A 48,040-nucleotide genomic window follows, 5' to 3' on the forward strand; every position below is an offset into this window, starting at 1 on the left:
AGGGCAATGTCGTCACGCAGGACATGATAGACCAGTTACGCCCGGGAATGACCCGCAAGCAAGTACGGTTTATCATGGGCAACCCTCTGCTGACCGACACGTTCCATGCCGATCGCTGGGATTACCTGTACAGCCTGCAACCCGGGGGCGGTGAACGCCAACAGGAACGCATTAGCGTTATCTTCAACCCTAATGATCAGCTTGTCAGCCTTTCTGGCGATTTCATGCCAGGCGTGAGCCGCGATGAAGCGATTCTCGGCAAGGACAGTGGCACCACGGTCACCGCTCCGGCAGAAAACGTCGAGAAGCCGAAGCCGGAGAAACCGGTCAAGCCAGGTTCGTTGCTGGATCAGATTCAAAAGGATGTCGACGGCGTAGAAACCGTTCCGGTCCCAACGCCAGAACCACTGGACACCTCGCCGCAATAATTTGCGACGCAATAAAAAACCCGGCTGGTCCGGGTTTTTTATTGCCTGTTCATTTTGTCACTCATTGATTCTTGGCTTTGGCCTCTGCCGCCTTCGCAGCGCGCAGTCGCCGAACTTCCTTGGGATCGGCCAGCAGCGGCCGATAGATCTCGATTCGATCTCCCGACTGAACCACTCGCGTATCGGGATCGACAATCACCTTGCCGAATATGCCCACCGGGCACTCGGTCAGATCCAGTTCGGCAAACACCTGGCCGATCCCGGATTTCAACAGTGCGGCGCGAATGGTCGTTCCCTCCGGCACCGCGACAGGCATGAGAACCTGACGATCTACAGCGGCGTACACGACCTCAACGTCAATCATTACCTCAACCATGCATTTGCTTCGCCCGCTGGCAGAATGCATCCACCAGCGTATTGGCCGCCTGGTTGAACAAAGGCCCCAAGGTGGCACGAATAATTGGCCCCGCATAATCAAAGGACAGGTCCAGGCTGATCTTGCAGGCTTTATCGCCCAATGGCTTGAACACCCAGACACCGTGCAACTGGGTGAACGGCCCTTCTTCAAGGTTCATTTCGATCGACTGACCGGGGACCAGGGTATTACGCGTCACGAAATGCTGGCTGAGCCCGCCCTTGGCAACACCGACGCTGGCGCGCATGTGTTCGGCGGAACTCTCCAGAACTTCAGCCGATGAGCACCATGGGAGGAATTCCGGATACCGCGCCACGTCGTTGACCAGGTCATAAAGCGCTTGCGCCGGATATGGCAGCAGGGCTGAACGAGAAATGTGTGTCGTCATGTCAGCGTCACTTCCAGAGCTGGGCGGCAAACACTACGAGAATGCCGATGGGCGCCACATAGCGCATCAAGAACAAGGACAAAGCGAACAACGCCGGATTACGAATCGACAACTCTTCACGCACCGCGTCACGACCCATCACCCAGCCTGCAAACACCACGAAACACAACCCACCGAGTGGCAGCATGATCCGCGAGGTGAAGAAATCGATCACGCCGAAGAAGTCGAGGCCGCCTGTCGCCCCCCACTGGTAGAGGTGGAACAACCCGCCTTCGTTCACGAAAAACTTGGCTTCCTTCCAGATATTGAAGGAAAACACTGTGCCCAGACCAACAAACCAGCAAGTGAACGCCAGCCAGAAGGTGACCCAGGCGCGACTGATTTTCGAGCGCTCGACCAGGTAAGCCACCATCGGTTCGAGCAGCGAGATCGCCGAACTCCAGGCAGCAATCGCGACCAGAACGAAGAACACTACGCCCATCAACTGACCAAACGCTACGTTGCCAAAGGCAAATGGCAGGCTGACAAACATCAGGCCAGGGCCTTCGCTCGGATTCAGGCCCGCGGCGAACACGATCGGAAACAGCGCCAGACCAGCCACCAGGGAAACAAAGGTATCAAGCAGCGCCACCCCAACGATGGTTCCGGAAATCGACGAGCTCTTCGGCATATAAGCACCGTAGATCATGATCGAACCAACCCCGACGCTCAGGGAAAAGAATGCGTGCCCCATGGCCGGCAGCAAGCCGTCGAGGACTTTTTCCGGATGGAAGTCGAACATGAAATGCACGCCTTCCATGAAATGCCCGGTAGTCATGCTGTAACCCAGCAGAACAATCACCATCACGAACAGCAAGGGCATCATGATCCGCAAGCTGCGCTCAAGCCCGGCAACCACACCCTTGGCAATCACCACTGCCGACAACAGCATGAAAACTGTGTGCCAAAGTGTCAGCCGCCATGGATCGGCGATCACCGCGCCGAAGTAAGCGCCCACCTGATCGGGCGTCGCGCCCTGGAAGTCGCCACGCCCCATGTCGATGATGTAGTCCAGCGACCAGCCGCCCACCACGCTGTAAAAAGACAGGATCAGCAACGCCGTGATCATCCCGGCGAATGCCCCCCACGACCACTTGGCTGAATGCCCCGCCTCCAGCGCCAGCACCTTCAGGGCATTGGCCGGACTCTGCCGGGCGCGTCTGCCGATGAGGGTTTCTGCGAGCATGACCGGCACACCGATCAGCGCGATACAGGCCAGGAACATCAGTACGAAAGCGCCGCCGCCATAGACGCCAACCATATAGGGGAATTTCCAGATACTACCCAAGCCCACGGCCGAACCGGTCGCGGCGAGTATGAAGACCCAGCGGCTAGCCCAACTGCCGTGGACAGAAACCTTGTCTGTCGACATCGTTATCACGCCCAAGCGTTCGAAAAAGAGCGCGCATTGTCCGGGATTCACTCAACCTGCTCAAGCACGTAGCAACACCGTAGCCGACTCGCGTGCAACTCCCTATAATGCCGCCCCTATGGCTAAACAGAAGAAACACCCAACAGGGACCATCGCGCAAAATAAAAAGGCGCGACACGATTACTTCATCGAGCATAAGTTCGAGGCTGGTCTGGTCCTGGCCGGCTGGGAAGTAAAAAGTCTGCGGGCAAGCAAGCTGCAGCTGGTTGACAGTTATGTGCTGCTCAAGGATGGCGAAGCCTGGCTGCTCGGCAGTCACATTACGCCCCTGACGACGGCCAGCACCCACGTCATCGCTGATCCGGTCCGCACCCGTAAATTGCTGCTCAACCGACGCGAGCTGGAGAAGCTCGCCGCCGCTGTGCAGCAGAAGGGTTACGCCTGCGTGTGCCTGTCCTGGTATTGGAGCAAGCACATGGTCAAGTGCGAGATCGCACTGGGCAAGGGCAAGAAGGAATACGACAAGCGCGACACCGAGCGCGAGCGCGACGCCGGTCGCGAATTGCAGCGTGCGGTGCGCAACAAGGGCAAGGAAGACTGATTTTTCTGCCTGAGTTGATCGTTCCCCACGCTCCGCGTGGGAATGCAGCGATGGACGCTCTGCGTCCGCTTTGTGACGCGGAGTGTCACGGGATTCATTCCCACGCTGAGCGTGGGAATGATCATACCGACTACATCCCCTTGCGCCGCTCCGCCCGCGCAACGCGTTGCACTTCCTGGCGCACCTCCTCCAACACCTCCTGCACATACAGAATGTGACGACTGGAGACTTCCCTCGCCTGTTCGGCCCGCCCCTCGATGATCGCCTGATACAACTCTCGGTGTTGCGTGATCAACATGTCGCGAGTTTCGGTGCGCTGCTTGTACATGCCGCCGATATTGGTCACGACGTTGCGCTTGAGCAAATCGAACAGTCCGCGAATGGTATGCAGCAAAACAGCGTTATGACTGGCCTCGGCGATCGCCAGATGAAATTTCGCATCGGCCGCGCCCTCTTCCGCCCGACTCACTTCATCGTGACGCGAATAGCAGTCCTGCAACTCATTGAACGCGGCGGTCAGGCGCTCGCGGTCGACATCCGTGGCGCGCAACGCCGCGTAATACGCACAGGACGCTTCCAGAGTGTGGCGGAACTCCAGCAGATCGCGCTGAGCCTCGGGATTACTCTCTAGCAAATGCAGTAGAGGGTCACTGAACGTCGTGCCCAACGACTCCACCACGTAATTACCGCCGCCCTGACGGCTTACCAGCAAGCCCTTGGCCGTCAGCTTTTGTATCGCCTCGCGCAAAGAAGGGCGTGAGACACCGAACTGTTCGGCCAGCGCGCGCTCGGCCGGCAAGCGCTCACCCGCCTTCAACGTACCCTCAAGGATCATGCCCTCGAGCTGCTCGACAATATCGTCAGACAAACGGCGCTGACGAATCTGATCAAACCCCATAACTCACCTTCTCCAAGATCCGACGGCGCGCCGGCGCTCTATTCTGGCCCATTGCCGCCGTATCGGCACCTGCCATACAGCACCTGAATCCGCACAACGCAGCCCATTGCAGTCCCGGTATTCGACAAAAGTTTTAGGGCGGCAAATTGACACACCGCCTACAAGGCTTTTACCCTAGCCAACAGCGATTGTAAATTGGTATTACCAATTATCCAAGAACGCTGATCAGTGCCTGACCAACAACAATTAGGGGCCACCCCATATGCAAACCTGGCAACAGCTCTACAGCCCGCTCGGAAGCCTCGGTTTATCCGCGCTCGCGGCCGTTATACCTATCGTGTTTTTCTTCCTGGCTCTGGCCGTGTTCCGTCTCAAGGGGCACGTTGCCGGTAGCATCACGCTGGCCTTGTCGATCCTGGTGGCGATTTTTGCCTTCCAGATGCCGGTCGACATGGCTTTCGCAGCCGCAGGGTATGGTTTCGCCTATGGCCTTTGGCCGATTGCGTGGATCATCGTGGCCGCTGTTTTTCTTTACAAACTGACGGTCAAAAGTGGGCAGTTCGAAGTGATACGCAGCTCGGTGCTGTCGATCACTGACGACCAGCGTCTGCAAGTGCTGTTGATCGGCTTCTGCTTCGGCGCGTTTCTTGAAGGTGCGGCCGGTTTCGGTGCACCGGTGGCGATTACCGCCGCTCTGCTGGTCGGCCTGGGTTTCAACCCGTTGTACGCCGCGGGCCTGTGCCTGATCGCAAACACCGCGCCGGTAGCTTTCGGCGCCCTGGGGATTCCGATCATCGTCGCCGGGCAAGTGACCGGCATCGACGCGTTCAAGATCGGCGCCATGACCGGTCGCCAGCTGCCGCTGCTGTCGCTGTTCGTGCCGTTCTGGCTGGTGTTCATGATGGATGGCCTGCGCGGCGTTCGCGAAACCTGGCCCGCCGCTCTGGTTGCCGGCTTGAGCTTCGCCGTGACTCAATACTTCACGTCGAACTTCATCGGCCCGGAACTGCCGGACATCACTTCGGCCCTGGCCAGCCTGATCTCCCTGACCCTGTTCCTGAAAGTCTGGCAGCCAAAACGCGCCGCCGGCCAGCACATCGTCGGGGCCGTATCGGCTTCCGTGGTCAGCGCCAGCGCCGGTGGTTTCGGCCAGAAGCGCACCACCCTGGCATCGCCCTACAGCCTCGGGGAAATCATCAAGGCGTGGTCGCCGTTCCTGATTCTGACCGTGCTGGTGACCATCTGGACCTTGAAGCCGTTCAAGGCGATGTTTGCCGCCGGCGGTTCGATGTACAGCTTCGTGTTCAATTTCGCTATCCCGCACCTTGATCAGATGGTGATCAAGGTTGCACCGATTGTGGCTAACCCGACTGCCATTCCAGCCGTGTTCAAGCTTGATCCGATTTCCGCGACCGGCACGGCGATTTTCTTCTCCGCACTGATCTCGATGCTGGTTCTGAAGATCAACCTCAAAACTGGTCTGACCACTTTTAAAGAGACCTTCTACGAACTGCGGTGGCCGATTCTGTCCATCGGCATGGTGCTGGCGTTCGCCTTCGTCACCAACTACTCGGGCATGTCGTCGACCATGGCCCTGGTGTTGGCCGGCACGGGTGCAGCCTTCCCGTTCTTCTCACCGTTCCTCGGTTGGCTCGGTGTGTTCCTGACCGGTTCCGATACCTCGTCCAACGCACTGTTCAGTTCGTTGCAAGCGACCACCGCCCACCAGATCGGCGTCAACGACACCTTGCTGGTGGCAGCGAACACCAGTGGCGGCGTGACCGGCAAGATGATCTCACCGCAATCGATCGCCGTGGCCTGCGCCGCGACCGGGCTGGTGGGCAAGGAGTCGGACCTGTTCCGCTTCACCCTCAAGCACAGCCTGTTCTTTGCCACGATTGTCGGCTTGATCACGCTGGCTCAGGCCTATTGGTTCACCGGCATGCTGGTGCACTAAAAGCCACAACCGATACGGAAAAAACCGACGCCGGACCACGATTCCGGCGTCAGCTATTCACAACCCGGTCTGTAAGGCTGCTGAAAGAATCTCACTCTATATTCAGCGGCCTCAGCGGACGGATAACCGGGCCCACCCGGAGACACGCCTGATGAGCGAGCTTTTTTACAACGCTGTGCCGAATGCGACCCGTGTCGCCCCGCCACTGCCCGAGCCTCGGCAATACCCCAGCGAGAAACCGCAGCGGGTGTACCTGTTCGGGACCTGCGTAGTGGACTTGTTCTACCCGCAAGCCGGAATGGACGCGATCCATCTACTGGAGCGCGAAGGGATCCGTGTCGAGTACCCGCAAGGGCAAAGCTGTTGCGGTCAACCGGCGTACACCTCGGGTTATACCGAGCAGGCCCGGACAGTGGCGCGCTCGCAGCTGGCGCTATTTGCCGGGGATTATCCGGTGGTGGTGCCGTCGGGTTCCTGTGCCGGCATGTTGCGCGAACACTATGCCGACTTGTTCAAGGACGAGCCGGACACGTTGAAACAGGTCGAGGCCTTGGCGGCCAGGACCTATGAGCTCACCGAGTTCCTGCTGTTCGTCTGCAAGGTGCAGCTCAAGGATAGCGGTGAACCGGTAAAAGTAGCGTTGCACACGTCGTGTTCGGCACGCCGTGAAATGAACACCCACCTGCACGGCCGTGAGCTGTTGTCGCAGCTGAGCAATGTGGAGCGAGTCGACCACAGCCATGAAAGCGAATGCTGTGGCTTCGGTGGGACTTTCAGCGTCCGTATGCCAGACATTTCCGGCGCGATGGTGGCTGACAAGACCCGATCGCTGAAGGAGTCCGGCGCGCACAAGGTACTCAGCGCCGACTGCGGTTGCCTGATGAACATCAACGGCTCACTGGAAAAACAGCAGGAAGCGTTACGCGGTCAGCATCTGGCGAGTTTCCTCTGGCAACGTACCGGAGGTGCCCAATGAGCGCCGCCGAGATTATTCCTACGGTCGCTGTAGAAGAGGATTTCCGCACCCGGGCTCACGAGGCCTTGGATGATGCGCAATTGCGGGGCAACTTCCGCAAGGCGATGGATTCACTGATGACCAAACGGGCCGCGGCTTTCAGCGATGCCCATGAGCGGGAACATTTACGCGCGCTGGGCAATGCCGTCCGCGCCCGTGCTTTATCGAAGTTGCCCGAGCTGCTCGAGCAACTTGAACAGAACCTGACCCGCAACGGTGTGACAGTGCACTGGGCGGAAACGGTGGACGAAGCCAATGGCATCGTCCTTTCGATCATCCGCGCTCACGAGGGGCGGCAAGTGATCAAGGGTAAATCGATGGTCAGCGAAGAAATGGAGATGAACCACGTCCTCGCTGAACAGGGCATTGAATGCCTGGAATCGGACATGGGCGAGTACATCGTCCAGCTCGACCACGAGAAGCCTTCACACATAATCATGCCGGCGATCCACAAGAACGCCGGTCAGGTCGCGTCCTTGTTCCACGACAAGCTTGGAGTGGAATACACCAAGGACGTTGACCAACTCATTCAGATCGGTCGCAGAGTCCTGCGGCAGAAGTTCTTCGAAGCGGACATCGGCGTTTCCGGTGTCAACTTCGCCGTGGCTGAAACCGGCACCCTGCTGCTTGTGGAAAACGAAGGCAACGGCCGCATGACCACCACCGTGCCACCGGTGCACATCGCCGTGACCGGCATCGAAAAGGTTGTGGAAAACCTGCGCGATGTGGTGCCCCTGCTGTCATTGCTGACACGCTCGGCGTTGGGAATTCCGATCACCACCTACGTCAACATGATTTCCGGCCCGCGCAAGGCACATGAGCTCGACGGCCCGCAGGAAGTGCACCTGGTGCTGCTCGACAATGGTCGCAGCCAGGCCTTTGCCGACAGCGAACTGCGCCAGACCCTGAACTGCATTCGCTGTGGCGCCTGTATGAATCATTGCCCGGTCTATACCCGAATCGGCGGCCATGCCTATGGCGAGGTCTACCCCGGCCCTATCGGAAAAATCATCACCCCGCACATGGTTGGCCTGGCGAAAGTCCCGGATCATCCGAGCGCCTCTTCCCTGTGCGGAGCGTGCGGCGAGGTATGTCCGGTAAAAATTCCGATCCCGGCGTTACTCCGTCGTCTTCGGGAAGAGAACGTCAAAGCCCCGGACAGCCCACACCATGTGATGCGCGGCCAGGGCAGCAAATACTCGCGCAAGGAGCGGTTCATCTGGAACGCCTGGGCGAAGCTCAATAGCTCACCGACGCTGTATCGCCTGTTCGGTTTTGCCGCGACGCGCCTGCGCGCCCTTGTGCCGGACAATGTCGGCCCATGGACGCAAAACCACAGCGCACCGAAACCCGCTGCCCGCTCACTGCATGACATGGCGCGCGAACATTTGGCCAAACAGGGAGACCGTCGATGAGCGCCAAGCAAAACATCCTCGCCAAACTGCGCAAAAGCCTGACAGGCACCACACCGGTGGCTGACAACTTCGATGTCGATCTGGTGACGCAGCCTTACACCTACGCACCGGAACAGCGCATCCCGCAACTGCGCAAACTGATGGAAGCGGTGCACACGGAAATCCACCTGACGTCGGCTGAAGGCTGGCCTGAGTTGCTTGGGCAATTATTGAAGGATCGCCAATTACCGAGCCTGTTGATTGCACCGACCACACCCCACGGGCAGCGTGTCGTACAGCACTGGGAGAAAAATCCTGATCTGCCGGCACTCAAGGCCTATGATCGACCGGTCGAAGAGTGGAAAGCCGAGCTGTTCAACGACACTCCGGCGAGTCTGACTACGACCCTCGGCGCCATCGCCGCGACCGGCAGCCTGATCATCTGGCCGACACGGGAAGAACCGCGATTGATGAGCCTGGCGCCACCGGTGCATTTCGCCCTGCTCAAGGCCAGTGAAATCCGCGACAATTTTTATCAGGTCCAGCAGGAGTTCGAGTGGGCGCAGGGCATGCCGACCAATGCCCTGCTGGTGTCCGGCCCGTCGAAAACCGCTGACATTGAACAAGTGCTGGCCTACGGCGCCCACGGTCCGAAAGACCTGGTGGTGCTGATCCTGGAGGATCAATGACTTTACCGGCCGCTTTCCTGCGTGATGCACAGCAACTGATTCCCTGCGAACGGCGCTTCGACGACCCGTTGTCGACCCTGGCTTTCGGCACCGATGCCAGTTTCTATCGGCTGATCCCGCAACTGGTGATCCGCGTCGAATCCGAAGATGAAGTGGTAGCGCTGCTGAAACTGGCCCAGCGCGATCAGGTGCCGGTGACCTTCCGCGCCGCCGGCACCAGCCTGTCCGGGCAAGCCATCAGCGACTCAGTGCTGATCGTCCTTGGGGATAACTGGAACGGTCGTGAGATCCGCGGCCAAGGTACGCAGATTCGTCTGCAACCCGGCGTAATCGGAGCACAAGCCAATGCCTGGCTTGCGCCGTTCGGGCGCAAGATCGGACCGGACCCGGCATCGATCAATGCCTGCAAGATCGGCGGCATCGTCGCCAACAATGCCAGCGGCATGTGCTGTGGCACGGCGCAAAACACCTATCACACGCTGGCCGGCATTCGTCTGGTTCTAGCCGATGGCAGCCGTCTCGACACTGAAGATGCCACCAGTGTCGCGGCGTTTCGGCAAAGCCATGCAGAGCTGCTTGAACGCTTGGCGACGCTAGGCCGCGAGACCCGCGCCAATGCCGAACTGGCGGCAAAGATTCGCCACAAATACCGTCTGAAAAATACCACCGGTCTGTCACTCAACGCCCTGGTGGATTACGACGAACCTGTGGATATCTTGAGCCACTTGCTGGTCGGTTCCGAAGGCACACTCGGCTTCATCAGCGCAGTGACCTACGACACGGTGATCGATCACCCTAACAAGGCGTCGGCGCTGATTGTGTTCCCGGATGTGGAAACCTGCTGCAACGCGGTCACCGTGCTGAAAAGCCAACCGGTGTCGGCAGTAGAACTCCTGGACCGGCGCAGTCTGCGCTCGGTGCAAAGCAAACCCGGCATGCCCGCTTTCGTACAACATTTGTCGAACAATGCTTGCGCCCTGCTAATCGAATCCCGCGCAGCGTCGTCCACTTTGCTGCATGAACAACTGGCGCAGATCATGGCGTCGCTGGCGTCGTTCCCGGTGGAGAAGCAAGTCGACTTCACCGAAGATCCGCTGGAAAACGCCCGTCTCTGGGCGATCCGCAAGGACACCTTCCCCGCCGTCGGTGCGGTGCGCAAAACCGGAACCACGGTAATCATCGAAGACGTGACCTTCCCGGTGGAACAACTGGCCATCGGCGTCAATCGCCTGATCGAGTTGTTCGACAAACATCACTACGACGAAGCGATCCTTTTCGGACACGCACTGGAAGGCAATCTGCACTTCGTCTTCACTCAGGGCTTCAACAGCCCGGAAGAAGTCGCACGCTACCAGGCGTTCATGGACGACGTCGCGCAACTGGTCGCGGTGGAGTTCGGCGGCTCGTTGAAGGCTGAACACGGTACCGGGCGCAACATGGCGCCATTCGTTGAGTTGGAATGGGGCAGCGATGCCTATCAACTGATGTGGCAGCTCAAGCGTCTGCTCGATCCCAATGGCATTCTCAATCCGGACGTGGTGCTCAGCGAAGATCCGCAAATCCACCTCAAGCACTTGAAACCCTTGCCGGCCGCCGACGAGATTGTGGATAAGTGCATCGAGTGCGGGTTCTGCGAGCCGGTTTGTCCGTCGAAAGGCCTGACCTTGAGCCCACGCCAGCGCATCGTGATCTGGCGCGATATCCAGGCGAAGAAACGCGCCGGTGTCGATACCCGTGAACTTGAAGCGGCTTATGAATACCAGGGCATCGACACCTGTGCCGCGACCGGTCTGTGTGCGCAACGCTGCCCCGTGGGAATCAACACCGGCGAGCTGGTGAAAAAGCTTCGCGGCCAACACGCCACTCATACGAAAACCGCCAATTGGCTGGAAGGCAATTTCGCCACAGCCATGCAAGGCGCGCGCTTCACACTGCATGTAGCCAACGGCGCAAGAATGTTGCTGGGCGCGCCACGATTGGCAAAGTTGTCGGCAACGCTGACCCGCTTGTCCAAAGGCCAGGTCCCGCAATGGACCAGCGCCATGCCGCAGCCGGAAAAAGCCATTCGCTTCAGCCCATCGGTGACCGACGAACGCCCGCGCGTGGTGTATTTGGCAGCCTGCGTTTCACGCGCTATGGGGCCGGCGGCCGGCGACAAAGAACAAATGTCGCTGTACGACAAAACCCGTGGCCTGCTGGAAAAAGCCGGTTATCAGGTGGTCTTCCCGGACAATCTGGACAATCTCTGCTGCGGCCAGCCGTTCGCTTCCAAGGGTTATGCCGAACAGGCCGAACACAAACGCCAGGAACTGATCGGTGCCCTGCTCCACGCCAGCCGTGGCGGGCTCGATCCGATCTACTGCGACACCAGCCCCTGCACCTTGCGCTTGACTCAGGATCTGGGCGACGTGCGCCTTGACCTGTACGACCCGGTGCGTTTCATCCGCACGCATTTGATGGATCGACTGGACTTCATCCCACAAGAGGCGCCGATCGCGGTACATGTCACCTGCAGCACCCAGCACTTGGGCGAAAGCCAGGCATTGATCGATCTGGCGCGCAGGTGCAGCAACAACGTGGTCATCCCGGAAGGGATTCACTGCTGCGGCTTTGCCGGTGACAAGGGCTTCACGACGCCAGAACTCAATGCTCACTCGCTGCGCACGTTGAAAGACGCCGTGCAGTACTGCGAAGAAGGCATCTCTACCAGTCGCACCTGTGAAATCGGCCTGAGCCAGCATGGCGGGATCGATTATCACGGATTGGTTTACCTCGTGGACCGCGTGACGCAAGCGCGTCCGGTTTGAACAGGCGGCTTGCGTAAAAGGGGTGTTTTCGCCCCTTTTTGCTTTGCAACACCATCATCAACCCGAAAAAAAAACCGAATTCCTGCGCGCGGCTATAGTCATTTGACTAGGCTCTTTGAAAGGAGCTTATAACCACCTCGGCCAGCAGCCCGCGTTATCGGCAGCACCGAGCCCACATGCGCAAGGAGATACCCATGAAGCACTCTGCAATTGCTGGAATGTTCATCGCTGCTGCAATGTTGGCGTCGCCGGTGTTTGCGGCGGATAAAGACCTGTGTACCGATAACCTTCAAACCATTGATGACTTCGTCAACAGTGCGCCCTCCATTCCGGAAGGCACTCTGGACAGCGTCAAAGCAGCGCAGACAAAAGCCAAGGCAGCCCAGGCGGCAGGCAACGACAAGGATTGCGTAGAGATTTCCAGCGGTATCATTACCAAAATGCAGATTCGAAACCCAACGCGGAACTGATGCCAGGTGCGGCCAACCTTCGGGTTGGCCTTCCGGGCCACAATGTCGTAGACTGTTCGTGCTTGTTGCTCACCCGTTTCACGAGCAATGAGTTCGGGGCCGTTTAGGATTCGACGCCGGTTGCGAAACTTTAGGTGCATGCCGAGTTGGTAACAGAACTCGTAAATCCACTGTTGCAACTTCTTATAGTTGCCAATGACGAAAACTACGGCCAGGAATTCGCTCTCGCTGCGTAAGCAGCCTTAGCCCTGAGCTTCTGGTACCTTCGGGTCCAGCAATCACCAGGGGATGTCTGTAAACCCAAAGTGATTGTCATATAGAACAGAATCGCCGTGCAGTACGTTGTGGACGAAGCGGCTAAAACTTACACAACTCGCCCAAAGCACCCTGCCCGTCGGGTCGCTGAGGGTTAACTTAATAGACACGGCTACGCATGTAGTACCGACAGCGGAGTACTGGCGGACGGGGGTTCAAATCCCCCCGGCTCCACCACTTCATCATCTAAAGACGTCCTCGGACGTCTTTTTTTGTGCCTGAAATTCAGCCTCCTCCCCCAATGTCAATAATCCTCGAAAGGCTCTACGCCGCATCCTCGCGGCATGGGCCGGGCGACGCTTGGCGTTTTTCACAGGATGCCCGTGCCACCGTTCATCGTCGGGGCAGAAAATAATCTTTGACATTGTTGAGGCTTCGGCAGATTATTATCACATCGCATACGATCTAATCGAAAGCGACCAACAACATCAGCCCATTGCCGTTGGAGATTCAGCCATGAACACCGGAAGCCGCCAGACCCAGATCAATTCGACCTTCCACGCTTCCAATGGCCACAACGGCAACAACTGGATCACAGCAACAGGCAATCAATAGATCGTTTACCGCATCAAACAAATCGCATGCGATGTTATCGCATAGAATGCAACCCTTGGAGGAACCGTCCCATGAGCAAGATCGAGAAAGTACTGGCTACCGGTAAAACCCATACTACCCTGAGCAACGCTGGCACCACCTCGCGTGGCCATAACGGCAATCTCGACATCGAGCTGTCGTCCCCCGGCTCGACTCAGCCGGCTCATGTGTTTGCCGCCACCCAACCGCATCCGAAAGCCGAGCAATTGTTCGCCGGGGCATGGTCGGCCTGCTACACCGCAGCGGTTGGCCTGGTCGCGGCAGAGCGCAACATCGCACTGCCGGCAGACCTGGCCGTCGACATCGAAATCGACCTCGGCCAGACCGGACCGGCTTACTTCCTTCAAGCCCGGCTGACCCTGCGCGTACCGGGGCTGGCCCACGACGTCGCGACCGAACTGGCACATATCGCCGACTCCATCTGCCCGTACTCCAAAGCTACACGCGGCAATATCGACGTTGCCCTGAGCGTTATTACCGCCTAAAACATCGCATGCGATGTTAGCGCACACGAATTTAATAACTGAAAACCTGAGGACATCATCATGAGCAAGATCGAAAAAGTACTGGCCACCGGCAAAACCCACACCACCCTGAACAGCGCTGGCACTACCACGCGCGGGCATAACGGCAGCCTCGACATTGCATTGTCGTCCCCCGGCAGCGCCACGCCAGCGCATGTATTCACCGGTGTGCAGCCGCACCCGAAAGCCGAGCAACTGTTCGCCGGGGCATGGTCGGCCTGCTACATCGCCGCAGTAGGTCTGGCGGCGCAGCAGTTAAAGGTGACGCTACCGGCCGATACCGCCGTCGACATCGAAGTCGATCTGGGCCAGACCGGCGCAGCCTACTTCCTCCAGGCTCGACTGACCCTGCGCGTACCCGGCCTGTCACACGAAATCGCCACCGAACTGGCACACAACGCCGATGCCATCTGCCCGTACTCCAAGGCAACACGCGGCAACATTGATGTCGCCATCAACGTCCAGACCGCGTAACGCTGTCCACGGCCGGTCCGCCAGGGTGTTGTTCTCCCGCTGGACCGGCCACCGGCTTCAATCACCGGTCACAGTGGACGATACGCCAAGGTCTGAGCACTTCCGACACCATCGCATGCGATGTATAGTCAAGACTTGCAACCCATCCGTCCTTGCCCAGAGAGAATGCGCATGAAATCCACTGACAAGACATCCGCTCTCGACCTGAAGCTTTCCGAGTTTTTGTGCTTTGCGGTTTATTCTTCCAACCTTGCCTTCGGCAAGGCTTACAAACCCATGCTCGAACGAATGGGCTTGACCTACACGCAATTCATCACCCTCGTTGCGCTGTGGGAGCAGGATGACCAGACCGTTGGCAGCCTCGGCGAAAAGCTGTTCCTTGAATCCAACACCCTCACGCCGATTCTGAAAAAACTGGAAGCGATGGGTTATTTGCTGCGCCAACGCGACCCGGAAGACGAACGCCAGGTGCGTATCAGCCTGACGAAAGAGGGACGAAAACTGCGTGAAGAACTGAGCGAGGACGGCTTCCCGCAAACCGGTCTTGATCCTGACGATTTCGTGCAAATGCAGCAGGCCATTGTGAAGCTGCGCAACAACCTTATCCGCACGACAAAAGATCGTCACGAGGCTGAGTAGACGACAGCTTAAAGCCTGACAAAAAAAGGCACTGCCGGTAATCGACAGTGCCTTTTTTCGTACCGCCAGAATGCTTCAGCGCGACAACATGAAGGTGTCGTACTCGAGGTCTTCCAGCGCGGTGGACAATCGATGCAGCCCCAACAACACGCACACCAGCAGCGAGAGGGTGAAGCCGTAGCCAAAGAAGCTCGGGCCAAGGTGCATGCTCAGTAGCGTCAAACCGGCGTTCAACACGGCGAAGATCACGCACAGCTCCAGGACCACGGCGCGCTTGTCGAGGTAGAAGAACACGTTGAGCAACGCCATGAACACCACCTGGATGCTCACGCCGATCAGGTCAATGTAGAACAGCGGCAGGTAATAGCTGGAGATGCCCAGCCAATCCAGCAGACGCGGAGCAAACAGGAACAGCAGCACCACGGTCAGCCCCTGCACCTTGCAGATTTCCAGCAGGCCTTGGCGAATGGACAAGGTCATCTCGGTCTTCAGCGAACTGATGTGCTGCAGGGTCTCGCCTTCGCGGATAGCCCGGAACAGCCGGTCATACCACTCGGCAAAATCGGTTTCGATGCGCACCAGAAACACCGCCATCCCCGGAATGATCGCCAGGTAGGCGAGGAAGATCGGCAAGTCGTACAGGATTGACGCCCGCAGTGGACCTATCACGACGTTCGAGGTGCCGGGGTTGAACCAGAAGATGAATTTGTCGATCCAGATGCCAAAGTTATAGAAAAACCCGGTCACCAGCAGGCTGACAAACACGTGGCGCCGGTCAAGAAAATCGAAGGCCACCAGTTTCTCGGCTCGGTATTCGCGCAGGATGTCGTAGAGAAACAGGAACAGCAACGTACTGTGCCCGATCAACAACGCCAACAGCAGGCCCGCTATGCCCAGGAAGCTCAGCAGATACGCACTGATGACCATCAGTGTGTAGCCCACCAGCATCACCAGCAGGATGCGGTTATAAGCTTTCATCCCCGAGAGGAAGATGATCACCATCCACAGATTGCACAGCACCACGAAGTTCGACAGCACCAGCAGCCGGTACATCAGCGGCTGGTCGAACAGCACGCTCAGCACGACGATACCCAGGACACCGGCACCGATGGTGACCATCAACAGCACGCCCACCAGGTTGGGCAGGATCTGGTCGTGCTTGTTCTCAAACAGCCGGTCGGAAACGAACCGGGTGAAAAACAGCTGCAAGCCGCCCGTAATGATCAGCGAACTGGCCATCAGGTAGGTCACCGTCACCAGGAACTGTCCCACCAGCGTATTGGGCACGACACGGCTCAGGCTGATGATACCCACCAGCATCACGCTGATGATCGACAGCACCCAGGGACCGGAGCTGATCAGCCCGGCATAGACGTAGGCATGCAAGGTCGCGGTATAGGAATCGCGCGACAGGATCTTGCGAAGTTCGAAGCCAATCCCGGCCATTTAACTGTTCTCCATGGCGGCTTGATACAAGTCGCGATAACGCTGCAGCATCAAGGCTTCGGTGTAGTAACGGTTGACCCGCAACAAGCCGCTGGCCTGAGCCGCCTGCCAGCGTTGCGGACTGCGCAGCAGTTCGAGGATGGCCACGCTGGTGGCCTGCGGGTCGGCAATGGCCACGACTTTGCCGGCCAGGCCCAGGTCGCGGTCCTCTGGACTGCCACCTTCGATCATTTCCCGGCACGAGCCCACGTCACTGCTGACCACCGGCGTACCGGCAGCCCAGGCTTCGAGAATCACCAGCGGTTGCGCCTCGCTGATCGAGGTCAGGACCATCAGCCCGAGCTGGGGCAGGATCTCCTGGATGCGCTGGAAGCCAAGGAAATGCACCTTGCCTTCCAGCCCCAGGCTGGCCATCAGGCTGCGGCATTCGCTGACGTATTCCGGGTCTTCCTCTTCCGGGCCGACGATCCAGCCTTCGGCCTCGGGCATGGCGCTGATCACGCCGCGCATGGCCCGCAGGAACGTCTTCACGTCCTTGATCGGCACCACACGACCGATCAGCCCCACCACCGGGGCAATGCCGGGCGCACGGGATTGGAGGGCGGTGGTCCACTGCGGCAGGTCGATGCCGTTGGGAATGACCTGGGTACGGACCGGGTCGGCGCCGTCCTTGATTTGCCGCTGGCGGTTGCCGTCATACAGCGAAATGATGTTGTCGGCGCTGTTGTAAGTCAGTTGACCGATACGCTCGAAAAAACGCACCCACAAGGTCCGGATATAGCCCGAGCCGGCATCAAGGCTGCGGTTGAGCGCCTGGCCGGAGCTCTCGGCGATCCAGCTGGCCTGGGCCAGGTCGATCTTGCGTTCCTTGGTGTAGATCCCATGCTCGCTGAGCAGGTAAGTGCAGTTCCAGCGCTGCTTGAGGATGCACCCCAACAACCCGGCGTAACCGGTGGAAATCGAATGCAGCACCCGCGCCCGCGGCATCCGGCGCGATGACTCGGCGAGCATCAGCAACGGTGACTGCATCGAACGCAGGGTCCAGAAATAGTTGATGAACGACGGGTCGGCGCAATGCAGGCGATAGCCTTCGCTCAACGCCTCCCAACTGGCACGGCTGCGCAGCACGTCGTCGAGGGTCAAGTGGCCTTGCGCGATACACTCGAGCAGGTTTTCGCCCAGTGCCGGCTCGGGCGCGTCCGGGTGATGCAGGAAGCGATACAGGTCTTCCAGTGTTTGCAGGTCGGCCTCGCGCGGCGTGCCCCGGGTATTTGTCGTATGGGTCGCGTCCTCGAGGAACACTTCCTCGATGTGCAGCACGTTCGACGGTACTTGATAGCGGCGTTCGGGATAGGCTGAACGTTGCCCGCCGATGAACATTACCGAGAACGTCAGCTCCGGCAGGCCGAGGATCATCTGGTGAATCCAGCTCGACACGCCGCCACGCACATAAGGCCAGGTACCTTCGAGCAGCAGGCAGATGTCGGCGATCGGCGCCTCTTCCTTGTGACTCATGTCCAGCTCCTCACCAGATCAGCGAAGGGGGGTCGCTGGCGGGTTTTCTCGGGAAGGCTTGCAAGCAACCCCGGAATTTCATGGTAGCGACCGGCCTCGAAAGCCAGTTCGGCGTGGAACGGCAGAATCTGCGCCGCGCCCATGCCGTTTTCCTGGGCCTGGGTCAGCAACACTTCGGCGCGCTCGATGTCGCCGCGTTCCAGGGCAATACGCCCGGCCAACAGAAACAGCTCACCGCCCTCACCCGCCTGCAGACCTTGTTCGGCATGTTCGCTGGCCTGGTTGAGGACGTGTTCGAGCACGCTGCCCTGCGCCAGCCCCAGGTACGCCAGCTCCCAATACCAACGCGCCAGGGTGCCATGCAGCACACCGGCGGCCTTGGTCGAGGCGCCGTGCAGTTGGCCGAGGGCAATCTGGATACGCAGGTTGATGTCGCTTTCCTGCTTGTCGAGCATTGAGTAGGCCAGCAGCCGCACATCGTCGCTCGGGTCGCCCAGTGCCAGTTTGAGAATCGGCACCGCTTCCTTGCCAGGCATGCGTTTGGTGGCCAGCAATGCAGCCAGACGTTGATCCGGATCCGGTGCATGACGCAAGACATCCTGCAAACCGCCATCGGCGAAGATCGGCGAATGCAATTGCATCTGCGCCCGATACGGCAGGCTCGGAATGCCCACCGCTTGCCAGGCCTGCTTGTCGCGTTTGCGTGGCAGGTACAGCGCCGGGAAGATCGCCGCGACCACGCCCACGGTCCCGAGCACCGGCACGAAGAACGCCAGGCTGAAAATGAACAGCGGGCTCCACGGCAGGGGCGAACGGTAACGCGCCGGCAACAGCAACCAGACCGCGCCACACAACAGCACGCTGGCCAAACCGTGAGTGAGGGTGAACACCAGCAATTGATGCGCCTCGGGCGCGTCGACCCACAAACTGGCCCAACTGCCCGCCTCTAACAACAAGGCTCCGCTAAACAGCCACTTGCTGATCATTCAGACCACACTCGTTGAACAGGAAGTTACGCAGCCCGTTGTGATCATCAGGCTCCAGGTTGAACGGCATGACCCGCACGCCGAGGCTGTCCAAGTCACTTTCAATGCCGAAGTGTTCATGCACCAGCAGGTTGATACGCGACAGATAGCCCTCAGTGCCTTGCGGACTGGTCAACGGCAAGAGCACCAGCAGCAACTGGTGATCGCGGTTGTTGCGCAGCGGCAAGTGCAAATCCAGACCGCGCTGGCTGCGTTCCAGCAGGCGCGTCAGTTCTTCGTTGGAACGGGTCATTTCGAAGGCGAACAGTCCGGCAGACAACTGGTGCTGTTCGACGTCGACCAGTGAACGCTTGAGTTGCAGTGTGAAGTGCTGCGCGTCGGCATCGACCAATTGCAGCACTTGCACGTCACGCAACAGCAGGTCGGCGATGTGACCGGCCAACAGCGCCAGCAGGCTCAGCGTGCGATCCTGGAAGGCAAAGAACGGCATCTGTCGCACCGCCAGCACCGCCAGCAGACGCCCTTCGGCATCGATCAACGGAATGCAGGCCTGCAGCGACGAGAATTGCGCCGAGCCACCGGCATCGATCAATTCCTGACGTACGCTGACCAACTCACCTCGCTCCAGGCACAACTTGACCAGTCCGTCCTCGGTGTCCAGCGAGCCCATGACGCCGATGGTTGCCAGCGGCGCCGGCAACACTCGCTCACCGCGCTCGTCGACTCGATACAACCCGGCCACCCGCAGCGCGCCGTACTGTCCAAGCACGGCAACGATCGGGTCGGCCAATGCCGCCAGGGCATCGCCATGCTCGGGCATCACCCGCAGTTTTTCGCGCAGGCCCAGCAGCGAGCTGCGCAAGCTCTGGTCGCTACCCGCCACACGCTGTTCCAGGCGGTCATGGGAGACCCGCAAAATCTGATGCGCACGGGTGAACTCATCGAGACGGTACTGACGATAATCGTTGGCCATCTGCAGACGCTCCAGGCGTCGCTCCCACAGATCGCGCACCTCGCCCACCAGCATGCCGCATACCAGCACGCCGACTATCCACGACGGCTCAAGCTGCGCATAGCCGGCATGGCCGCTGTAGCGCAGGGCGAAAACGGCCAGAACCAACAAACCGGCGCTGAGCAGACCGCGCACAAAACCGTAACGCACACCCAACAGCAGCGGCGCCAGAATCGGCCAAGGGAACCCGCCGTGCATCTGCATCGGGTCGTCCGGGGTCAACCAGAGGCCGAGGCCGATGACCAGGCCGGTTACCAGGAACGTTTCCAGCCAAGACACCGGGCCGCTGGCGCGAGGCGCCAGGCTGTAATCCATGTGTGGAGAATTCATTGCGATCACTCGAACGTAAGGGCGCCAACAAGTTTGTCGAGCACCTTTTGCGCGGTACCCGCGAGGCTTTCACGAGACCAACCGGCACGCGCGCCGCTTTTGCTCCAGAGCACCCGGCCGCTATCGGCATCCAGCACGCGCAGGCTGATGCCTACCGCCGGCTCGCCGTCCAGGCCATTCTTGTACTGCCATTCTTCGACGCTACCGGCGACCACGTAATCGAGCTTCTGCTCACGCGCCCAATCCAGGGCACCGGCCAGACGCTCGTTATCGTCCATCAGCGCTTGCTCACCCTGAGTGCTGGCTGGGTAAACCCGTGGCTGCAGGCCATGGCTGCTGAGGACGCTGAGCAGAATTTGCTCGCTGCGTTCACCGGCCTGTGGTGTCTGCGAATAGTTGACCATCGGCACGATGCCCCACTGCGCAGTGCGCGGCAGGCTCGGGCTGCTTTCGTCGGTGAAACTGGCACAACCGGCGACGACCAGGACCGCCAGCGCCAGGCTCAGATTACGAATTGCTTGCATACGTTTTTCTCCCGTAGAAATTCCATGATCAGCGTCCGAAACGCACGCCGTAGCTCACGCCCAGTGTTCCGCCGGCCTTGCCGTCCCCGCCTTGTGGCGCGGATTGGTAGCCGAAGGTCAGGGCCAGTTCGTCGTCACCCAGCACTTCAACGCCGATCCCGGTATTGATGCCGTAGTTGAATGTTTGATCGGTCCATTGCCAGCCTGCCGTCAGGTCAACCAGCCAGGTGTACTGCGGCCTGGTCCGCACCAGCGCGCCAGGTATGCCGCGACGCCAGGAGCTGCCGACATACAGTTGGCCATAGCGACTTTGCAGCAGGTCGCTGGCGGTGACGGTCTCGATATCCAGTGGATTGATCGGGTCGGGCAAACCGGTATCAGGGTCGAACGTCTGCACAGGCGCCGCTCTGATGACCGGGCCACCAAAGTTAGTCGACAGGTAATCCAGCGACTTATCCTTGACCCGATTCTTCTGGTAGTCGACACCGCTGCGCACGGTCCAGTTGGGACCGGCGAATTCCAGCGTGTGGTTGTACTCCATTTTCAGCGCATGGCCATCGCCCAGATCGTCACCGGCCCGGGTGGAAAACGACCGCTGCGCGACTTCCCAACTGACCTGATCGCGGGCTGTCAAACTATGGCGGCCACCCAGATACACGCGGTCCTGTTGGCCGAAGGCGCGCATCAAGCCGCTGTCTTCGTTCTTGCGATGCCAGTCGACGCCGGTTTCCAGTTCATCGCTCACACCCAGCTGCCAGGTCCGGGACAGGCCCAGGCCGTTGCGGTCGTCATCGCTGCGCTGGCTGGTATCGGCGAACAGTTTATAGCTGCCGTCCTCCACCGCACGTTGCAGGGTCAGGGCGGCGTTACGCTCCTCGCCGATGCGCGATGATTCGATTTCGTCACCACTGTAGTCGCCCTGCTCCAGCTCAAGATCGGCGTACCACTTATCGCCCAGGTTGTGCGCAATCTCCAGGCGTGGCGCGTTGAACTCCAGGCCGCCGAAGTCCTGTTCATGCCACGACAACTGCGCACCTTGCGGCGTGCGTTCGTGGATCTCCACAGCCTGGCGGCGCAGCTGTTCGCGCACCGCTTCCGGCTGCTCATCACCGAGCGCCGTCAGGCTGGTGTCGAGGGCTTCATTCAGGCGACCCAGACGACTGAGGGCCTGAGCGCGTTGCGCCGGGTTGAGGTCGCTGCTGGCCAACAACGTTTCGACCTGCGCCTTGTTGCGGCTGCGCAGAGCTTCCTGAATCTGCTCATAACGCTCGACCTTCAGGCCCTGACTGCGCGCCCAAGCCAGCCATTGGTCTTTTTGCGATTCCTGATTGGTCGCATCAAGACGCGCCAGCAAACGCTCAAACCACAGTTGCAACATCGCCGGCGAGCCGTCCTTCCATTTCAGGACTTCCTGCTGGGCCTTTTTCGGTGAATAGCTGCTGGCCATCAAACGCAACCAGGTGCCGTAGCGTTGAGACGACGGCTGCAGATTTTCGCCTTCGGGGCTGCGCAGCAGCTTCAAGCGCAGACGCTGGGCCGCATCCTTATAGCCGGCACTGTCCAGCGCATCGGCGTAGGCCGCTTGCACCAGCCAGTCCTGAGGACTGCTCTTGAGGTACATGCGATACCAGGCCAACGCTTCGCTGTCGCGGCCGAGCATCTGACTGGCGCTGGCGAATGGCAGCCACAGCAGACGGTCTTCGCACGCCCGGGCTTTCCATTGGCTCAGCAAAGGCTTGAGTGCGGCGGTGTTGCCCTGATCGACGTACAGCCACATCAGGCGTTCGCGGAACAGGTTGTCGTCGGGGAACCGCGCGAGGCCTTCCTGATACAGGCGCAGCGCTTCGTCGGTCTGGCCCTTCTGCACTGCCAATGCACCGCGTACTGCCAACACTTGAGACTGGCCATAGGCATCAGGGTATTGCTCGGCGTCCTTGAGCAGCGACTCCACTTGCGGCCAGTCCTGCAATTCCTGGGCTTGCTGCAAGGCCTCGACCAAACGCTGCTGGTCGTGGCTGCGTTGCCAGCTGGCGACCATCAACTGCAGAGCGCGCTGTGGATTGCTGGTTCGATAAAGGGTGATCAACTGACTCTCGTCGCCGCTGTTGAGCGAGCCTTTGAGCGTCAACAGCTTCTCGAGCGACACCTGCAATTCATCGTCCCGTTCCAGGTCCCAGGCCAGCGAGGCCCGGGAGCGCCAGTAGTTCGGATCAGTGATGGTGCGGTTATCGACTTGCAACACTTGCCATGCCGACGTGTTATCGAACAACTTGAGATAGGTATCGACCCAATCGACGCGCTCGGTGGTGGTCAGCGCAAAACGTTTCGAGTAGTCCTTGTAAACGTTGGCCTTGGCTGCATATTGCCCGGTGTTTTCCAGGTTTTGCAGCAGGCGCGTCCAGGCCAGGCGATGCTTGGGGTACTTGCGCAAATACGTGCGCAGCCAGGCTTCAGCCTCTTTTGGCGTACCCCGCGATTCGTGACCGTAGATCAGCGCATCGAGTTCGATGTCGGTCAGCGCACGCTGCTCCATGATCTCGGCAAGCAACGGAATCGAGCGGTCGAAGTCGAACTGCTGGCTGGCCAGGCGCCAGGCGTGCTCACGGGTTTGCGCGCTTTCACGCAGCTTCAACAGACGAATCCAGTAACCGAGCGCCGCTTCGTTTTCACCCTGCCATTCGCCGAGGTGGGCCATCTGCTCAAGCAACTGCACATCTTCGGGATGTTCTTCGAGCAGTTGCTGGCCGCTTTCCCAGGCGCCCGGCAAATCGCCGAGGGCCAGACGCATGCTGAAATCCTTCTGCAGGATCTGCGGGTTGTCCGGTTGCAGGATGCGCCACTGTTGCAGGAAGCGCTGCGCCAGATCGAAGCGCTTGCTGGCGACGGCCACATCGACGCCCTGCTGGACCCAGGCCGAGTCGGTTTGCGGGTTGATCAGCGAGTCGATTTCATCTTCAAGCACCTGCGCAGCCTGGTCGCCCTGACCGGAAGCCAACAGGCTGTTGTAGGCCAACTGGGCATACTCACGACGTTCGCCCGCCTGATCAGTATCCTTTCTCAACTGCAGATAGATTTCTGCGGCGCGCCCCGGTTGCTCGCCCGCCAGGTACCATTGCGCAGCGGACTTGAGCGCCGCGCTGCGCTGCTGCGGGTCGCGAGCAGCAATTTCTTCATAGACACTGGCGGCAAACGCCGGTGCCTGCAAGGTCAGTGCGAGCTTGGCCAGGTTCTGCAATTGCGGCAATGGCAGCATCCGGTGATCGAAGCTTTTCAGACGCTCGACCAAGGCCTGCTGGGTGATCAGGTCACTGTCCTTGGCCGCTTCCAGCGCATCCAGCTCGAGCCGGTAATACGCCTGCAATTGCAGGTTCGGCTTGGGCCAATTCTCCAGATGCTGGCGGGCCTTGGTGTAATCACCGAGGCGAATCAACAGGTCGACCAGTTGCAGACGCAGGTGATCGTCTTCCGGGTGAGCGGTCAGCAGCAGTTCGGCATAGTTGGCGGAAACCGCATCCGGTTCGCGGCCGTCAGGCTGGAATACTTCTTCACGCTGGAAGGTCGCCCACAGCAGACCGCCCACGGCAACCGCCACCACCGCCAGCGCCCACGGGTTGAGCAGGCGGCTGTTTTTGCTCGCTGAAGAATTAGTTGCAGAAGAGCTGACCATTACTCACCTGCTTCATTGGTAATTGAAAAGTCCACAGACCGGCCGATGCCTTGCCTGCAAAACGCTGTCCATCCACTTCGACCCGGCAGGCACTCGCCGACCGTACCGAGAAGGTCAGATCAAACTGCCCGGCAAACGAAAAACTCACGCGTTGATCATCCAGGTACTGCCAACTCAGCAGAGGCAAATTGGCTTCCTCCAATGCCGGGCGGCTGTCCCGATCAGGTCGCAGCACCAGCAGTGCCCGGTCGCTGCTCAGTGCCACATAGCGCCCTTGCGGTATGTCTCGAACACCGGCAATGCCTTGCGATCGCAGCAAATCCGGCCAGCCCATTTGCGGGTCCAGGCGCACGGTGCGCAATGCATCCATGCCGCGAATCTGCCAGTTGCCATCGGCGGTCCGCGCCAGGCTGGCCTGATACAAGCCGTGCAATCGATCGATGTAGTCGCTCATCCACAGCGACATCGGCTGTTGGTCGCGCATGTAGCCGTAGATCTCGTGCATGGCCTTGATCGAAGCCTGCTTGGTGCTTGAATAAAAGTGGTAGTAAAGGTGCAGGCCACGCAGGCGGCGCGGGCTGTCGGTCAGCTCGAAGGTGTCGATCACTTCGCGGAAACCGTAATACGGACCTTTCCACAGGTTGGTGTAGAGGTTCTCGTTGATGATCGGCGCGTAGTACTGCAAACCGCCCTCGGTAGGGCGCAGTAGCGGGTTCAACCCGGTCAGCGACGGATCGGCCTTGGTCATCATCGTTTCCGCGCCGTTGACGTTTTTCAGACCGGCATCGTAGGCAATCTTCAGCGTCGCTGCCGAAGGCAAGGCGTCACCTGGCCAGAACACCATTTTCACCGGTTTTTCCGGAGTGGTGAGCTGCTGGTTGATGTAGTCGCGGGAACCGACAACCTCGCGATAAAAATCAATTTTGTCGTAGCCCGCAATAGCCATGTTCAAACCATATTCCGGTTTGAAATTCTCACGTTTAGTGGCCTTTTCCGGCTGCATGAAAAACGGATGGCTGAAGGTGTGGGTGGCCACTTCGACTTTCGGATTGGCGAAGATCTCGCGGGCGATGGGCTCCAGTTCGCGTGCCAGGTGCGGGAACATGCCACGTGGCGAAATTTCACCCTCGACGATCGACACCGACGTCAGGAACGGGTTGGGCTTGATGTAGTCATCCAGCGTGTGACGGCCGGCATATGGCGTGCCACGCACTTCGGCGCGGGAGGGAAAGCCATCGCCGTCGATGTGTACGGTGGCGATTCGACGGCCGTTTTCTGTGGTGGTGTCCGGCCGTGGTTGCTCAGGCAGACGCAGGCTTGCCTTGAGGAAAGCGAAGGGGTCGAGAATCCAGCGACTGCGCTCGTTGTTCACCTCAAGAATGTAAGGTGCCAACGCCAGACCGCCCCAATCGCCAATGACGACCGGGTCGAAGGTTTGCCCTGCAGCATTGCTCAGCGAAAGTGCCGGTGTCGGCCCCTTGGGCAATACCGAGACCGCCGTCAGGTCACGGGATCGGGGCTGCACCGGTGCTTCAAAAGCGCCGAGCAGCGCCTTGTCTTGATGAGTCACTGTCAGTGCTTGGGTACCCGGCGGGGCTTCTCGCTTCAGGCCCATGCGCTTGAGCAGAACCTGGTCTTCAACCGGCAGGCCGGAGAAAAAAACCACCGGTACCTGCTCGTCCAGACGTGCGCTGATGAAACGGTTGAATGCCGGAGCATCTTGCGGCGAACCGCTGGTCATCCATGTAATCACCCCGGCATACAAGCCACTGAAGCGATAATCCGGCATGGAGCTGCTGGCAGGCAGGTAGTCAACGCGATAACCCAGGTATTCGAGCAGCCCGCCCAGATAGGTGTGACCGGCGTTGTTGGCCAGGTCACCTTCGCGCGGGTCGTAAACCAACGCGACACGCCGCGGCTGCACTTCGATGTTGCTGATGCCCATCGAATTCAGTTCCGGGGTGCTGATGAAAGGAATGAAACCTTCATCGCGCAAACGCTTGGCCAGCTTGCGGGCCTCTTCGCGTCGTTCCGGTGGCAAATAGTCGATCGCCACCAGTGGAATCCCTTTGGCACGCAACGGTTGCAGCTGGCCCAGCAGCCATTGGCGGTCCGCCTCCGGCACTGGACGGTATCGTTTGGCGGCTGCGTCCCAACCAGCGTAGAGCGACTCGAAAGCTACCGCTGCAGCCACGCCGTCAAGCTCCGGCAGCACTTCAAAGCCACGATTGAAAAACAGCTTCAGCTTTGGCTGCTGCTTGTGCAGTTCCCGCAGAAAACTGGCAAGACCGGCACGCTGGGCTTCACGAGATGCCTCTGGCAGCAGAGTGAAACTGTCGAGGGTATCGAGAAAAAGTCCACCATAGCCCTGGGCTTGCAGCTGCCTGGCACGGCCGAGCAAGTGTTCGCGCCAGGCCGGTGCCGTGAGGTCCATGACCTGGCTGTTCCACGAGTCGTTTCGCACCGGAGAGACAGCCTTGTCCAGGCCGGCCTTGGAGATATCCGCTTTTGAACCGTCGAACTCGCCCACAGACATATAGGCAAACGGTTCGCTGCCCAGCTTGCGCAACGTTTTGACATCGTTCGCCGTCATGTGCCCGGGTTCGACGACAGCCCAGTCAAACTGCGCCAGCTCAGAGATCGGCGGCTCGTCGGCATACCAGAAAGTCACGCTTGAGGGAGGCGTCAATACCGCGGCTTGCACGGCGGGGCCACTCACACACAGCGCCAGAGCGGCTAACAGTCGCTTGGCGACCGAGCGGACACGCGTCCTGCGAAAAACGATTTCCATAACTCACTCTTGAAATGACGGATCAGTACTGCTTGAACTTCGGGCAGCTTAAGCCGACCGAGTTACAAACTGCGGATGAGTTGCGCTAGACCGTTGCCGATGGAAGTCGGTTCCGGAAGATCAAAGCGCTCGAGCAGGCGAGCATTATTGGCGCGCGAATGGCGAATGTCGCCTTGACGTGACGCCTGTTTGTTTACCGTCAAAGGATTGCCGGTGGCAACCCCCAGTTCAGCGATCAAATCATTGAGGCTGGTGGAACGGCTGAGGCCAATGTTCACCGCTCCAGGACGCGGCTCATTGGTCTCCACGGCTTGCAGCAGGATGCTCACCAGGTCCAGGACATAGACGAAGTCGCGGGTCTGCTCACCGTCACCGAAAATCGACACCGGCAGTTGCTTCAACGCCCGCTCGGTGAAAATGCTGATCACACCGGAGTACGGCGAGGACGGATCCTGGCGCGGGCCAAAGATGTTGAAGAAGCGCAGGATCACCGGCTCCAGGCCGTGTTCACGGCGATAGAAGTCCAGGTAATGCTCACTGGACAACTTGTCGCTGGCATAGGGTGTGAGTGGCGATTTTGGCGTGTCTTCGTCGATCGCCGAACCTTCGCCGTTGTTGCCGTAAATGGCAGCACTGGAGGCGAACACGACGCGCTTGATACCGGCCTTCAACATGCTTTCACAAACGTTGAGCGTGCCGACGAAATTGCTTTGGTGTGTACCGACCGGATCATCCACCGACGCTTGCACCGAAGCCACCGCCGCCAAATGAACGACGGCACTGCAATCGCGCATCGCTTGGGCCACTGCGGCACTGTCTGCGACATCGCCAACCACCAGGTTCAGGTTGGCATTGTCCATCGGCAGGTTACTGACTTTGCCGGTCGACAAGTTATCCAGCACTCGAACCTTGTAACCCTTGGCCAGCAACGCTTCTACAAGGTGCGATCCAATGAATCCCGCTCCGCCAGTAACCAGTACGCGCTCAACGAACATGAAATTTCTTCCTGAAGATTCAAGCGGACGCTCCTTTTTGAAGCCCGCTGACGGTGTAGGCATTTGTATCGTACTGCGGTTGCGAACCATGGGGAACTGCCCAGTCACCACCGACATTTTTATGGCGCAAGGCCATCAAAACGCGGCAGATAATGGGAGATCCCACGGACACTGTCAATAGCTTGTCTACTTTGCCGCCGTACGGCAAATAAAAGCGCGATTCCGTCATTTTATTGACGACGCAAATCGGATCCATTCGGACAAACATACCCACCCGCTCGCGCGAATCAGCCAAACGTCACAGCAAACGGTGCCGCAGCCTGTTCAATGGCACCGACGACATGTGTTGCCTGCTCTCGATACTGGGGATAACGCGCAATCACCACCTCAACAGCGGCGAGCATTTTCTGAATGCGCTCCTTCGGCTTTTCGATTTCGCAGTTTTGTGCAAACTCAACAAAAATACAGGCGCCTAAAGCGCAGAATGATTATTTTGCGAAAAGCCCTTCTACACTCAATCGGCAAAGCCACTCTCCCCCGCCGAACGAGCCCACATGAGCCTCCTCAAAGACCGCTTCAAACAAGGCAGAGATGCGCGCAAGAAATGCCCCCGTAGTGCCCACGCGACGTCGGGCAAAGCCAAGCGCGATCCGATTCCGCTGATCAAGGCATCGAGTGAGGGGCGGATCAAGTCGCTGGTCGAGTTGCGTTACGGGCGCATGCTGGAGTCGCCGTTCACCTTTTACCGTGGCAACGCGCTGTTGCAGGCGCATGATCTGGCAGACACGCCTGATATGGGATTGGTCGCGCCGATCTGTGGTGATAGTCACCTGATGAACTTCGGTGGTTTCGCCACACCCGAACGCAACCTGCTGTTCAGCGTCAATGACTTTGATGAAGTTCATCCAGGGCCATGGGAGTGGGATGTAAAGCGTCTGGCCACAAGTTTTGTGGTGGCCGCCCGCGACTTGCGCCACGGCAAATCGGTCGAAGATTCGATCTGTCATGAGCTGCTGGGGGCCTATCAGGAGACCATGCTCGAGTGCGCCGAACAAAGCACCCTGGAGACCTGGTACGAGGCCATCACCTACGGCGATTTGCGTGAACAGGCGAGCAAAAACACTCTGGAACACGTGCAACGTGCCATCGACAAAGCCGAACATCGTACCCATGCCGAACTGCTGCCGAAAATCAGCGAGCGCGATAACCACGGTCGCCTGATCATTCGCGATGATTTGCCGGAAATCTTTCACCTGCACAACAACACCACGTTGCTGGATGCCGACGATGACTGGTTGCGACTGTCTGACTGGCGACCGTTGTTCGACACGTTCATGCGCGACTACCGCGGCACGCTGCAAGCCGACCGTCGTGAATTGTTGTCACGCTTCACCGCTCAAGACATGACGTTCAAAGTGGTGGGTGTCGGCAGTGTCGGCACCCGTTGCATGGTGGCGCTGTTGACCGACGAACAGCAATTCCCGCTGTTCCTGCAATTCAAGGAAGCACGCCGTTCCGTACTCGCCGATTACGTGAAAGCCAAGTCGCGGGTCCGCCATGAGGGGCAGCGCGTGGTCGACGGTCAGCGCTTGATGCAATCGGCCAGCGATCTGTTCCTTGGCTGGACCACCGGCCCCAGCGGTCGTCACTTTTACGTGCGTCAGTTACGCGACATGAAGGTTTCGGCCGAACTCGAAACATTTGATGCAGAGGCTTTCGCAGCCTACGGTCGACTTTGCGGTCGCGCCCTGGCCCGCGCCCATGCCAAATCGTCCGGATACGCCGCGCAGATCAGCGGCTACATCGGCAAGGGCGAGGCGCTGGCCGATGCGCTTTACAAATATGCCCAAGGCTATACCGAACAGAACGAGCGCGACTTCGAGGTTTTCCAGCAGGCCTGTCGCAAGGGTCGTTTGCATGCGCGATCGGAAGCCGATTTTGCGGCGGATCATTTGCCCTGACCGTCCAGAGATGTCTGGCCCGTGGCGTTCCTCCAGATGAACTTTTCTTCACCCCGCCTCGAAGCCACAACCTGTACATTTGCCTCGCTCATTCAAGAAACTACGGTTTGCCCGCCCTCCCGCGGGCTTTTTTTTGTTTGATCAAATGAAGCTGGCAGCACCTGACCATCCTGATGCGTCACAGTGGTTACGACCTAACCTACCCGCACATGCCGAGCATTACTCGCAACGCCATGACAACCGCAGGCCAGCAGATGCCCCTGCAATACGACCGGAATGCCGTTCATACGCCGACGCGGATGCCCCTCGACGAAGGCAAACTCGCCCAGATGCAGCGGACACTTGGCCTTATCGCCCAATACCGCCGGAGTTTTTCCATTGAGGGTATGCGTGCCTTCAAGCTGGCAGGAAATCACGGTGCCGCCGCTGCTGGTGGCGTCGCCCAGGCAGATGGGATGGCTCATGTTCTGGATACGCCGCCGTTAGGGGCGCCGAACTTGAACGGGTCGGCACCTCGGTTTTCGCGGTTCTTTTCTTTGCGCGCTTCGTCCGGCGGGCGGATCATTTGCACGGTCAGGCTGCCGTCCTGCCCGGCGTAGACCACTGCGCTGGCGCCGCCATCCAGGTAGCTGGCAATGGTCGCCAGGTTGATTTGCACCAGCGCGCCACTGACCCCGGTATTGCCCAGGCGCCGACCGATGTCGTAACCCTCGTCGACATTGCCCAACTCGATACCGTGGCCGTCGGTATTCAGGCCATGCAAGGCAATGGTCAGGGCAATTTCAGCGTCCCGATTGTCGGTGGTGTCGTAGAACACCCGGACCGGTTTCTTCCCTTCAGGCAACGTATCCAAAGCTTGCAGCCAGCCTGCCTGCAGGGCTTTGGCCTGCAACGCCGGTTTGAGCCGCTGGCCGTGTTCATCCTGCATCGAAACCTTGATTGGTCGGTGCAGATAACCCAGCACCGGCGCGGCGTCGAATTCTTTGACCTGATGCTGGGCCCAGCGGATGGGTAGCCAGGGCGAGGGTTGGAATTCTCCCGGCCCGCGGTTGCTGATGGTTTGCCAGAGGGTGGGAAGTTGGGATTGCCAGTAGGCGGTGGACATGGTGCCGGGGGCTAAGGGATCTTGAGCGCCTTTGGCACGCTCCGCCTCTTCGTACACATCTAAAAACTCTCGGGATTGCTTCCAGTAAAACGCCCACAGCTTGCCCAAATCTGTGTCTTTGTTCTGGTTGTCCTCACGCTCATGGGTGGCATAACGACGGATATATCGATCCACCCGATCTGAGCGGGTGACCAACAGCCCGGCCATGCTTTCGTAGACGGTGGGGACGACATGACCATTCTGCAATCCCGGAGTGCCTGGTACGCGCAAGCCGTTTCGCGTGACATCGCCGTCTTCGCTCACGATCAAGGCCAGGGGCACTTGGGGGTTGTCATCAAAGAACTGGAACAAGCGCTCGATCATGCCCTGGGCATGGGTCGTATTCTCCGCGTCCTGCCACAAAAACAGCGTGACACCAAGCGTGGCGGCATTGCGCCCGCTGAGAATATTGCTTGCGGCCCCGGTATCTGAAGGTTGCTTGGGCGGCGCGATGGAAAATACAGGAATCGGCCAATACGCCACCGACTCGCCCGCCGAATGTTTGAATGAAACTCGGATTTTGATATCTCTGGAGTTTTCTCTGGATCTTAGTGACGCCTTATAGTCCTTGGGGTCTCGAGAATAAATCGAAGCAAAGTTGTCGTTTTTCTTTTTGATGAATTGCCAGATTTCAGACTGATGATCCTGATGAATCGCAAGCCCCACGCCTCGTATTTCCAACGCATGAGTCCGCGCTTGGGTGGCCTGCCGCTCGGCGATTTGTTTCATGACGTCGGCTTTGTAGGCGGCCAGCCCCGCCCGTTCACTGGCCACGGCCTTGCCCCACCAATGAACGCTGAAAATCAGCAGCAAGGGGCCTAAAATGGCAGCGATACCCCAGCGCATTACCGGGTTGATGTCACGAAGTTCCACGTCAGATAACTCGTACGTTCAAAGCAATGCTTGCCAAGGCATGACAACCGCAGGCCAGCAGATGCCCCTGCAATACGACCGGAATGCCGTTCATACGCCGACGCGGATGCCCCTCGACGAAGGCAAACTCGCCCAGATGCAGCGGACACTTGGCCTTATCGCCCAATACCGCCGGAGTTTTTCCATTGAGGGTATGCGTGCCTTCAAGCTGGCAGGAAATCACTGTGCCACCGCTGCTGGTGGCATCACCCAGGCAGATGGGATGGCTCATGGTTTGTCTCCCGGCATACGAAACCTGAACGGGTCAGCCCCGTGGGTTTGCTGGTTTTTCGCTTTGCGGGCTTCGTCCGGCGGGCGGACCATTTGCACGGTGACGCTGCCGTCCTCGCCGGTGTACACCACCGCGCTGACGCCGCCTTCCTGATAACTGGCAATCGTGGCCAGGTTGATTTCGACCAGGGCGCTGCTGACGCCGGTGTTGCCCAGGCGCCGACCGATGTCGTAGCCCTCGTCGACATTGCCCAATTCGAGACCGGCTCCATCGACATTGAGGCCATGCAACGCGATGGTCAGGGCGATCTCGCCAGGGGTGTTGTCGGTGCTGTCGTAAAACACTCGTGCCGGTTTTTCACCTTTGGGCAGGGTTTCCACTGCCTTCAGCCAACCAGCTTGCAGGGCTTTGGCCTGTAGTGCGGGTTTGAGCGGTTTGCCGTTTTCGTCACGCATCGGGACTTTGATCGGGCGGTGCAGGTAGCCCAACACCGGGGCTTTATCGAACTCCTTGACCTGATGCTCGGCCCAGCGCACCGGTAGCCATGGGGAAGGTTCGAAATGGCCGGGGCCTCGGTTGCTCAGGGTTTGCCAGAGGGTGGGGAGTTGGGATTGCCAGTAGGTGGAGGACATGGTGGTAATAGGACGAATATGACCTGTAGTGCCTTTTGCACGCTCACTTTCTTTATACCAATCAAGAAATGCATCATCTCGACTCCAGTAGAACGCCCACAGCTTGCCCATGTCGGTGCTTGTGTTCTGGTTGTCTTCCGAGTCTTGGGTGGCAAAGGGACGGATGTAGCGGTCTACCGGATCTGAACGGGTGAGCAGCAGGCCGGTCATACTTTCGTACACCGCTGGCACGGCATGGATATTTTGCAGACCTGGTGTGCCGGCCACGCGAAGACCACTTCGGGTCACATCACCATCCTCGCTCACGATCAATGCTTGCGGTACCTGTGGATTGTCGTCGAAGAACTTGTATAGGCGCTCGATCATGCTTTGGGCATGCGAGGCATTGTCCGCGTCTTGCCAGAGAAACAGCGTCACGCCCAAGGTGGCGACATTGCGTCCATCTGAAATATTTGCGGCGGCCCCCACGTGTTCCGGCTGCTTGGGCGGTGCGATTGCAAACACGGGAATCGGCCAATAAGCTACCGAATCGCTGGCCGCATGCGTAAAAGCGACACGGGTATTGATTCTCGCCGTGATTCTCCGAGAGTTAACAGAGGCATCGTAATCCTTGGGGTCTCGTGAATAGATCGAAGTGAAATTGTTATTGGTCTTTTTGATTTCTCGCCAAATTGAAGATTGATGCCAATTGTCGACTGCGAGTCCAACTCCCCGTATTTCCAACGCATAAGTACGCTCCTGGGTAGCCATGCGCTCGGCACTTTCAGCCATGACTTTTGATTTGTAGGTTTCAAGCTCTGCGTCTTGGTAGGCTTCGGCCTTGCCGAGCCAGTGGAAGCTGAAGATCAATATCAGCGTGCCAAAAATACTCGCTATTCCCTTAAGCATCGCGGCGCTCACGTCCCCTAACTCCCTGTTTTCAGCCTGAGCTGTGTAGATGATGAACAGCAAGAAACCAAGCCAAGTCGCTATCAATATCCCGGCCGTCCAGAGATAACCCTTCAAGCGCGGTCGCTGTGATTTGCCCTGCCAGCGATCCCTCATGGGTGTACTCCTTTTCCCAATGAAGCCATCACCAGTTGCGGCGGTGTCAGCGAAACCAGCTCATTTGAGGGAAACTTGCCCTTGTCGTAATACAGATAGCTGGCCTCCACCAATGCTTGAGCCTCAGCGCTCAGTCGCGACCAACCTTCCATCTGCACCACCTCATCAAAGAACCGCTTTTTTTCCATCTTCCAATCCGCAATCGCCACCAACACCTCACGCATCACCGGATCATCCAGGCACCTGGCCTGCCCAATCGCAATGTCCATCGCCGTCACCCAGCGATGGTTCTCCGGGCTGCGCAATACCGCCGAGTGATAGCTGTTGTCAGTCCATTCCTTCTGGTCAACCTGCATGCGTGCACGGATTTCGTTCGGGGTTTCCTCACGGTAGATGCGGTAGTGGTCCTTACGATTGAGCATCGGGTTGCCGGACACCGGCGTCTGGCGCAGGGCCCGGGTCTGGTCGTCGGGCTCTTTGCCGTGATTCCAGCGAACAAGCCCATCGTCCAGGTCGAGTCGCTGGTCACTGTTGGTCACATAAATCCATTTGAAAGTGGCACCGGGGTTGCCCAATGCCGCGTTTTGCGACACCGCATCCGGTCGATCCTTTCCGGCCTGATGGCTAGACCCCGTCACGGCTTCGCCGCCAAACATCTGCGGTGCATGGGGTGGATGCAGTTGTTCGGCGTTGATGGTGCGTTGCTGGCCTTTGCGGATTCCGGTTTGCGAGGCTAGCGCTGCGACCGAGCCGCCACCGGGATAGCGCGGTTCGCCTTCGACACGGGTGAAGTCCGCCTGCGGCGGCTTGCCCACCAGTACCGGCTCACCATCACGCAGGCGCCTGGTCCACAGGCGTTGATAGAAGCGCATGGATTGCAGCGCGGTCATGGCCGGTTGGCCATCGGGCAACGCGTCCGGCACGCCGTACGTGCCGATGCCTTGCACATCATCCAGTGCTACGGTGGTGTCGTCCGGGCAAAAATACAGATAAACCTTGCCGCGGTTGTCGCGCTCGGGAAACACCAGGGTGTTCCCGTCTGCGCCCAGACGCTCGCCTTGTTCGGGTGACCAGCGCGGCCCCGTGCGACCGCCATAACCCGGTACGCCATAGCGCACGGCGCTGAGGGGCGGTTGCGTATGGGGAAATTGAGTGGTGTGTTGCACGATGTCGAACAGAGTTTGCAGGGTCTGCGAATTTTTCGGGGTCGCACTCGGCAGTACCGAGTAGGGCGAGGCCACCATGATTGCGCAGTCGGCACAGCGTTCACCGCGATCCACCAGCATGGCCTGGGCGAGCAAGGTGATCAGCGTGCCCTGGCTGTGCCCCATGATGGTGATGGTTTCATCGGGTGAGACGCGGCGAATCTCGCTGACCAGCATCGCCAGCCGGGTCGCGGCCAGCACGAAATACCTTCGATGCGGCGCTTTGCCCATGTACAGGGAGTTAGGCATGGTCGGTTGAACCCAATGGCGCAGCCATTTGCCGAACCCTTCTTCGTACATTTCCAGCAAATTGTTGGTGGCGTTGGCGAAAAATCCGCCGCCTTTGGCGAAGTGACGATCCAGACGATTGTCGAATCGGTCCAGGAATTGATCGCGCAAGCGGGCCGGATCGCCATTTTTATCGCGTTTGATTTCGCCGGATTCGGCCCGGTAGCCCCAATAAAACGGAATCAACAGGCTGCGGGTCTTGGGGGCCTCTGTATCGCGCTGGTAAAGATAAGTATCCGGATCGTCGAGTATTTGCCCCTCGTTGTCCTTCCACTCCTTCCTGGGCGTACTGTTAGCCTCGTTGTACTTGGCCCCATACCGCCCCGCCTTCAGATCCTGCCGATCCAGCCGCTCGTTAACCCCTTGGCACAACCCGATTTCCACCGACTCGTAGGATGCCCCGGGGTCATTCACGCCGTGCAGGAAAATCACCACGCCAGGCAGGTCTCGCGGCACCGCAATGTTGCGATCCGTCGATCTATTGGGCAGCAAACGACTCGTGCCGGTGGCGATCACTGTGTTGTCCGTATGGCTCATGCTTTCGATATCCTTTTGAAATCATGTTTCTGTGTCGATCACTGGGTCGACACTTTGCTTAGCTTCCGTCGGTACGGTTGTCTGATCCGACGCTGAGGTCAGAAGGGCCTGCTGAGTCGGCCCCGATACTGTTCGGGCCCGGGTTCGCTGCCTGTTGGGATGAATGGCGAAAAACCTCGAGATTGGCGAGTAGCATCTCTGTTCGCTGGAGCAACTCGGTTAAACCCTCGGCACCTGTGATGCCTTGCACCAGGCTGCCGTCCTCCAGGGCGATTTTGTAGGGTTGGCCTTGAACGATGGCGCCTGGATCATCTTCGTAGTGCAGTCGATGCCGTTGGTCCGCACCGTCCCGACCGAAAACTGGAAGGGCAGCACTGTCGGTTTTCGGCCCCACCCAGTCATGCTCGCCGGCATGCACAATCGCCTTGCCCTGCGTACCGATCTCCACCCCGCCACCGATCCTGATGTAGCTGCCGTCATCGGCCACCAGGCGGATGGTGGGGGCGGTGATGAGCAATTCGCCTTCGACCGCCGACAGGTGCAGGTTCTTTTGTGCGTTGAGCACCATGTCGTCGTCCTGGGCCTGCACCAACACCTTGCCGCGATTGGCGATGGCGCTGATGCCCTCGTCCTGGGCGAAGGCGCTGATGCCTTTGCCGGCTTGCAGGCGCATGGCCGCGCCGCTGCTCAGCTGCAAATGGTCCTGGGCGGTGGTGTCGTGGTTTTCACCGGCGTAGTGCACCTGCGAACGCGGCGTGGCACTGGCAATGCCGGCTTCAGCCGCTATCGCGACCACCGGTTCGCCCGGACTGTTGCTGGTCGGTTCAGGCCATTGACTCAACGACTGGCGCAACGCCTCGATGCCCTGGGTGTCGATCTTCGGGCTGCCACGGGCAGCGGCGGTCTGGCCGAGGGCCTGGAACAGTTCGCCGCACTCGGCCAACAGCTTGAGCAGTTCTTCGCGGTCCAGTTGTGAGCCCTGCGCATCGTGGCGAGCGTAGGTGGTCAACAACAGCCCTTGGGCCGCCCGCAGGGCAATCGCGGCATCGCTGCGCAGTTCGGCGCCCTGGCCGCGTGGCTGGGCCTTGCCATCGGTGCGCGGGGTGACGAGCTTGCCCAGGTTCAGCGCGGTGGCCTGATGGGTCGTGCCCAGTCGGGCGCGCAGCGCGCCGGGTGTATCGTCGAAGAGCAATTCGTTGAAGCCCTTGCCCTGGTGTTCCCGGGTCTGGATCCCGGATAAGGTTCGATTGCCCGGCAACCCCGTGGCGTTACTGAAGTGCGGCGGAAAATGGTCGGCGTTGTAGAGCACCGACGTCACCAGCGGCCGGTCGATGTCGCCGCCGAGGAACGTCACCAGCACTTCCTGACCGATGCGCGGCAAAAACTGGTGGCCGAAGCCGGCGCCGCCACTGGGCATGGCAACCCTTAGCCAGGTGGTGCCTTGTGCGGCATCCTGTCGACGCTGCCAATGAAAGCGAACCTGCACACGCGCCAGCTCGTCGGTGAAAACCTCCTCACCTTTCGGACCCACGACAATGGCAGTGAGCGGCCCGGAAATCGTCGGTCGCGGGGTAATGATCGGTGGGCGAAAGGCAATCTTGTGGCGGATGCAGACGAAACGGTTGTCGTAGTTCGCCGGTTGATCGGATAGGTAGTTGTTGCGGCCTTGGTGCTCCACCTTGATCAGGAGGAACTGACGATCATCCACAGGATCAGCATCGTGATCGAAGTGCTGGGTCAGTTCGAAGGTGTAACCCGGCAGCAGGGCGCGACAGTTGCTGGCGCCCTCAAACGTCTTGCCTTGCACTTCCATGGCTTCGAGTCGATGACGCACCAGCGCTTCGCCCTCTGCGGGCATACCGTGGCTGTAATGACCGGGAAAGTCGTAGATCTCGTAGGCAGGCACATCGCCCTGGACGTTGAGGCTGGGCATGCTGACCGGCAGCGGATTGCGCGGTTGCCGGTAGTCGAAGGTCTGGATGGCCATCTGGCCGGACTGCAAAACCCGCTGGCTGCTCCATCGGGTGATCGAGTCGGCGGTCTCGGTGACCGCCGCGCTGTGGTAGCGGATCCGCGGTTGTTGTATCAACGGCTCAAGGTTGCGGGAGTGGTCGGTGATGATCAGGCAGTGTTCTTCCTTCGTGTGAGCGAAGTAGAAGAACAGCCCTTCACGTTCCAGCAGGCGCAAGACGAAATCCAGATCGCTCTCGCGGTATTGGGTGATGTAGCTGTGGGACTTGAGCGGCTGTTCCAGACGGAACTCAAACCTGGGCAGCACGCCATAGTGGGCGAACACCGTGCGCAGGATGTCTTCGATGCTCTGCTCTTGAAAGATCCGCGAGTCGACGCGTCGGGACAGCATCCACAGCCAGGGGCTCAAGGTGGCTGAATAACAAGCCAAACCACCATCGCTTTTCTGCAGGCTGAACCGACTGATGTAGCCGTGAATGTAGCGCGCCTCGCCAGTCGCCAATTCAATGTCGAGCAGTGCGGGTTGCCCGATCAATGACTTGAGTTCCAGGCGGGCATCCTGACTGAGCAGCGACAACTCGAAACTGAATAACGTCGACAAACTCTCAGTACCGGAAAAGCTTTCGAGCAGCAGTTCTTGCTGGCCCGCCACCGGGGATGTGAACCTGATGAGACGCCGGTTCTGTGGCGAGAATATTTTTGTCAGTTCCATTAACAAACTTCCTGCGTCCTGAACAACCGGTGTTCGCCAACCGTAGCGCTCCTGCTACTGGCGAACCCCAAACACGGGAATTAAGAGGCTTTCGAAATAGTTTGTATGTAAGACGCTTCCTTTTTTACGAATTCTGAACGACGGATGTGAACGCGAAGGCTATGCCAAGGCGTATCTGAACATTGAGGGACGATGGCAGGATCACGCCTCGGGTGACGCGTCCTACAGACGCTCAGAATGAGCTGAAAAATCCCACAGGTTTTTCAGGTTGGCGGTCGGAAGTGGGCGCTCTAGTCTTTTGTTGTCGCTGAAAAAGTCAGTGATCGGGTGTGAGAACCCCGGCAACTTATGGTCATCCAGTGTCAGTAATCGCATAATCGCCGCCAGCTAATCTGCTGGCCGTGAATGCGTTATGGCGGCTGTGTGCGGGCAGACTTCGGTCTGGCCGGGTGTCCATACCGGTTTTCTCACCCCGTACATAGCTGCCACCTCTTCGCCGCGTGAGAAACGGAAAGTGGTGGCCTCAGCAAGAGGTATGTCTATGGACAAGCTAATCCCCGATCCGCCCTTCGAAACCGAAAAGCCCTACAGCCCAAGCCCTTTCTTCACAGTCCTTCCGGACATCAGCACCGAAAACCTCCTCGTCCACGCCTGTGAGTCATTGGCCTCAGCCAGTGTCATGACCAATGATTTCGCCACCTTCCTGACCGGCCCACAGCGCAACACCGCATTGGCCATCGCGCAGATCATCATGCTGGCGGAACTGGCGGTAAACCGGGCGCTGGATAACGTTGATCCGCAGGTATAAATCTCCGCCACCGCATAATTGTTCGTGCACAAAAGCTGCGAACGGCATCAATCCAATGTGGGAGCAACGTCGCTCCCACATTGGAGCTGTGCGAACCGTCTCAACCAACAGGCTGAGACTCAGCCACCACTCTCGGTTCTTCGACCTTTTGCAGCACCGGCATCTCCAGTCGCGCCCGCCCATAAAACGCCAGCGCCGTCAGCAGGCAGGCGAGCCACACAACTATCCCGGCCCAGAACGTGTGGGACATGTAGTGCCAGCCCTGCAGCACCCGCGTGGTGCCGTAGACGAATCCCAGCGCCAGCGAGCCGTACAGGATTGCCTTGGAATAACGCCAGCGATAACGCCGTGCCACGAAGTACAACGCCAGCAGGGTGAAGCCCCCCGAAGCATGCCCGCCCGGCCAGCAGCGACCGTCACCGGCGACCTTCAGCAAATCGAAGTTTTCGTACCACTCCTTGTGCTCGATCTTGCCGCCGTACTGGGTGGTTTCAATGGGGCAATACACACTGGTGTGGCCCTTGAGGTAGTGGATCAAACCGGTGCTGATGGAAAACGCGAACACTATGTAGAGAAAATCCCGTCGATGCTTGCTGGCAAACCGCAGCACTGCCGCGACTTTTATTTTTTCCAGAAACGCGATGATCTTCGGATGTTTTTCCGCCTTCAGGCGCGGCCAGAGGAACGACAGCAAGGCGCCCACGATGGCGATCTCGCCGGTCCAGTTCGGAATGATCCGTGCCCATTTATGCGTGATCTTTTCGAACAGATGCACATGGTCCAACGGGAATGTTTGCGTTACCGGATCAAAGAAAAGATTGCTGAAGGCGATGTCGATGCGGGTCAGATCGAACGTCAGGAACACCAGAACCGCACAGGCCAGCGGGATACCGAAGTTGACCGCATAAAAGCGATAACGGGAGAGTGAATTCATTGGATTGTCACCGAGCGCCAGTCCGAAGCATCGATCAGGCCGAGCATGCGTGGCGCTTGATGTTCTGCCGCAGTGATGAACAGCGAGGCGCCGTAACCCGGGGTGGCGTTCGGCTGTTTGAGGTCTTTCTCCAGTTGCACCATGCATTCGCTGTGCGTCACCAGTATCAGATTGCGCCCCGCGACTTTGTGCGCCAGCGCATCGCGCAACATGGAACCCTTGCAGTCGACCAGCCAGTCGTCACCGCTGCTGACCTTGTTGAACATGTACCCAGCCGTTTGCGCCGTGCGCAGTACCGGGCTGTTGTAGATGTCGGCGCTGTCGAGCCCCAACTGGGCGAACCGCGCACCGACGGCCAGCGCAACGCTGCGCGAACGATCGGTAATGCCATCGTTACCCATCAGGCAAGCGGCGCGGGAGTGATCGCAGCGTTCGACATGGCGTACCAGCACAATCAGGTCACCCCTGGCCCACTCCAACAGCATCGCCCGGGCACCGGCAACATTGCCGTGAGCCAGGTCCGGCACGGCGGCCGGCCGTAACAGAAACACCGTAAGGGGGATCACCAACAGCGCCGAGGCCAGTACCACCGCGGCATTGCGATAACGGGCAAAACCGCTCAAATCGATCGAGCGGTTTATTCCGAACAGATTCAGTCTCAATTCCACATCAAGCCGCCTCGCCGGCATGCAACCTTTGATTCAATGCGGCGAAAGTAAAGAGACTGGCGTCGGCAGCCGGTGAAACGCATGTGAAAAAAACCTTGTTACACGATCCCTCCGACAAAATCCTTTCAGCTCTCGCGATGGCTGCCGATACAGTCCGTCTACACCGCATGCTGGCCCCCAAAAACAACAATCTTCCAGCCAACCGACGATCGAGAAACATTACGTTCCTGGAGGAATTTTGATGAATAGCTGGTTCGGCAATATCAGCGTGAACCTGAAACTGGGCCTGGGGTTTGGCCTGGTACTGGCCTTGACCTGCGTGCTCGCCCTCACCGGCTGGACCAGCCTGGGCAGCCTGATTGACCGCAGCAACTGGATGAGCGACATCACCCAGCTCAACGCCGGCCTGACGAAGCTGCGCGTGGTGCGCCTGCAATACATGCTGGCCAACGGTGACGAAACCACCGCACAAAATGTGCAAACCACCCTCGACGCGTTTTCCGCTCAACAGCAAGCTTTGCTGGTCAAATTCAAGAGCCCGGAGAATCTCAAGCTGCTCAGGGAGCAAGGTACTGTCATCGATGCCTACAAGACGTCCCTGAACAAAATGCGCGGCGCTTATCGCGCTGGCAACAGTGCGCGCGACGTCATGACCACGAATGCCGAAACGGCCAGCACGCTGATCAACGACATCAACATCCGCGTACAACAAATGCCGTCGAGCGACCAACGCTTCGAACAGTTCCAGGCCATCACCGCCGCCAAAGAAGCCTTCCTCCTGGCCCGCTACGAAGTGCGTGGCTACACCGCCACCTCCAACGCCGAGACCGAGCAAAAAGCGCTCGCCCAACTCGACTCCGCGATCACCAGCGTGAAGTCCCTCAATGCCCACTTCGCCGATGTGCAGCCAGACGCACTGCGTCAACTCGAAAACGCTTTGAGCAACTACCGCAACGCCTTGCAGGTTTACAAAACCGCGAACAGCGATATCGTGCAAGCGCGCAAGGAAATGACCGACCAGGGCGCAGCCATCGTCAGCCTGAGCGAGCAGCTGTATCAGATCCAGCTTGACCGTCGTGATGCCGAAAGCGCCAAGGCCCGCACCCTGCAGCTGGTCAGCACGCTACTGGCATTGCTGGTGGGCATCATTGCCGCGGTGCTGATTACCCGGCAGATCACCGGCCCACTGCGCGACACCCTGGCGGTGGTCGATCGCATTGCCAGTGGCGACCTGTCCCAGGACGTCAAGGTCACCCGCCGCGACGAACTCGGAGTTTTGCAACAGGGCATCGCACGCATGGGCGTGACCCTGCGCGATTTGATCAGTGGCATCCGCGACGGCGTCACCCAGATTGCCAGCGCCGCCGAAGAGTTGTCGGCCGTCACCGAGCAAACCAGCGCCGGGGTCAACAGTCAGAAAATCGAGACAGATCAGGTCGCCACCGCAATGCACGAGATGACGGCCACCGTGCAGGAAGTCGCGCGCAATGCCGAGCAAGCCTCACAAGCGGCTGCGGCCGCCGATGGCGAAGCCCGCGAAGGTGACAAAGTGGTGGGCGAAGCCATTGCCCAGATCGAGCGCCTGGCCAACGAAGTGGTGCGCTCGACCGAAGCCATGAGCGTGCTGCAACAGGAAAGCGACAAGATCGGCAGCGTCATGGACGTGATCAAGGCCGTGGCCGAACAGACCAACCTGTTGGCGCTCAACGCCGCGATTGAAGCAGCACGCGCCGGTGAAGCCGGACGTGGTTTTGCCGTAGTGGCCGACGAAGTCCGTGGCCTGGCCCAGCGCACGCAGAAATCCACCGAAGAAATCGAAGGCCTGGTGGCCGGCCTGCAGAACGGCACCCAGCAAGTGGCTGCGGTGATGAACAACAGCCGCACCCTGACCGACAGCAGCGTCGCGTTGACGCGCAAGGCCGGCGCATCACTGGAAAACATCACCCGCACGGTGTCGAACATCCAGTCGATGAACCAACAGATTGCCGCCGCTGCCGAACAGCAAAGCGCCGTGGCCGAAGAGATCAGCCGCAGCATCATCAACGTGCGCGACGTCTCCGAACAAACCGCTGCGGCCAGCGATGAAACCGCCGCCTCCAGTGTTGAACTGGCACGATTGGGCAATCAATTGCAGGCGATGGTGAGCCACTTCCGCGTTTGACGCCGGGTCAGCGCTGAATCAAAGATCCATTCGCGAGCAAGCTCGCTCCCACAGGTTCAGTGAGCAACCTGTGGGAGCGAGCTTGCTCGCGATGGGGATCTATCTGTCACTGAACATTTTCAAACACTGATCGCATTGGTAAACACCAACCGATTGCCAAACGGATCGGTCACGGTCATGTCCTGGCTGCCCCAGGGCATGGCCTGGATGTGAGGGCGGGCGAAGGTGTATTCCTTGGCCAGCAGTTGTTGCTGGAAGGTTTCCAGTTCATCGGTTTCGATGCGCAGGGCCGAGCCCGGTGTCGCGTCGCCGTGGTGTTCGGACAGGTGCAATACGCATTCGCCGCGGGAGACTTGCAGGTACAGCGGGAAGTTGGCTTCAAAGCGGTGTTGCCAGTCGATCTTGAATCCGAGGAAGTCGACGTAGAACTCAACTGCCTTTGTTTCGTCGAAGATCCGCAGGATCGGGGTGGTTTTGCCGAAGCTCATCGAGTTGCTCCCAGACAGAAATAGCCCACAGTGTAGCCGGGCTGTACGTCAGCAATTCGGCTTGTTGAGGGCATTCTTTAATCTCAATGTGCCATCACTGTGACGCATTGCTCGAATTGCCTTTAAAACCCGTCGCGCAAGTCACCTTCCCGCGCCAGAAACCGCCCTTCACGTCGCCCGTTGGCTTGACCGTCCCGGTAACTCAGGACGCCATTGATCCACACCCCTTCAATGCCTTCGGCCGCCCGTTGAGGATCGTTAAAGTCGGCGACATCGCGAATGGTCGCGGGGTCGAACAGCACCAGGTCCGCCCAATGGCCCTGACGAATCTCGCCGCGCGCCTTCAAGCCGAATCGCGCCGCCGACAACCCGGTCATTTTGTGCACGGCGGTGTGCAGCGGGAACAGGCCCACGTCGCGACTGAAATGGCCAAGCACCCGCGGGAACGCACCCCACAAACGAGGATGCGGGAACGGGTCTTCCGGCAAGCCGTCGGAGCCAACCATCGACAGTGGATGGGCGAGAATTCTGCGCACGTCGGCCTCGTCCATCCCGTAATACACCGCACCCGCCGGTTGCAGTTGCCGGGCAGCTTCGTGCAACGACAGGTTCCATTGCGCGGCGATGTCGATCAAGTCACGCCCGCCCATTTCCGGGTGCGGCGTCGACCAGGTAATGGTGATGCGATGGGCATCGGTAACTTGCTTGAGATCCAGCGTCGAAGAGCTCGCGGCATAGGGATAGCAATCGCAACCCACTGGATGGGTTTTGGCGGCCTGTTCGAGTGATGCAAGCAGTTGCGGACTGCGGCCCCAGTTGCCGGCGCCTGCACATTTGAGGTGGGAAATGATCACCGGCGATTTCGCGTGGCGGCCAATCTGGAATGCCTCGTCCATGGCCTCCAGCACCGGTTCGAACTCGCTGCGCAAATGGGTGGTGTAGACCGCACCGAACGCCGTCAGCTCTTCGGTCAATTGCATGACTTCGTCGGTGGAAGCCGAGAAGGCGCTAGCGTAGGCCAGGCCGGTGGACAAACCCAACGCACCGGCTTGCAGGCTCTCGCGAAGCTGCTCGCGCATCGCGGTGATTTCATCTGGGGTTGCAGTGCGAAACAGGTCATCAAGGTGGTTGCTGCGCAGCGCGGTATGCCCGACCAATGCCGCGACGTTCAACGTGGTATTCGCCGCTTCGACCGCCGCGCGGTAGTCGCTGAATGTCGGATAGACAAACGCGGCCGCGCTGCCGAGCAGGTTCATCGGGTCCGGTGGATCAGCGCGCAAACTCACCGGCGAGGCGCTGATCCCGCAGTTGCCGACGATCACCGTGGTCACGCCCTGGCTGAGCTTGGGCAACATCTGCGGTTGGCGGATCACCACCGTGTCATCGTGGGTATGCACGTCAATGAAACCTGGTGCCAAAACCATGCCCGCCGCGTCGATCTCTTCACGGGCGCGGGCGTCATGCAAGTCGCCGATGCGCTCGATGCGGCCGTTCAGGATCGCCACGTCGGCCGGGTAACCGGGGCTGTTGCTGCCGTCGATGACCAGGGCATTGCGGATCAGCGTGTCGTACATCATGTCAGTCTCCCAGCGGCAGGTGATCGTCGCCGCCGCGGTAATCGTCCAGGGCGAGTTTGATCCGCCGCAGACGTTCTTGATTGTCTTGAGGGTTGGCCAGTGCGAGTTCGGTGGCAAGCACATCAATGGCCAGCAGCATGCCGTAACGTGCCGCCGTGGGCTTATAGATGAATGAAGTTTCGGCGCTTTGCAGCGGCAGGACGATGTCCGCCAATTGTGCCAACGGCGAATCGCTGCGGGTGATGGCCAGGATGCGTGCGCCGTAGTTGCGTGCCAGTTCTACCGTTTCGACCAGCTCCGGCGTGATCCCGGTCAGCGAACAAACGATCAGCACATGGTCGGGGCTCAGGCTGGCCGCGGTGACCCGCATCATTACCGCGTCGTGGCACACCGCAATCGGGTAACCGAGGCGCACCAGGCGCACTTGCAGTTCATCGCTGCACAAGGTCGAGCAGCCGCCCATGCCGAACGCGTGAATCATCCGCGCCTTGCCCAGCAGTTTGACGGCATCGGTAAAACGCGACTCGTCAAAGGCTGCCAGGTGCTGGCGCAAGGTCGATTCGATATCACCGACGATCTGTCCGTAAAACGCCGACTGATCCGGTGTGCCCGCCGGGTCGAGAAACCGGCTGCCGACGCCGTTGGCCTGGGCCAGTTGCAAGCGCAGGTCACGCAAGTCCTTGCAGCCGACCGTGCGGGCAAACCGCGACAAGGTGGCGGTGCTCACCTCCGCCCGCTGCGCCAGCTCATCGAGACTGGCGGACGCGGCGAACCCTACGTCGTCGAGCATCAGCCGGGCGATGCGGCCTTCGCCGGCACTGAAGGAGTCCTGACGGGCGCGGATCTGGTAGAGGATGTCCATGACGGGCGACTCCGGTTAAATCAGGTAAGAAAGGCCAACGGTCAGACCAAAAGCGACGAGCGAGATCAATGTCTCAAGCACGGTCCAGGTCTTGAAGGTCTGGGTGACGGTCATGTTGAAGTATTCCTTGATCAACCAGAAGCCACCGTCGTTGACGTGGGAAAAAATCACCGAACCCGCGCCGGTGGCCAGCACCAGCAATTCCGGATGCGGATAACCCAGGCCGATGGCCACCGGCGCCACCACGCCCGAGGCGGTGGTCATGGCCACGGTGGCGGAGCCGGTGGCGATGCGCATCAATGCGGCGAACAACCAGCCCATCAACAGCGGGGACAAATGGAATTCATGGGCCAGGCCGACGATCTGGTCGGTGACGCCGGCGTCCACCAGAATCCGGTTCAGGCCGCCACCGGCACCCACCAGCAGGGTAATGCTGGCGGTCGGCGCCAAACATTCGTTGGTGAACTTGAGGATCGATTCGCGGTTGAACCCTTGGGCCAGACCGAGGGTCCAGAAGCTCAGCAATGTCGCCAGCAACATCGCGATCACCGAGTTGCCGATGAACAGCAGGAACTGGTTGAAACCCGTACCCGGCGTGGAAATCAGGTTGGCCCAGCCGCCGATCAGCATCAACACCACCGGCAACAGAATGGTCGCCATGGTGATGCCGAAACCCGGCAGGCTGTCGCGCGGTTCGCGTTCGAGGAACTGGCGCTCCAGCGGGTTCTCCGCCGGCAGCTGGATGCGCGGCACAATGAATTTGGCGTACAGGGGACCTGCGATGATCGCCGTCGGAATGCCGACCGCAATCGCGTAGAGCAAGGTCTGCCCCACCGACGCCTGATACACCTGCACCGCCAGCATCGCCGCCGGGTGCGGCGGCACCAGCGCGTGGACCACCGAGAGCCCGGCCACCATCGGCAAGCCGACCATCAGGATCGACACGCCGACCCGTCGCGCTACGGTGAATGCAATCGGCACCAGCAACACAAAACCGACTTCGAAGAACAGCGGCAATCCCACCAGGAACGCGATGCAAACCATTGCCCAGTGCGCGTTCTTCTCGCCAAAACGGTCGATCAAGGTCCGCGCCACCTGCTCGGCGCCGCCGGACTCGGCCATCATCTTGCCGAGCATCGTACCCAGCGCTACCACCAGCGCGATGTGCCCCAGGGTCTTGCCGACGCCGGCCTCATAGGCCCCCACCACACCCGACGGCGGCATGCCTGCCACCAGCGCGAGGCCGATGGAAATCAGGGTGATGACAATGAACGGATTGAGCCGGTAACGGGCGATCAGAACGATCAAAGCAATGATGGCGATGGCGGCATACACCAGCAGCCAATAGCCGAAGGACAGGGTCATGCGCTACTCCTCGAGAGGGTCACGTCGAAATATTTGTGAAACTCATAAAACATTTCGAGGCGCGATTATCAAACGAGGTGAAATTAATTTTCGTGAAGAGGTAAGAAGTGTCGCTCACGGATATGTCGTGTCGCGAATAATGAAAATCGGGCAGTTGGATTTTCATGACCCGGCTGATCGTTCCCACACTCTGCGTGGGAATGCAGCCCGGGACGCTCTGCGTCCACTGCGAAGCCGAACGCGGAGCGTCCGAA

At 59.3% G+C, this 48,040-nt stretch carries 38 protein-coding genes, 1 other RNA gene and 1 pseudogene; 15 read left to right on the top strand and 25 right to left on the bottom strand.

Annotated features, from left to right (window positions below; translation table 11 throughout):
• Nucleotides 1-428, top strand: a 428-nt coding sequence (locus D8V06_RS12920) for an outer membrane protein assembly factor BamE (RefSeq protein ID WP_130931072.1), incomplete at its 5' end; no start/stop codon positions are given.
• A 61-nt stretch (nucleotides 429-489) separates the two neighbouring features.
• Here D8V06_RS12920 and D8V06_RS12925 read toward each other — a convergent pair.
• The 3 genes from D8V06_RS12925 to D8V06_RS12935 are packed head-to-tail and all read right to left on the bottom strand — an operon-like array spanning nucleotide 490 to nucleotide 2,642.
• Nucleotides 490-804 (bottom strand): RnfH family protein, encoded by a 315-nt coding sequence (locus D8V06_RS12925; RefSeq protein WP_130931073.1) that lies wholly within the window; start codon nucleotides 802-804, stop codon nucleotides 490-492.
• The gene (locus tag D8V06_RS12930) at nucleotides 797-1,231 is read right to left on the bottom strand and encodes a type II toxin-antitoxin system RatA family toxin (RefSeq protein ID WP_056854954.1); all 435 of its coding nucleotides are present in this window, start codon (nucleotides 1,229-1,231) and stop codon (nucleotides 797-799) included. The genes D8V06_RS12925 and D8V06_RS12930 overlap by 8 nt, the downstream gene beginning before the upstream one ends.
• Nucleotides 1,232-1,238: 7 nt before the next feature.
• Nucleotides 1,239-2,642, bottom strand: a complete 1,404-nt coding sequence (locus D8V06_RS12935) for a sodium-dependent transporter (RefSeq protein WP_056854953.1) — start codon at nucleotides 2,640-2,642, stop codon at nucleotides 1,239-1,241.
• Nucleotides 2,643-2,760: 118 nt separating this feature from the next.
• On the opposite strand from D8V06_RS12935, the gene smpB reads away from it, so the two are divergent.
• Nucleotides 2,761-3,243, top strand: a complete 483-nt coding sequence (smpB, locus tag D8V06_RS12940) for an SsrA-binding protein SmpB (RefSeq protein ID WP_007933497.1) — start codon at nucleotides 2,761-2,763, stop codon at nucleotides 3,241-3,243.
• Nucleotides 3,244-3,373: 130 nt separating this feature from the next.
• Here smpB and D8V06_RS12945 read toward each other — a convergent pair whose 3' ends face one another.
• On the bottom strand, nucleotides 3,374-4,141 hold the full coding sequence (locus D8V06_RS12945) for an FCD domain-containing protein (RefSeq protein ID WP_056854952.1): 768 nt from the start codon (nucleotides 4,139-4,141) through the stop codon (nucleotides 3,374-3,376).
• Between the two features lie 262 nt (nucleotides 4,142-4,403).
• On the opposite strand from D8V06_RS12945, the gene D8V06_RS12950 reads away from it, so the two are divergent.
• The 10 genes from D8V06_RS12950 (at nucleotide 4,404) to D8V06_RS12995 (ending at nucleotide 15,019) form a co-directional block, all read left to right on the top strand.
• A complete protein-coding gene (locus D8V06_RS12950) occupies nucleotides 4,404-6,098 on the top strand; it encodes a lactate permease LctP family transporter (protein WP_056854951.1) in 1,695 nt (564 codons plus the stop codon).
• A gap of 151 nt (nucleotides 6,099-6,249) precedes the next feature.
• Nucleotides 6,250-7,074: a (Fe-S)-binding protein gene (locus D8V06_RS12955; protein ID WP_130906232.1), complete on the top strand. Its 825-nt coding sequence runs from the start codon at nucleotides 6,250-6,252 to the stop codon at nucleotides 7,072-7,074.
• Nucleotides 7,071-8,528 carry a LutB/LldF family L-lactate oxidation iron-sulfur protein gene (locus D8V06_RS12960; protein ID WP_130907433.1) on the top strand — a complete coding sequence of 486 codons (1,458 nt, stop codon included), beginning with the start codon at nucleotides 7,071-7,073 and terminating at the stop codon, nucleotides 8,526-8,528. Before D8V06_RS12955 ends, D8V06_RS12960 begins: the two co-directional genes overlap by 4 nt.
• Nucleotides 8,525-9,196, top strand: a complete 672-nt coding sequence (locus tag D8V06_RS12965; protein ID WP_130906230.1) for a lactate utilization protein C — start codon at nucleotides 8,525-8,527, stop codon at nucleotides 9,194-9,196. Before D8V06_RS12960 ends, D8V06_RS12965 begins: the two co-directional genes overlap by 4 nt.
• Nucleotides 9,193-12,003: an FAD-binding and (Fe-S)-binding domain-containing protein gene (locus D8V06_RS12970; RefSeq protein ID WP_130906229.1), complete on the top strand. Its 2,811-nt coding sequence runs from the start codon at nucleotides 9,193-9,195 to the stop codon at nucleotides 12,001-12,003. The genes D8V06_RS12965 and D8V06_RS12970 overlap by 4 nt, the downstream gene beginning before the upstream one ends.
• A 194-nt stretch (nucleotides 12,004-12,197) precedes the next feature.
• A complete protein-coding gene (locus D8V06_RS12975; RefSeq protein WP_056854946.1) occupies nucleotides 12,198-12,473 on the top strand; it encodes a hypothetical protein in 276 nt (91 codons plus the stop codon).
• 95 nt (nucleotides 12,474-12,568) lie between these two features.
• Nucleotides 12,569-12,965, top strand: a transfer-messenger RNA (tmRNA) gene (gene ssrA, locus D8V06_RS12980).
• 449 nt (nucleotides 12,966-13,414) lie between these two features.
• Entirely contained in the window at nucleotides 13,415-13,867 is a 453-nt protein-coding gene (locus D8V06_RS12985) for an Ohr family peroxiredoxin (protein WP_130931074.1), read from the top strand.
• A gap of 60 nt (nucleotides 13,868-13,927) precedes the next feature.
• Nucleotides 13,928-14,380 carry an Ohr family peroxiredoxin gene (locus tag D8V06_RS12990; protein WP_130931075.1) on the top strand — a complete coding sequence of 151 codons (453 nt, stop codon included), beginning with the start codon at nucleotides 13,928-13,930 and terminating at the stop codon, nucleotides 14,378-14,380.
• Between the two features lie 171 nt (nucleotides 14,381-14,551).
• Complete coding sequence (locus D8V06_RS12995) at nucleotides 14,552-15,019, top strand: MarR family transcriptional regulator (protein ID WP_056854943.1); 468 nt, start codon at nucleotides 14,552-14,554, stop codon at nucleotides 15,017-15,019.
• A gap of 75 nt (nucleotides 15,020-15,094) precedes the next feature.
• Here D8V06_RS12995 and pelG read toward each other — a convergent pair whose 3' ends face one another.
• The 8 genes from pelG to D8V06_RS13035 all read right to left on the bottom strand — a co-directional run bounded on the left by pelG (nucleotide 15,095) and on the right by D8V06_RS13035 (nucleotide 28,285).
• Nucleotides 15,095-16,465 (bottom strand): exopolysaccharide Pel transporter PelG, encoded by a 1,371-nt coding sequence (gene pelG / locus D8V06_RS13000; RefSeq protein ID WP_056854942.1) that lies wholly within the window; start codon nucleotides 16,463-16,465, stop codon nucleotides 15,095-15,097.
• Nucleotides 16,466-17,980: a GT4 family glycosyltransferase PelF gene (gene pelF / locus D8V06_RS13005; protein WP_056854941.1), complete on the bottom strand. Its 1,515-nt coding sequence runs from the start codon at nucleotides 17,978-17,980 to the stop codon at nucleotides 16,466-16,468.
• The gene (locus D8V06_RS13010) at nucleotides 17,977-18,966 is read right to left on the bottom strand and encodes a HEAT repeat domain-containing protein (protein ID WP_056854940.1); all 990 of its coding nucleotides are present in this window, start codon (nucleotides 18,964-18,966) and stop codon (nucleotides 17,977-17,979) included. The genes pelF and D8V06_RS13010 overlap by 4 nt, the downstream gene beginning before the upstream one ends.
• Complete coding sequence (locus tag D8V06_RS13015; RefSeq protein ID WP_056854939.1) at nucleotides 18,944-20,308, bottom strand: PelD GGDEF domain-containing protein; 1,365 nt, start codon at nucleotides 20,306-20,308, stop codon at nucleotides 18,944-18,946. The genes D8V06_RS13010 and D8V06_RS13015 overlap by 23 nt, the downstream gene beginning before the upstream one ends.
• Before the next feature lie 5 nt (nucleotides 20,309-20,313).
• Nucleotides 20,314-20,832, bottom strand: a complete 519-nt coding sequence (locus D8V06_RS13020; RefSeq protein WP_056854938.1) for a hypothetical protein — start codon at nucleotides 20,830-20,832, stop codon at nucleotides 20,314-20,316.
• A 28-nt stretch (nucleotides 20,833-20,860) separates the two neighbouring features.
• Nucleotides 20,861-24,499, bottom strand: coding sequence for a tetratricopeptide repeat protein (locus D8V06_RS13025; protein ID WP_130931076.1), 3,639 nt, complete (start codon nucleotides 24,497-24,499; stop codon nucleotides 20,861-20,863).
• A complete protein-coding gene (locus D8V06_RS13030) occupies nucleotides 24,477-27,290 on the bottom strand; it encodes a bifunctional glycoside hydrolase 114/ polysaccharide deacetylase family protein (RefSeq protein ID WP_130931077.1) in 2,814 nt (937 codons plus the stop codon). The genes D8V06_RS13025 and D8V06_RS13030 overlap by 23 nt, the downstream gene beginning before the upstream one ends.
• A gap of 62 nt (nucleotides 27,291-27,352) precedes the next feature.
• A complete protein-coding gene (locus D8V06_RS13035) occupies nucleotides 27,353-28,285 on the bottom strand; it encodes an NAD-dependent epimerase/dehydratase family protein (RefSeq protein ID WP_130931078.1) in 933 nt (310 codons plus the stop codon).
• A 554-nt stretch (nucleotides 28,286-28,839) separates the two neighbouring features.
• On the opposite strand from D8V06_RS13035, the gene D8V06_RS13045 reads away from it, so the two are divergent.
• Nucleotides 28,840-30,246: a DUF2252 domain-containing protein gene (locus D8V06_RS13045; protein WP_130931079.1), complete on the top strand. Its 1,407-nt coding sequence runs from the start codon at nucleotides 28,840-28,842 to the stop codon at nucleotides 30,244-30,246.
• A 194-nt stretch (nucleotides 30,247-30,440) separates the two neighbouring features.
• Here D8V06_RS13045 and D8V06_RS13050 read toward each other — a convergent pair whose 3' ends face one another.
• From D8V06_RS13050 to tssI, 6 genes and pseudogenes are all read right to left on the bottom strand, one after another.
• Nucleotides 30,441-30,710, bottom strand: a complete 270-nt coding sequence (locus D8V06_RS13050; RefSeq protein ID WP_130931080.1) for a PAAR domain-containing protein — start codon at nucleotides 30,708-30,710, stop codon at nucleotides 30,441-30,443.
• Nucleotides 30,707-32,236, bottom strand: coding sequence for a DUF2875 family protein (locus D8V06_RS13055; protein ID WP_277751297.1), 1,530 nt, complete (start codon nucleotides 32,234-32,236; stop codon nucleotides 30,707-30,709). The genes D8V06_RS13050 and D8V06_RS13055 overlap by 4 nt, the downstream gene beginning before the upstream one ends.
• A gap of 28 nt (nucleotides 32,237-32,264) precedes the next feature.
• Nucleotides 32,265-32,534, bottom strand: coding sequence for a PAAR domain-containing protein (locus D8V06_RS13060; protein ID WP_130931082.1), 270 nt, complete (start codon nucleotides 32,532-32,534; stop codon nucleotides 32,265-32,267).
• Complete coding sequence (locus D8V06_RS13065) at nucleotides 32,531-34,210, bottom strand: DUF2875 family protein (RefSeq protein ID WP_130907453.1); 1,680 nt, start codon at nucleotides 34,208-34,210, stop codon at nucleotides 32,531-32,533. Before D8V06_RS13065 ends, D8V06_RS13060 begins: the two co-directional genes overlap by 4 nt.
• A complete protein-coding gene (locus D8V06_RS13070) occupies nucleotides 34,207-36,240 on the bottom strand; it encodes a DUF3274 domain-containing protein (protein WP_130907454.1) in 2,034 nt (677 codons plus the stop codon). The genes D8V06_RS13065 and D8V06_RS13070 overlap by 4 nt, the downstream gene beginning before the upstream one ends.
• 202 nt (nucleotides 36,241-36,442) lie before the next feature.
• Nucleotides 36,443-38,929, bottom strand: a pseudogene (gene tssI / locus D8V06_RS13075) (type VI secretion system tip protein TssI/VgrG); the annotation flags it as partial.
• A 535-nt stretch (nucleotides 38,930-39,464) separates the two neighbouring features.
• On the opposite strand from tssI, the gene D8V06_RS13080 reads away from it, so the two are divergent.
• On the top strand, nucleotides 39,465-39,731 hold the full coding sequence (locus tag D8V06_RS13080) for a DUF6124 family protein (RefSeq protein ID WP_130931083.1): 267 nt from the start codon (nucleotides 39,465-39,467) through the stop codon (nucleotides 39,729-39,731).
• A 100-nt stretch (nucleotides 39,732-39,831) separates the two neighbouring features.
• On the opposite strand, the gene D8V06_RS13085 is transcribed toward D8V06_RS13080, so the two are convergent.
• Nucleotides 39,832-40,665 carry a phosphatase PAP2 family protein gene (locus D8V06_RS13085; RefSeq protein ID WP_130906217.1) on the bottom strand — a complete coding sequence of 278 codons (834 nt, stop codon included), beginning with the start codon at nucleotides 40,663-40,665 and terminating at the stop codon, nucleotides 39,832-39,834.
• Entirely contained in the window at nucleotides 40,662-41,333 is a 672-nt protein-coding gene (locus tag D8V06_RS13090; protein ID WP_130931084.1) for a histidine phosphatase family protein, read from the bottom strand. The genes D8V06_RS13085 and D8V06_RS13090 overlap by 4 nt, the downstream gene beginning before the upstream one ends.
• A gap of 241 nt (nucleotides 41,334-41,574) precedes the next feature.
• Here D8V06_RS13090 and D8V06_RS13095 point away from each other — a divergent pair, with 241 nt between their 5' ends.
• A complete protein-coding gene (locus tag D8V06_RS13095) occupies nucleotides 41,575-43,494 on the top strand; it encodes a methyl-accepting chemotaxis protein (RefSeq protein ID WP_130931085.1) in 1,920 nt (639 codons plus the stop codon).
• A 119-nt stretch (nucleotides 43,495-43,613) separates the two neighbouring features.
• On the opposite strand, the gene D8V06_RS13100 is transcribed toward D8V06_RS13095, so the two are convergent.
• From D8V06_RS13100 to D8V06_RS30580, 5 genes are all read right to left on the bottom strand, one after another.
• Nucleotides 43,614-43,982: a glyoxalase superfamily protein gene (locus D8V06_RS13100; protein ID WP_130906215.1), complete on the bottom strand. Its 369-nt coding sequence runs from the start codon at nucleotides 43,980-43,982 to the stop codon at nucleotides 43,614-43,616.
• 122 nt (nucleotides 43,983-44,104) lie between these two features.
• Nucleotides 44,105-45,559 (bottom strand): D-aminoacylase, encoded by a 1,455-nt coding sequence (locus D8V06_RS13105; protein ID WP_130931086.1) that lies wholly within the window; start codon nucleotides 45,557-45,559, stop codon nucleotides 44,105-44,107.
• A gap of 1 nt (nucleotide 45,560) precedes the next feature.
• Complete coding sequence (locus D8V06_RS13110) at nucleotides 45,561-46,421, bottom strand: MurR/RpiR family transcriptional regulator (RefSeq protein ID WP_130931087.1); 861 nt, start codon at nucleotides 46,419-46,421, stop codon at nucleotides 45,561-45,563.
• Between the two features lie 15 nt (nucleotides 46,422-46,436).
• The gene (locus D8V06_RS13115; RefSeq protein ID WP_130931088.1) at nucleotides 46,437-47,786 is read right to left on the bottom strand and encodes a gluconate:H+ symporter; all 1,350 of its coding nucleotides are present in this window, start codon (nucleotides 47,784-47,786) and stop codon (nucleotides 46,437-46,439) included.
• 19 nt (nucleotides 47,787-47,805) lie between these two features.
• On the bottom strand, nucleotides 47,806-48,040 hold a 235-nt coding region (locus D8V06_RS30580), incomplete at its 5' end, for a hypothetical protein (protein ID WP_206663183.1).

The organism is Pseudomonas sp. Sample_24 (genome assembly GCF_004307605.1).
Classification (GTDB): domain Bacteria; phylum Pseudomonadota; class Gammaproteobacteria; order Pseudomonadales; family Pseudomonadaceae; genus Aquipseudomonas.

What these genes read in the sequence shown, in the direction of transcription:
- D8V06_RS13020 (WP_056854938.1), bottom strand. Translation starts at nt 20,832, where the DNA reads ATGCAAGCAATTCGTAATCTGAGCCTGGCGCTGGCGGTCCTGGTCGTC.
- D8V06_RS13015 (WP_056854939.1), bottom strand. Translation starts at nt 20,308, where the DNA reads ATGAATTCTCCACACATGGATTACAGCCTGGCGCCTCGCGCCAGCGGC.
- D8V06_RS12970 (WP_130906229.1), top strand. Translation starts at nt 9,193, where the DNA reads ATGACTTTACCGGCCGCTTTCCTGCGTGATGCACAGCAACTGATTCCC.
- D8V06_RS13035 (WP_130931078.1), bottom strand. Translation starts at nt 28,285, where the DNA reads ATGTTCGTTGAGCGCGTACTGGTTACTGGCGGAGCGGGATTCATTGGA.
- D8V06_RS13105 (WP_130931086.1), bottom strand. Translation starts at nt 45,559, where the DNA reads ATGATGTACGACACGCTGATCCGCAATGCCCTGGTCATCGACGGCAGC.
- D8V06_RS13100 (WP_130906215.1), bottom strand. Translation starts at nt 43,982, where the DNA reads ATGAGCTTCGGCAAAACCACCCCGATCCTGCGGATCTTCGACGAAACA.
- D8V06_RS12955 (WP_130906232.1), top strand. Translation starts at nt 6,250, where the DNA reads ATGAGCGAGCTTTTTTACAACGCTGTGCCGAATGCGACCCGTGTCGCC.
- D8V06_RS12965 (WP_130906230.1), top strand. Translation starts at nt 8,525, where the DNA reads ATGAGCGCCAAGCAAAACATCCTCGCCAAACTGCGCAAAAGCCTGACA.
- D8V06_RS13115 (WP_130931088.1), bottom strand. Translation starts at nt 47,786, where the DNA reads ATGACCCTGTCCTTCGGCTATTGGCTGCTGGTGTATGCCGCCATCGCC.
- D8V06_RS12985 (WP_130931074.1), top strand. Translation starts at nt 13,415, where the DNA reads ATGAGCAAGATCGAGAAAGTACTGGCTACCGGTAAAACCCATACTACC.
- D8V06_RS13095 (WP_130931085.1), top strand. Translation starts at nt 41,575, where the DNA reads ATGAATAGCTGGTTCGGCAATATCAGCGTGAACCTGAAACTGGGCCTG.
- D8V06_RS12975 (WP_056854946.1), top strand. Translation starts at nt 12,198, where the DNA reads ATGAAGCACTCTGCAATTGCTGGAATGTTCATCGCTGCTGCAATGTTG.
- D8V06_RS12930 (WP_056854954.1), bottom strand. Translation starts at nt 1,231, where the DNA reads ATGACGACACACATTTCTCGTTCAGCCCTGCTGCCATATCCGGCGCAA.
- D8V06_RS13065 (WP_130907453.1), bottom strand. Translation starts at nt 34,210, where the DNA reads ATGAGGGATCGCTGGCAGGGCAAATCACAGCGACCGCGCTTGAAGGGT.
- D8V06_RS13010 (WP_056854940.1), bottom strand. Translation starts at nt 18,966, where the DNA reads ATGATCAGCAAGTGGCTGTTTAGCGGAGCCTTGTTGTTAGAGGCGGGC.
- pelF (WP_056854941.1), bottom strand. Translation starts at nt 17,980, where the DNA reads ATGAGTCACAAGGAAGAGGCGCCGATCGCCGACATCTGCCTGCTGCTC.
- D8V06_RS13085 (WP_130906217.1), bottom strand. Translation starts at nt 40,665, where the DNA reads ATGAATTCACTCTCCCGTTATCGCTTTTATGCGGTCAACTTCGGTATC.
- D8V06_RS12990 (WP_130931075.1), top strand. Translation starts at nt 13,928, where the DNA reads ATGAGCAAGATCGAAAAAGTACTGGCCACCGGCAAAACCCACACCACC.
- D8V06_RS13025 (WP_130931076.1), bottom strand. Translation starts at nt 24,499, where the DNA reads ATGGTCAGCTCTTCTGCAACTAATTCTTCAGCGAGCAAAAACAGCCGC.
- pelG (WP_056854942.1), bottom strand. Translation starts at nt 16,465, where the DNA reads ATGGCCGGGATTGGCTTCGAACTTCGCAAGATCCTGTCGCGCGATTCC.
- D8V06_RS13055 (WP_277751297.1), bottom strand. Translation starts at nt 32,236, where the DNA reads ATGCGCTGGGGTATCGCTGCCATTTTAGGCCCCTTGCTGCTGATTTTC.
- D8V06_RS12945 (WP_056854952.1), bottom strand. Translation starts at nt 4,141, where the DNA reads ATGGGGTTTGATCAGATTCGTCAGCGCCGTTTGTCTGACGATATTGTC.
- D8V06_RS12995 (WP_056854943.1), top strand. Translation starts at nt 14,552, where the DNA reads ATGAAATCCACTGACAAGACATCCGCTCTCGACCTGAAGCTTTCCGAG.
- D8V06_RS13045 (WP_130931079.1), top strand. Translation starts at nt 28,840, where the DNA reads ATGAGCCTCCTCAAAGACCGCTTCAAACAAGGCAGAGATGCGCGCAAG.
- D8V06_RS12950 (WP_056854951.1), top strand. Translation starts at nt 4,404, where the DNA reads ATGCAAACCTGGCAACAGCTCTACAGCCCGCTCGGAAGCCTCGGTTTA.
- D8V06_RS13110 (WP_130931087.1), bottom strand. Translation starts at nt 46,421, where the DNA reads ATGGACATCCTCTACCAGATCCGCGCCCGTCAGGACTCCTTCAGTGCC.
- D8V06_RS12925 (WP_130931073.1), bottom strand. Translation starts at nt 804, where the DNA reads ATGGTTGAGGTAATGATTGACGTTGAGGTCGTGTACGCCGCTGTAGAT.
- D8V06_RS13080 (WP_130931083.1), top strand. Translation starts at nt 39,465, where the DNA reads ATGGACAAGCTAATCCCCGATCCGCCCTTCGAAACCGAAAAGCCCTAC.
- smpB (WP_007933497.1), top strand. Translation starts at nt 2,761, where the DNA reads ATGGCTAAACAGAAGAAACACCCAACAGGGACCATCGCGCAAAATAAA.
- D8V06_RS13030 (WP_130931077.1), bottom strand. Translation starts at nt 27,290, where the DNA reads ATGGAAATCGTTTTTCGCAGGACGCGTGTCCGCTCGGTCGCCAAGCGA.
- D8V06_RS12935 (WP_056854953.1), bottom strand. Translation starts at nt 2,642, where the DNA reads ATGTCGACAGACAAGGTTTCTGTCCACGGCAGTTGGGCTAGCCGCTGG.
- D8V06_RS13060 (WP_130931082.1), bottom strand. Translation starts at nt 32,534, where the DNA reads ATGAGCCATCCCATCTGCCTGGGTGATGCCACCAGCAGCGGTGGCACA.
- D8V06_RS12960 (WP_130907433.1), top strand. Translation starts at nt 7,071, where the DNA reads ATGAGCGCCGCCGAGATTATTCCTACGGTCGCTGTAGAAGAGGATTTC.
- D8V06_RS13050 (WP_130931080.1), bottom strand. Translation starts at nt 30,710, where the DNA reads ATGAGCCATCCCATCTGCCTGGGCGACGCCACCAGCAGCGGCGGCACC.
- D8V06_RS13070 (WP_130907454.1), bottom strand. Translation starts at nt 36,240, where the DNA reads ATGAGCCATACGGACAACACAGTGATCGCCACCGGCACGAGTCGTTTG.